We start from the raw sequence: 57,671 nt of genomic DNA, 5'->3' as shown, positions 1-57,671 counted from the left end.
ACTCTGCCCGATAACTGAAGAAATCAAATCTTTACTCAAGGGTGAAATCATCAAAGCACTTACCGACATAGAGCCGGCAGATTCACCCGCAATAGTTATTCGCTGTGGGTCTCCACCAAAACTAGCGATATTTTTTTTGACCCATCGCAACGCCGCGACCTGATCTAAAAACCCATAATTTCCCGAACCGTGATAGCTTGACTCAGCACTGAGCTCAGAATGCGCCATAAAGCCAAAAACACCCAATCGATAATTAACAGTCACTGTCACCACATCATTTTGGGCCATGCTGCTGCCGTCATAACGAGGCTCAGAACCATCACCCGCAATAAACCCGCCACCATGAAAATACACCAGAACTGGCTGTGGGCGTTTTGGCGTTAAATCTGCGCTCCAAATATTCAGATATAAACTGTCTTCACTGACGTCAGGAGAACGAAAATTCATGTCCCCAAATATGGGGATTTGCATGGGCCTTGCTGCAAATTCTTTTGTTGGCTTAACACCTTGCCACGCATCCATTGCTACAGGAGGTCTCCAGCGCAATTCTCCTGTAGGAGGTTTAGCATAAGGTACCCCCTTAAATTGATATACCCCTTGAGCTTGATCATAGTGGCCTTCTATCTTTCCTTTATCAGTAGTGACCTCCAAGCTGGTTAGCGTCGCATTTACGTTAAAACAAAACATTAGCATCAATCCAACTTGGCAGGATAACCATCTGATAACTCTGATTTTAATCATCACTTTTACTTTAAGTCATAATGAGGTGAGTAAAGTTTACACCAATAAAAGTCGCGATACACCGTTGCTGAGTCTAAGACAACTTGCTCGATAACTTAGCGAGTATAAACAACCTGTTTCAACGAAAACTGCGGCTTTAATTGGAGTCATTAATTACCCTAAATTCGATGCGATTCATGCATTTAGGTGGACACCACTTTAAATAAAATTAACGCATTTAAAATTATGATTATTTTCCTAACCTAATACTATATAGTTATGGATAACCTCGAATCTGTATCGTGCAAACTTTTGTATAATTGACAAAGTCATCGATTTCCTAAACTATTGACCTAACTAACTAATTTAAAAGTAAATATGACCAAAGTAAGTGGCCTAGTAAAATTAGCTTGTGGCGACTAACCTCTAAGTTGAACTGTTCATTTGTAACACTTACGAATGTGAAAGCTAAGTGATTCATAAAGGAAAAAAATAGAGTGATACAAAAGAAAATTTGCTTGTTGGGAGCATTTTCAGTGGGTAAAACCAGTTTGATTAAGCGCTTCGTTGAAAGTATTTTTAGCGAAAAATACCTGACAACTATCGGTGTGAAAATCAACAAAAAAAAGCTGTCTATCGCCGAACAAGACATCAATCTAATGATATGGGATTTAGAAGGTGAAGACGACTACACTGAAATTAACACCAATTATTTGCGTGGTTCAGCGGGTTATATTCTAGTAGCCGATGGCACAAGAGCAAAAACCCTAGATTCAGCATTATCTATTCATAAGATGGTGCAAGATTTACTTGGCGATATACCTGCGGTACTTGCGATAAATAAGGCCGATATCGAAGATCAATGGCTTATATCCCCCGAATCAATTGATAATATTGACAAAAACCTCACCGTTATAAAAACCAGTGCCAAGTCAGGCGATAATGTAGAAGCGTTATTTACGACTTTGTCACAGAATATGTTAGGTATAAAATAAAAATACAGTGGAGCAGAAAATCATGTCGGTAACAACACTAGAAAAACTTTATTCTGAGCTCGATTTTGCTGTGTTGTCGATATGTAAAAACGACCTGATTACCTGTCTCACTGAACCGCCAAGTTGGTTTAAGCATTTTTATCCGAGTCTCAACAAAGGTGGTCACCTTAACCAAGAAGAATTACCGGGCTTTTTACAACATTTTATGTACGACGCTGAAGACCATTGGCAGCGTAAACAATCAGGCCAATTAAAATCTGGATTATGGGTGGAAGAAGCGCCAGATGACACAGAATGGTTAATGGAGGCAACGGCTGTCTTAGTTGAAGATGACAGATTGCTGTTACTAAATCTTACCGATAAAGATCACGGCACCCATCAGAAGAAACAACAACTGATGCGAGAAAATTTACTTACCAAAGAAAAGCTAGAGCTTGAGGTACACCGTAGAACCCAACAAATTCGCGAGAGGGAAGAAGAAATTGCAATTAGATTGATTTCTGCTGCAGTCCAACGAGATGAAGAAACAGGCGCTCACATTCGTAGAATCGGCTTGTATTCAGCAGAGATGGCCAAAGAACTTGGCTGGCCCCTGCCTCTTGTAGATGACATCAAACTCGCCGCTCCCATGCACGATATTGGGAAAATTGGTATTCCAGACAAAATTTTGCAAAAACCTGGCCGTTTGACTGAAGACGAATTTGCAATAATGAAAGATCATTCGAGAATTGGTGGCGAGATGTTAGCAGGAAGTGGGATATCATTACTCAATACCGCATCTATTATCGCCAATTATCACCACGAAAAATGGGATGGTTCTGGTTATCCCGATGGTTTAAAAGGTAAAGAAATTCCTGAAGCTGCCAGAATTGTGGCCATCGTTGATGTGTATGATGCGCTAGTCCATGAAAGAGTTTACAAAAAAGCGTTTTCTGAAACAAAAACTCTGGCAATCATGAATGAAATGGCCCAAAACCACCTTGATCCAAACCTATTTGCTGTATTTTTGTCAATAATAGACAGAATCAGGGAAATAAAAGATCAGAATCAGGATGAAGAAATCTAAGCACAACTAATAGGAAAAGCGGCAATAAATGTAGATAGCATATTTTGGACAAAATATGCTATCTAACCAATTACCTGTTTCAGCTTGTTAAAGTACCGATAGTTCAACGGCAATATTGCCGCGAGTAGCGTTAGAATATGGGCAAACTTCATGTGCTTTAGCGACTAACTCTTCAGCGGTAGTTTTGTCTAAATCGGCAACAAATACACCCAATTTTACCGCAATTCCAAAACCTCCATCTATTGGTCCAATTGACACCTCCGAGTCGATATGTGTATCAACAGGTAACGTTATTTTTGCTTGGCCGGCCACTAGCTTTAGTGCGCCAATAAAACAAGCAGCGTAACCAGCCGCAAATAATTGTTCGGGGTTAGTTCCCTGACCATCATCGCCGCCTAAGCCTTTTGGTGTTGAAAGTTTTACATCTAAGCGAGCGTCATCTGACTTCGCAGTGCCTTCCCTACCACCTGTAGCTGTTGCTCTAGCGGTATATGCAGTTTGAATTAAATTTTTCATTGCTTTTCCTTATTCAGTTTAGCGATCAATTTATTTTGTATGCAAAATAATAAGACAAACAAAACATCGTTGCAAATATTTTGCATGCAAATTAAAATGTCCAACCTGAATGATTGAGAAGCTTAATGAATAACTCGCAATTAAAACTGGATAATCAAATTTGCCATCGCTTGTATAGAGCATCTAATTCTGTTGTGCGGGCTTATCGAGACGCGTTAAATCAGTTAGACCTGACCTACCCACAATACGTGGTAATGATGGCGTTATGGGAAGAAAACAGAATTAGCATTGCAGGCTTGTTAAACAAGACCAAAATTGACGGCGGTGCCATGACTCAAATTCTAAAAAAAATGTCTGAGAAACAGCTTTTATCGGTGGGTGTAGACAAAAAAGATAAGCGTAAGCGCCTTGTTAAGCTGGAGTCGCATGGCGCACAACTGCAACAACAAGCAGTGCATATTCCAGAACAGATTCGCTGTAGATTTCAATCGATAAATACTCAGGAAGCGGACCAATTAATCCAGCTACTCGACAAACTCAATTTCGATTTCGAAAATACTTAATTGCCGTGAAGCCTAGAATTGACGGTTTCCCAAGTCATATAGGGCGAGTAAATGATTTCACCAGGCAATAGCTTTGCCCAGTGAAATCGGTTAGCAGCAGCGAGTAACATTCGAGCTGCCCTATAAGGTTACTGCAAAATATCTAACGCCGCTAAAATGCCACTATCGAGTTGGTTGTCACGGTCTTGAGGTGCAAAGAAAGGCACCACAATATCAGTGGGCACACCCGCACCTTCTAGCCATTCATCATCTGGTGTAACATAGTATTCATTAGACATATTTAGACTATGCCCACCTGGTAATGCCCATTCAAGAACATCAGAGAATATGCCTTGGGTGGCTTCACCTACTAGGGTGACATGATCCAATTGAGTCATGCTTAAAGAAAACGTTTCTGCGGCTGACGCGGTATCCTCACTAGTTAGCAGTACAATAGGTTTGCCGGTATACTGCACAAAACCAGAAGGTGAAATAAATGACTCTATGGTTTCTGTTATCCCGGCGCCATCTCGGGCATACTTTTTGTAGGCTAAAAACTCTGCTTCTGTAAAACGACTCGCAATCGCCAAACTAATATAGTCGTTACCACCGCCATTGTATCGCACATCAATTATTAAACCACTGGTCTGCGCTAAATCACTGAGCGCCTCGTCGATGGCTTCATTAAGGTTACTTAACGCCGAAGTGGTATGCGCCAAATCATCTTGATCTTCGTTTATGGTGCTATAACCAGTCATTGCATTGATATGTAAGTAGCCAATGTTATTAATAGCAAACCAATATATTTGCTCAGATTGGTCAATGCCAATATCAGTAGTCGCATAACTGGTTATTATGTCCTGCTCTTTAGCAAATTCCTCTTCGATGAAGTTGTTAATATCATTCAAGGTGTTGTTATTGAACTCACTGCTGTCTAGAGGATAACTTAAACCGTTGGCTGCGGCGTATTCCTCTACCAAATCGTACAAATGAGTTTGTTTAGTAAACGAAAGAATTGTTTCCCCAGTTGGGGTGTACCACTTATTGTGAGTATCTGCCAGTGCTTCAAAAGAAGTGTAAATGGCTTCGTACAAGGTTTCATTGTTTTCAGTGACTGTGTTACTTAATTCATAACTCAGTGTTGGCCAGTCCACATTGTTTCTGGAAAAATCAAGGTAATACTCGTCCATGATCTGACTGTATAACTCAAACATCTCGCTGTTAGTCAGTGACGAATCAGGCGTTAAAATTTGATCCATACAAGAGGCCGGTAATTCAGTTTGCTTAGTTAAGTTTCTTGATGGCGCACCGAAATCTTTGGTGCCATATCCTGCAATCCAGGTTAATCCGGTTTCATCGCTGGTTAGCTCTACACTGCGCGTTAACTCGCTGGTGTTTAAGTTCTCATAGGTGGTTTGTAATACACAATAGTCACTGCTGTATTTATAGTAATCGACGCTGTTTTCTTTTACGACTAAAGCATCAGCATAGGCGGATGATACCCAAACACCTTGATAATTTTCTGCAATAGTCGCACTCGACTGTCCAGCGCCAGAGGATTGAGTTGTTTTTTTGTTACTGCCACATCCAGTAAATAAACTGGCTGCAACAAGTACAGCAACTATCGTTAATTGACCTTTCATAATTGTTCTCCTAGTAAAATAAACTGCGATTAAGTTGCATGCAGTTTGCGTTTACCAAGGTCAACACAGGGTGAAATAATCTAACTAATTGAATATTCACTGCTTGATTCATTTAGGTGATCAAATTTGTCTTTTGATACTTCGGTTGGAAATAAACCGCAGCGACTTATTTTGTTTGGTTTTAGAGCTTTTAAACCGAGGCATATTTTTTTGCAGATTCTTGCAGATCTGCGCCTCGGTTATAGGTAGACGCAGATCTAAACCACTAATACCTCAATATACTTGGGGATAAAAACTAACTATCGAAATGTATAACGGTACGAATACTTTCACCTTTGTGCATTAATTCAAACGATTCATTTATGTCTTCAAGTGGCATAGTATGGGTTATGAAATCACTGAGCTTAAATTCGCCCTGTAAATAACGTTCGACGTAATCAGGCAATTCTGTGCGACCTTTAACACCACCAAAAGCAGAGCCGCGCCATACCCTCCCGGTCACTAATTGAAACGGTCGAGTTGAAATTTCTTGCCCCGCTCCGGCTACGCCAATCACCACTGATTCACCCCATCCTTTATGACAACACTCTAAGGCTGAACGCATAAGATTGACGTTGCCCACACATTCAAACGAATAGTCCACACCGCCATCAGTGAGTTCCACAATGACATCTTGGATCGGCTTGTCGTAATCTTTCGGGTTAATACACTCAGTCGCCCCTAGTTTTTTCGCCAACTCGAATTTGCCTTCGTTAATGTCGATAGCGATAATACGACTCGCTTTTGCCATTGTGGCACCAATAACCGCTGAAAGACCAATACCACCAAGTCCAAAAATGGCAACCGTTGCGCCCTCCTCTACTTTAGCGGTATTCATTACTGCCCCCATACCTGTTGTCACACCACATCCAAGTAAACATACTTCTTCAAGTGGCGCGTCTTTATTGACCTTAGCTAAGGATATTTCTGGTAATACCGTATATTCAGAAAACGTAGAGCAACCCATGTAATGAAAAATTGGCTGGCCATCTTTGTAAAAACGCGTAGTCCCATCTGGCATTAAACCCTTGCCTTGGGTTTCGCGTATTTTCTGACACAGGTTAGTTTTGCCTGATAGGCAAAATTTACACTCTCCACATTCTGGGGTGTACAATGGAATAACGTGATCTCCTACTTGCACGCTTGTCACGCCGTCGCCAACTTGCTCAACAATACCTCCCCCTTCATGGCCTAGAATCACCGGAAACAGGCCTTCGGGATCTTCCCCTGACAAAGTAAATGCATCAGTGTGACACACGCCTGACGCTATCACTTTAATCAACACCTCACCTTTACGAGGTAACATGACATCTACCTCTTCGATGGATAATGGTTGCTTAGGGCCCCAAGCAATGGCGGCTTTTGACTTAATAAATTGTTCTGGCATATGTATTCTCACTTTTAATCAAGGGATAGATAAGAGACTTCGTGATGTATTGCGATTCTAATTTGGTGAACCTGCTGTGGAGTAACTCATCACTTTGTTAAATCACATTCAAATTGTGCGTAGCCAAGCATTATAGTTATTTCAAATTAGATGATAATATGCGGATTCATCAATTTACTTTTACATATAGGTAATAATCATGCAGTGGGAAGGGATTAGCGAATTTGTTTACGTCGCCGAAAATGAAAGCTTTACACTTGCGGCAAAAAAAATGGCTATATCTACGGCTCACGTTAGTCGCCAGATAAGTGCATTAGAAGCGCGACTCAAAATAAAGTTATTCTATCGAACAACTCGTAAAGTTTCGTTAACCGAAGAAGGACAAGTTTTTTACCAGCATTGTCGCAGTGTGTTAGACGGTTTAGACGCCGCTGAACGTGCCATTACAAACCTGCAATCCAAACCCCAAGGTAAAGTCAAACTCACCGCCCCCGTCACTTATGGGGAACAGCAGATATTGCCACTCGTCAATGATTTTATGAAACACTACCCAGATGTTGAAGTAACCGCCTATCTAAGTAATCAACAAATGGACCTTTTAGAAGGTGGCTATGATTTGGCGATCCGCCTAGGAAAGTTGAGTGACTCCACCATGATTGCGAAAAAACTGGGAGATAGAACCAACTATATATGTGCATCTCCCCATTATTTAGATACACATGGTACCCCGCAAACTTTTACAGATCTGAATAAACACAGTTGTTTGTTAGGTACTTTAGATTACTGGCATTTTAGCGAGGACGCTAAAGAAAAAAAGTTTCGTGTTTCAGGAAGGTTACGTTACAACAGCGGTTTTGCATTAGTTGATGCGGCTTTAAAAGGCTTAGGAATAGTGCAATTGCCAGACTACTATGTACAAAAACATCTACAAAGTAGACAGCTGATTGCCCTTCTCGACAGTTATCGCGCGCCCAAAGATGGTATATGGGCTGTTTATCCACAAAATCGACATCTATCCCCAAAAATAAGGTTACTAGTGGATTATCTAGCAGAGCACTTAGTAGCCAATAATAATAATTAATCAGCCAGTCAAAATACTGATTTGAATGATCGAAAATGACGACAACGCCAACTTTCCTAGGAGTTGGCGTTTAGTCTCTCTATTTGCTTAGTATATTGTGACTGGTTATGGCGCACATCGTTGCACAATAAGGTTGGCAACCTTATTGTTCTTTTCAGGATTGCCTTGGTTTAAAGTTAACAAGAAACTATAGCTCGCGGCAGCTAGACTGATTTGGTTATTTATTTCACCCGCGTCGTTGTAGGCAACGGAGTAACTAACCCCCACATCTAAATTGCCGGTCTGTATATTTCCATCTTCGGTTTGCGCCCACAATTGTGTAGTCCAACTGTCATCATCAGACGCAATTTTAAACTGAAAATCGCCAGAAAACTCTGCAACAGCTTGATATGTATTATTCCCCTTGTAGTGCATTCGATATAACTCATTAGCCCCCCAACTTGAATGGCTGCCGCGCACGTAAAGTTGTCCTCCACCAGATATATTAAACGGTATCGCTTGGGTTGAATCCTCTAATGCAGCACAATTCACCGAAGGTGAAACACTATCGATTCGCAAAATTGGCCTATCCTGCGACGAAAGATCCAGTTGAAATTTGTAAATACCTTGATTAGCCACAGTAAAACTAATATTTCCATCACTGTCCTTACTTGCAGAAACAGAATTTGATTGAATTTGTACATCGCTAAAGCCAAGGTTCACCAATGAATAATTGCTATCGGCAATTTTTAAGGCGTGCATGTCGGCAGGTAAGACATAATCAATGCTATAGATGCCATTGCCCAGATAAGAAAAAGTATCTTCTGCAGTTAATCCGTTGTCTCCAAAATTATTCATCGAACCACGCAGAAAAATATCTGTATCACCATAAGGAGCGGTTTCTGACTGATTCAAACTTGCGTCTGCCGCTAATCCTGCTCCTTGGGCTCCCGTTTGAGGTTTCACAAATATTGCTGTGGTTAACGCCGGAACGGTAAAAATGCCACCATTGCTGCTTGCAACAAATTGAGCGTTTTTAACAATGGTGTCGGCTGAGGTTTGTTGCACGCTGTGAAGCTCAAAATTACTCGCGGTTGCGATTGAATGAGACAACTCATTGGATGTACCGTTGATCAACACCACTATCGCGTCCAAATTGGTATCTAAGTCCTCTAATCCATTACCATCGTCAAGACTCATCACTATCAACCCCTGTGTTTGATTGGCGCCTGTATTGTGAAACCCTACACGATCAATCACGTCTTGTGCTGTGCTCAACCTAAATAGCTTACTTGATTGGCGGATCGCCAAAAACTCTTGAAACACCTCGCCAGACTGCATTATATGATGCATTGCAGGTTGCGCTTCAACGTTTGTTGCCAAGTTGGCAATGGTATTCCATTGATCTTGATTGTTCTCAGCCATTGGTAAACCAATGTTCCAGTTGTTTGTGGTTTTGCTAAAATCGACCCTATTGAACCAGTCCCCTGCGTCGTAACTATTTCTATCCATAGATTTTGAACGCAATAAGTCGCCACCTAATTGTAAAAAGGGAATACCTTGACTGATTAAGGGGATGGTTCCCGCAATGTTTTGAATTCGTACTCTCTCATCAATGGTGACATCATTGGCGAAACCATACTGCAACTGATCCCATAAGGTTTCGTTATCATGTTTAGAGACATAATTAATCACGTCAGCCGGATCTTTGGCATAAGCAGGTTTAGCAGAATAGGCACTGCCTAACTTAACGTTGCCATTTTTATCCTGCATAGAGTAGTCAGCCAAAGTTCCCGCTAATCCCAATCGTATGATGTCTTGGTCGTCTAAACTACCTGAAGCATTAAACAACGACGCACTGCGAATAATATCTCTTGGTCGGTCGTTAAAAGTACCGACTTCACTTCCCGCCATATTATGTTGATTAGCCTGAGTGTAGCCATTGTTGTTACGACTCCATCCCTCTCCATAGAAATAATTATCCGAGTCTAGCGCTAGCACTATATCTCTAGCGGAGAGAATTGAGTCTTGTGAGTTGTTACTCATAATGTCGAAACGAAATGCGTCAAATTTGTAAGCCTGTGTCCACAAAACCAATGAGTCGACCATAAGTTTGTCCATCATTCTGTGCTCAGGTGCGGTATCTTCACAACAGGTATCCCGTAACACTTCACCCGTAGTCAGGTGTCGTCTGTGATAATAACCTGGCACCACCTTATCTAACACTGAGTTATCGAACAAACCAGATGAACTGGTGTGGTTATACACTACGTCTAACGACGCTCTTAAGCCCATTTCATGTAATGCTTGGATCATGGCGCGCATTTCTAGAATTCTAGAGGCTCCGTCAGGATCAGACGCATAACTGCCCTCGGGAGTGGAAAAATGTTTAGGATCATATCCCCAGTTAAAACTGTCTAAGCCGCGCATTGAATTTGCTAAGGCTTGTGCATCTGAAGAACTAGGATCATAACTTTGAAAAACAGATAACAAGCTTGCAGTAGCATCTTCTGTTCCGCAAACCGGTGCAGTGCTATCGAGAGCGCATAAGTCAGCCACTGTGTCGGTAATATTCACTCTACTACTAGGATCTTCACCAATAGTCGCAATGTCATTTGCAGGCAAGAGCTGAAAATGGGTTAAACCAGCTTCAGCTAGAGATTTAAGGTGGCTAACGGGTAACGAGTCTTGCTCAGTAAAAGCTAAGTATTTACCGCGATTGGCGGCGCTAGTACTTTCATCTAGTATGCTAAAGTCGCGGATATGCCCTTCGTAAATGACCGCATCTTCTGGATCAATAATACTAGGGGAAACCTGTGTATCCCAATTTGTTGGTTTTAAGTTGTCATCTTCCAAATTAACAAACTGCGAATAGCTGCCATTAGTAGACAGAGAAACCGAATAGGGGTCAGTGCTTTCTAGGGTTTCAAAACGTTGATTAATGTGATGATAAAGCGTTAGTTCAAATCGATAAAACAGTCTATCAACACTGCTATCTAGGTTAATGGACCAAATGCCAGTGTTGTTATCCACTGTCATTTCCTGACTAGATTGCAGCGCCTTGTTGGCATCGTAAATGTTGATTTTAACTTGCTGGGCTGTTGGCGCCCAAAGGTAGGAATGAATACCAGTATCAGCATATTCAAGTCCTATCATGGCTTCGTCGGCATCGTTTGCGCCTGAGGTATAAATTGCGTCTATTACCCGTGGAGTTTGCACATACGTAGCCGCCACCACTACATCACTGTTTTCATAAGCAATAGCCAATAATTTCCCGGTCAACATTTGTTTAATATCAGTTGTAGCTGCAGAGTCCGCGGTGTAAGCATCTAAGTTTTGATATCTAGGCATGCCAAGGCTAGTTGCTGGATGAGTGCCGCCTGATTGTGATGTAAACTCAATAAAGTTATCGCCTGCAATCCCAGTTTCGCCATCAAAACCTAAGTCATCCGTTGCAGAACTGTAGATGCGTATTTTTGTCACACCAGTGCCATTCACATCCCAAAAAACTGTTTGAGGATCGACCCAATGGGCAGCAGTATCAGCAATCAATACACCGGAGGGAAATAAAAGTGCTTCAGCAAAAAGTTCGCTTATACCTGACAAGGTCCAAATCATGTTGTCGCCGTTTAAATCAGCCCGATGATCGGCGTCACCAATGTCTTTCTCATTTCCCTTATGCACTATAAAGTTAGCACAATCACTCCCACCAGCTTTTAAAGGTAAAATCCAATATGCGCCGTAATTGGGATCAATTCCACTTTGTGTTTGGCCCGCTGTCCATTCAGTACCGGCGCCTGATGCAAAGTCAGCATAAGCATCACAATTGTCGTTATTCCAAAGGTGTAACACCCAATTTTGGTAATTCTCATCTGGACGATTGTAAAAAATAACGAGTTCATTATTACCTGCGGTTACAACAGGTTGTGGTAAACCACTAATTGAATCAACTAACGTCAGCGTTTGATTTTGGCTAGCTACGGCATTGTTGGGATCAGTAACCGTTAACCTTGCTTCTGCTGCACCCGCTTCTGTGTATGTCACCACAGTCGAGTTAGTCGCAATACAATCAGTTATTGAGATATCTGCTAAGTTATTACCTGGGCTTAACACACAAGACAAAGCTTCATTATCGAGATCAGACACCGTCCAAGAAAAAGTCACCTCTAGGGCATTTGTGGCACTGACTTGACTAGAGAAATTAATTACCGATGGAGCACGATTTTCCGTAGCAGGAGCGGGGTCATTGCTGGTTTCGGCGCCACCACCGCCACAACCAACCAATGCCAGTACAATAGTTGAAAAAGTGAGTTGAATTAACTGTTTGGAATGCCCCATTAAAGATAGCCTTGTTGCCTAACTGATAGTGACGTTATGCTAAGGCTTTAATAACGTGCAGAACAGTGGCTACATACGTATTCACATAGTTAAAAACATGTAACTAAATGGTTATTTTTGTATCGGGCATTCTGAGTAGGTAGTTATCAATACGGATTGGTATAAAAAAGAATAAGAGACAAAAAAGCCGCGTAATTAACGCGGCTCATAAACAGTTAAATAGTGATAGTTTTTAAGGATATTATTCTCGCCTTAAAAACTAGGGAACCAATACGACTGTTAAAATTGGCGCTGTAGAATCCGAACCGTCTAGCGAAAACTTGTAGGTTCCAGACGTAGCAATATCGAGAGTGATGTTTTGCGCTACACCTTCGCCAAACACTAAACTTTTAGCGATATCCAATTCTAATGCCTCGTCACCCGTAGCGGCACCAAAATTAGTGGTTTCTGACCAATCCGCGTCGGCGACTTTAAACTCGTAAGACGCTGCATCAAGCTCATACTCAGAACTGTACACATTGTTACCTTCGTAAACCATTTCTTGAGCATTACTCCATTCATTCATGGTGCCTTTTACATACATAACCGTAGCGCCATATGGCAAAACTTGTGTCACCGTGATAACTGGAGCGGCAGGATCTGTCGCATCTAAGGTAAATGTATAATCGCCCGGCACTGTTATATCCAGTGTCATGTTTTGTGCAATACCTTCACCAAAAACTAGTGACTTAGCCGTGGCTAATTCTAATGCTTCTTCTCCAGTAGCAGCGCCAAAGTTTGTCGCTTCAGTCCAGTCAGCATCAGCCACTTTGAACTCGTATGCAGTAACGTCTAAGGTATAGGTTGAACTATAAATATTGTCGCCTAGATATTCCATTGCTTGCAAATTACTCCATTCATTCATAGAGCCTTTCACGTACATCTCAGTAGCGCCATATGGAGCAGCATTATTGACTGTAAGAATCGGTGCGCTTGGATCAGTAGCATCTAGGGTAAATTTGTAGTTACCCGCGTCGGTTATTGTCAGAGTGATATTTTGAGCCACTCCTTCACCAAACACTAAACTCTTAGTTGTATCTAGTTCGAGCGCTTCGTCACCTGCGGCCGCACCGAAATTAGTGTCGTCTGTCCAATTGGCGTCTGCGACTTTAAATTCGTAGTCAGTTGCTTCTAAAACAAAGGTTGAGGTGTAAATATTATCACCTTCATACACCATGGCTTGAGTGTTACTCCACTCATTCAAGGTACCTTTAACATACATAACACGATTAAGTGGTACTTCTATCACGGTTAAAACAGGCAATTCAGGATCAGTAGCATCAAAGATAAATTGATAATTTGCATCGGCTGATACAGTCATAGTGATGTTTTGACCCACATCTTCACCAACTACAAGAGTTTTACCTTCTCCTACAACAACAAGCTCTTCAGTAGCCGTTGCGCCAAAAGAAGTGGGTTCAGACCAAAGATCATCTGCAATTTTAAAGCTATAGTCATCTGCTGAAGCAGGAAGTGACGTCACCATGGTATACACACCTTCAGAATACTCGAAAACATATTCTTCATTGGTGGTCCACTCGTTAAACGACCCTTTCAAATAAAGCGTTGCTTCCCCAGGAACAAACGTCTCTAGTGCTGTGGGGTCATCAATACAGGCGTCGCCGGCTTCATTCAATATTTGGGGATCTTCACAAATAAGTGTAGAGCCACCCGGTACTACTAATGATTCGAAAGTACGAGGGTGTGGGAAGACGATACCCAAACCTTCTAATAAAAAGAAACGATTGGTTGGATTCTCAATCTCATCGGCAAGTGGCGCAATAGCAGTAAATTGAACTTGTACACCTGCATCAAAATTATAAGGGATCCAGTTACCACAATTTTTGTTTACTGTTGTATCTAATACCCAATACACACCAAAGTTTGGATCGACGCCCACAGGATCGATTGGAATGCCCCAGCTGGTTCCAGTGGTTTCGCCACCTGGTGCATCAAACATAGACCATGATGTACATGTACCTTCGTTAAAGGCATGTAATCCCCAGCCCGTATATTCTCCGCTGGTTAACGCATAATATAGAACGACTTCACCGTCTTTAGGGATATATTCTGGCTCAGGCATGGTAATGCCATTCGCACCGTCTGGCCATGCGCCAATATCCATGACACACAAACCTTGTTCATTTGCGACTTCAGGATAGTTACAAGGTACGATGACAAGTTCACAAGCCGTACCATCTTCTGTTATCGTTTCAGGTGCTTTACAGACTAAAACTGAATCTGCGGTGCCGCTCAATCCTACTTGATCGCCTCCACAGCTAGACAATACTGCTGCAGAACATGCAAACAGCAAAGTAGTTAAAAGTTTCTTCATGTACGTAGACATAAATGGTTTCTCCAAGTGTGTTACTCAGCTTCCAGCTTACTTGCCAGCAGCGTCGATGGTTATTTCTCTAGTTATTAAAAATGACACTGTCACGTAATCAAAAAACTATTCCAGGAGTCCTTACCATCATGCTTAGCGACGTAAATCGCATCCACAATCATTCGGGCAACGCTATTGTTGATTAATTGTAATATGTTGTAAATGAAATACATGGCTTATGAATACGTATTCATAATTTGCGACAGATTCAGGCAAAAACAAATATCCCTTTGTTTTTTAAGCTTTTATTTATTATGCAACTCAAATATTGAACGATTACGCGATTTTCACATGTTAATAAAAGGTTGTATTTGGGCTCCGAGCTATTAGAATTTTCACCGTCACGTTACACCTAAAACTTCCTAACTAAGATACGGATTATCGAATATTTTTACAGTATATAAAGGCGCTGCTTATTGACGGTGTCTGGTCTGTAAGTTACTAGAACACACTAGGAAATAAATATAATGAAAAAATTTAAACCGAGCTTTCTAACGCTCAGCCTTTTAGCCGCGGGTCTAACTATGCATGCTGGTGCAAGTTTTGCTCAAGAAACTGACGCAGTGGCTGAACAAGAAAGTGAATTGGAAGTTATCCAAGTAAAAGGGTTTAGAGGCAGTGTAATCAAGTCTCTCAATACTAAACGTTTTGCTGACACAGTAGTCGATGCCATCTCAGCTGATGATATAGGTGGTCTACCCGATGTTTCCATTGCTGATGCCTTGACACGTTTACCTGGCGTTACCTCTGTGCGCCGTGACGGCCAATCGAGTGAACTTAACATACGTGGTTTATCTGGTGGGTTTGTACTTTCAACACTCAATGGACGTGAACAAGTTTCCTCATCGGGCGGTCGCTCGGTAGAGTTTGATCAGTTTCCCTCAGAGCTTATTTCAGCCGCGCAAGTATACAAATCTCAAAAAGCATCGCTCATTGAGGGCGGTGTAGCAGGTACAGTAGAATTAAAAACAGCCAGTGCTTTAGACAACGAAGAAGATCAAAGAATTCGATTGTCTGCTCATGGAAATACCAATAATGCCGTCGCAGACAGTGAATACCTTGATTCTATAGGTCAACGTTTTACCGCCTCTTACCAAGCAAAAATGCTTGATGATACTTTTGGGGTGTCAGTAGGTGTGGCGTTAATGAAACAACCTACAGTTGCCAACCAGTTTATTAGTTTACAGTTTGACGAATATAGCGAAGAACTTAACAATTCGTTTTCGGCAGATCATGGTGGAATTTATGATGGTCTACCAGAACAATTATTTGTTTCTGACGGATTCGAGTTACATGACAGAGGCGGTGAAGATACCAGAAATGCCGTTGTTGTTGCCTTAAACTGGGAGCCACGTGATGATCTTCGTTTTCAATTCGATGGTTTTCATTCAGAGTTTGATTCTGAAAAATTTGACCGTGGCTTAAGAGTTGATGGTTTATCAACTGTTCGCTTAGCGTCCTTAGGCGGCACACCTAATGGAGGGGTATTAACCAACCCTATCCTTTCGGGCAATACCATAATAGGTGGCACCTTTTCTCGCGATCCGAATAATATCGCTGATGCGCCCCCTGCTCTGACCTCGCAGTACGGTGGAATACGAGTACAAACCCAAGCCGATGACGCAACAACTGAAAGCTCAGTATCATCTTGGGGCTTAAAGGGCGAATGGGATGTTAATGACGACATGTCAGTAACGTTGGATATTGCGCACTCTGAGGGTGACGAAGACAGTAAAGACAGAGTGATGCGAATGGCTTATTTTGAAGACGCCAGCATAGACACACCTGTTATTGATGACGGCTTAGTGCTGCAATATCAGTTAAACGGGCTTAAATCCCCCACTGTTAGTTTTAATCGTGATTTTACTGACTTAGATCATATGATGGTTGTCGCGGCAGAAGCTTACCCTCGTATAGAATCTAACTCGTCTGATGCAATAAAAATTGATTTTAAATATGAGCTCGATAACGAGTTTATTAGCTCGGTTGAAGCTGGGATCCGTTCTTCAAAACGCGAATATTCATTAGAGCGTGGCAGATTTGTTTACGGTGTAACAGATCAAACATCACGTAGCGGTCAATATATTACCTATGGACAAGATGCCGATGGAAATACAATCGAAGTTGAGCGCTTTCAGCCTTATCAGTTATCTTCTGACGAAGTCACCATTTCGAGTTTAGGCGGTGATTTTTCGAATATGCCTCAATATTTGGCGGTAGACGTCAATCAAATTTTAAACAGTTGGATCCCTAACGTAGATCAAACCCCTACTACAGATTGGAACAATGCGTGGACCTTAACCCAAAACAATGTGATTGAAGAAAATGTCACCGCAGCTTATATCCAAGCCAATATTGACGCGGAATTAGGTGATATTCCGGTTCGCGGTAATTTCGGTGTACGTGCGGTTGAAACTGAACAAAAAAGTACAGGCTTAATTGATGTGGGGCCGGGTAACGGAGATCCTATTGCCGATGATAATGGGCTTATCAGCACAAATTATGTTCAAGGCACAGAAGGCACAACCTACACCGATTATTTACCTTCACTGAATTTAACCTTTTCATTGAATCAAGAGCAGCTGATTCGTTTTGCAGCTGCTAAAGTATTATCTCGCCCTGATATGGATACCTTAGCCCTAGTAGGTGGTATCAGTATTAATGAAAGAGAAGGTACCCAATTTTTAGATTACAACAGTGAAACCAGTCCGTTTTTGCGTCCCTTCTACGCCAATCAAATCGATATCTCTTATGAGCATTATTTCTCAGAAACAGATGGCGCTTTTGTTGTCGCCTTGTGGAACAAAGATATTACAAATTTTGTTGGTACAGTCACTGAAAAAGATTTCGACCTGTCACAAATAGGGTTTGATATTCCACCCATTTTTGACGCGAATGATGTACCTATCCAACTCGAAGATGGTAACTACACTCACGCAGAAAATAATGGCGAAGGTGGATATATGCGCGGTATTGAAGTGGCATATACTCAAACCTTTAGCTTTTTGCCTGATTTGTGGTCTGGCTTAGGGGTTAACATTAACTGGTCATATACTGACAGTGAAATTACTCGTCCCTCAGCTGTGCCAGGTGAAGCGGGCTCAGATGCGCCTCTTGAAGGATTATCCAACCGAGTCTTTAGTGGAACCTTGTTTTATGATTACGATGAAAAGCTTAATGCGAGGGTAAGTGTTCGTCATCGTGGTCCATACCTAAGTCAACAAATTGCCATAGGTAGCGAGCAGTCTGCTTACTTTAATGAAGAAACCATTTACTCTGCGCAAATGTCTTACAACTTTTCAGAGAACTTGCAAGCAGTGGTGTCGGTTGACAACTTAACCGACGAACCAAACATTTCATATTTTGGTGAAACCAACCGTACCGGTACCATCCAATACTTTGGACGCACTGTGTATTTTGGGGTTAACTACAACTTGTAATTGTTAAACAAAGAAATGTAAGAGCCACTTTATGTGGCTCTTATTTATTCTCGAACACTATTTTTTAAAACCCTAATCATTTATAACCTTTGTGTTAAATGAATCACTCAGGAATTAAACTAACTTTTAGTTTAATAACCTTTAATCTGAAAGATTCGTTGTAGATATTATGAATTCAACTGCAATTGCCAACAAACATATAGTGATCCTAGGCGGTGGTACCGCAGGTTGGATGACGGCCAATTTAATGGCTGTTAAATGGAAAAATCAAAATGTTCAAATTAGCCTTGTCGAGTCCCCTGCTATTGGCACTGTTGGAGTAGGTGAAGGCTCTACTCCACAGCTTAAATCCTTTTTTGATCAAATTGGGATCGATGAAAAAGAATGGATGCCGGCCTGTCATGCTACATACAAAAATGGTATTCGTTTTAACGGTTGGTCATCTCGCGAGGGTTTTGAAAGCTATTTTCACCCTTTTGCGTCTAGAATTGACGCATTTTCAGCTCCCGCGTTGTTTTACAATAGTATGCACCGCCGCAAGGGTGTGAACATAGAATGCCACCCTGATAGATTCTATTTATCCGCAAAATTAGCGCAGCAACACAAATCTCCTATTCCAGACCACAACTTCCCCTTTCCTATTGGTTATGGTTATCACTTCGACGCTAATTTATTGGGGCAGTTTTTATCTAACTTAGGGGTCTCAAGAGGTGTTAAACATATTCAGGCTAAAGCGTTAGATGTAGGTATGCACGCTAATGGCGACATAGCCAACCTACACTTAGACAATGGCAAGACTATCAGTGGCGATATTTTTGTTGATTGTTCTGGTTTTGAAGGTGTGCTTATTCAACAAACTCTCAAAGTGCCTTTTGTCAGTTTTAAAGAAAATCTTTTTAATGATTGCGCTGTGGCTATCCCCTCACCTGTTAGCCAACCACTGCGAAGTGAGACCATTTCAACGGCGATGAAATATGGTTGGGCATGGGATATTCCACTGACTAACAGAGTCGGAAACGGTTACGTGTATAGCGCTGACTATTGCAGCCCAGAACAAGCTGAAATTGAATTAAGAACCAAACTCAATTTATTGGATAGCGAGGTTGAGGCTCGCCACTTAAAGATGAAAATAGGTCGAGTGGAAAAACATTGGCATCAAAACTGTTTAGCTGTGGGTTTATCTCAAGGTTTTATTGAACCCCTTGAAGCGACGGCTCTACATTTTGTACAAGAGACCATAGAAGGCTTTATCGACGCTATGAATAACAGTAATGAATCAGATAGCGTATGTATTCAACATCAAGTTACATTTAATCAAAAAATGAATCAAAGATTTGAAGGCATTCGCGACTATATAGTGGCGCACTATCGATTAAGCTCAAAAGACGATACCGATTATTGGTTAGCCAATTCCGCGAATCCGAATATTTCAGATCAACTAAAACGTATAGTTAACGGTTGGATGGGGGCAGAGGATATCACGCAAATTATTCAACAGGCCAAGATACCTAGTTATTACCCTCCTTTTTCTTGGCTTTGTATTTTGGCCGGGTATGGCATTTTCCCCAAACAACTGAGCGACGCCCCCAAAGATAGTGCCGCACACAAATACGACCTTAATTACGTAGATGATTTTATTCAACGTTGTAGCCTTAATTTTCAAGATCACCAATCATTTTTAGATCTTCACTTTTAGTAGTAAAAAATATGAATTCAATTAATCAATCAAGCTTATCCGCTACTGCCATTGCAATTTTGCTACTAGGTTGTGGTGGCAGCTCATCCAATAATAGCCCGGCTCCTGCTGTCTCCGCGCCAGAGCCAGTGTTACGCAGCGGTGTGGCAGTTATAGTAGATTCAAGTTCACCACAAGGCAGTGATACAGATGTATGCCACTCAACGCAGGTGACCGATACTCAACTGAGCTTTACCGACATATCTAGTCAAGCGGGATTAAATTTTAGTCATTCTGTACCCAATGGAGACGGTATTTTAGGCATGTCAGGAGGGGTGGCAGCCGGAGACTTTGATAATGATGGCTGGGTTGACTTATATGCGGTGGGGGGTGATGGCCAACAAAACTTGCTGTTAAAAAATATGTCTGACGGCTCATTTTCAGATATGGCCGACTTTGCAGACGTTAACCTGCAAACTATAAGCAGTGGCCCAGCATTTGGTGATTTAGATGGTGATGGTTTATTAGATTTGTTCGTAGGTAGTGTGGGAGGCTCTGCCCCAAAACTTTATTTGAATCGAGGCAATGATAAGTTTTTAGATATCACTGACAGTTCTGGTTTAGTGTTGCCCGGTAATAACTTCGGGGCAACTTGGGGGGACTATGACAAAGACGATGATCTTGATTTAGTCATTACCCATTGGAGTAGTGTCTCTAACGATCACTATGCCTATTTTTGGCGAAATAACGGTGATAATACGTTTACCGACATCAGTATTGAAACGGGCATAACACCAATAATGCGCCAGTTTGGTAGTCGAGATAAATCGTTTACCCCCACTTTTGCTGATATTGATAATGATGGCTGGCAGGATTTATTGTTGGTATCCGATAATCACCGTACGCGTATTTTTCGCAATAATCGAGATGGTACATTTTTAGATCGCACCGACAGAGACGTTATCAGCGACAACGCGGGAATGGGCTCAGCGGTTGGAGATTATGATAATGATGGTGACCTAGACTGGTTCGTCTCAGCTATTACTTTCAAAGATGGGGTCACACATTTTGGATCCTTAACACCTGGAAATCGCCTCTATCAAAACCAAGGTGATGGCACCTTTATTGATAAAACTGACGAAACAGGCGTACGAGACGGTTATTGGGGATGGGCCGCCTGTTTTGCAGATTTTAACAACGACACACACCTAGATATATTCCACGTTAATGGTATGGAAGGTGACGACATCGACCTTAGGTTTAAAGACGACCCATCGCGTTTGTTTATGTCTAACGGTGATGGCACTTTTACAGAATCATCACTCGCACTAGGAATTGACGACAAAGCCATGGGCCGAGGCTTAGTGTGTTTTGATTACGATAAAGACGGCGACATAGATTTATACACAGCTAACTACAATCAAGCGCCTAAGCTGTTTTGTAATTCGGGTACCCACAACCATTTTGTTAATATTAAACTGGTTGAAAAATCCACTAATACCCAAGCCTTAGGAGCCAGAATATATGTAACTTCTAACGGTATCGAGCAAATGCGCGAGCTAAGAGCGGGGAGTAATTACGTATCTCAGAATCCAGTAGAAGCTCATTTTGGATTGGGTCAGGCCACAACTTTAGAGCGTGTTAGAATAGTTTGGCCTGATGGTCAACAAAGTCAATTAGACGATTTAAGTATGGATCAGTTTATAACCATAACTCGTAATGATTAGTTTTTTCAGTTGAAAAAGCCCCTTGTTTGCGGCTGTTTTTTGAAAATACCATTTATTATTTGATGATATGGGTCCATCAGGATCCCAAAGACTACTCAAGGTTTCTCTTCTCCATGCAATTCCCGGTTACATAAAATTACAAGATGTATATATTTGCTACTATTTTTGGGCCTGTTTTTTATACAGGATGGGATCTGTTTTAACTCTAAAAATAACACGAAGAGAATGGATAATGAAACAGTCCCACAATGCGTTACCTAATCTACTTTTATGCCTCTTATGCTTCGCCAGTTTTATTCATAACGTACCTGCAGCCCTTGCTAAAAATGCTTCTGACCACACTAATGACCATCAAAGCGATTTACGTCAAGCCACCATTAGTGAGATATCACAATCAAAACAAACAAGCTTTTCTAACGCGGCTCACAAAAACACACAGATAAAGAATCAACTCAACCTCTATAAAAATTCCGCTTCGAACGCGGTGCTCTCTAACCTTGAAAATCGATATATAGTAAAATTACGCTCCGCACCTTTAAGTAAGAAAATCAATAATTTGTACACCTTGGGAAGTGCAACTAAGCAGAAAAAATCAAAGATTTCTAACCTCAATAGTGCAGCTGCAAAAGCCTATCAATCTAAACTATTAAACGACCAGAAACAGTTTATGGTGAAACTTAGCAGCCAATTTGCCTCAGTTACCACTCACAGACGTTTTAATACTTTGTTAAACGGCATAGAAATTAGCGCCAGTGGCGAACAAATCGCGCATATTAAAGCTATGCCTGAAGTCGCACAGGTCTATCCTGTGAAAATGCGTTACGTGAACTTGGACGCCAGCCAAAACACTATTCGATTACAAGCAGCTTGGGAAGCGGTAGGTGGACAATCCGAGGCTGGTAAAGGCATCAAAATCGCGATAGTCGATACGGGAATTCGAAACGACAACCCAATGTTTAGTGACAGTGGCATGGAAGCACCAGTGTTATCTGATAATAGTTATCTCAACGACAATCCCGATTATTGTCGCGACCCTCAAGGCGATCCCAACTTCTGTAATAATAAATTAATTGTTGCTCGCTGGATGGATCCTGCAAATTATGATTTTGACATCTACCAAAACGAATACCTTAGCCCATTTGATTTTGATGGACACGGCAGTCACGTAGCAGGCATTGCCACCGGAACTCAAGTAAATATCAATTATGCAGACAGTGATGTCACCATTGGTGGTGTTGCTCCCGCCAGCTATTTAATGGTTTACAAAGCGTTATTTGTTGGTGCAGACGGGCAAGTTCAAGGCCCTGACACTATGCTATTAGACGCCCTAGAGTACGCAGTTAAAGATGGAGCGGATGTAATCAATAACTCCTGGGGAGCAGGAAATGGTGCAAATCCCAACGATTCTATTTTCAAGGAAGTGTTTGAGAATGCCGAAGCAGCCGGAGTTATAGTGGTCAGTGCTTCAGGTAACGATTTGCATGCGGGTCGCGGTCAGACTATCAGTTGTCCGTCTTGTATTGAAGCAGGTGTGTCTGTCGCGAATACCACCACGGGACGCTACTTTGGTAACAAAATTGAAATCGCAGAGCAAAGTTATTTTGCCTACCAAGGTGACAATCGTCAATTTGAGCAACAAACCACCTACCCATTGCGAGCGTTAAACGGGTTTAATCCTATTGATGATGACGGTTGCCAACCGTTAAATGATACCTTTGGGAGTTTTGCTGGTAGCATGGTGCTAATTGATTATCGCCATACCTGTACTCACCAAGAAATAGCTCAAAATATGCAACAAGGTGGTGCTGCAGCAGTTTTGCTGTATTCCTCCGGTGCGTTTGGTTTAGCCACAATTGAACCGTTGATCCCCTTTGAAGGAGATTTTGCGATTCCCGTAATAGGCATATCCCGAGATACAGGTTTAGCGATTTTTGAGCAAGCCTACAGTTCTAATCATAGTATTACTATCAGCCCTGAAATTGTACCCGCTATTGAACCTCAATATGTGGATATGATGCATCCCTTTAGTTCAACTGGACCAAACGGAGATCCACACATCCTGAAGCCCGATATGGCAGCGCCTGGAACTGATATTTTGTCAGCCTATTCACCAGATGTGTTTGAATCTTCGCCTTTCCCGATTGGTTTTTCAGGCACTAGCAATGCAGCCAAGGCTAACGCAAACACAGCCACATTTGCCAAATTAACGGGTACTAGCATGGCCTCACCTCACGTTGCAGGTACAGCTGCGTTATTGCGGCAAGCTCACCCAGATTGGAGCGCTAAACAAATTAAATCCGCTTTGGTCAGCTCAAGTAATGCAAATGTGTTGTTGGGACTAGACCCTGCCCGACCTTTTGATATGGGTGCCGGTAGACTCGACGCCAAAAAAGCGTTAGAAACAACTATCACCACCGATAAAGTATCATACGCGGATCCTGCCTGTATTGGACAATGCAGTTTTGACAACATTATTACTAACCTTGGCGATCAACCAACACAAGTGAGCTTTTCTGTCAGTTTTGATGATGGGATTACCCACGGTGAAGTCAATATTGCTGAGCAAACACTAGCAGCAAAAGGCGCTGACGGTGCATCTGTGCCTTTTACTCTTACAGTAGATATTGCCCAAGCAGCTCCTGAGCAATGGATATATGGTGACCTCTATATCTATCAAAACAATTCAACTCAACAATTACCCATCGCTTTGTATGCTAACGAAACTAGTGATGCGGGCATACTAACTGTTGCATCAACAACAACTCACACCGACACCACACAACCCATCACTTTTTCTACTACTGTACGTAACAAAAATGTTGGAGAGGCCTTTGCCCTTGACTTAGCTATTCCAGAAAACGCTGAGTTTATACCCGACACTGAAACCGCTGAGGTGAGTAATGGAGAAACAACTCTTTTAGAATTTAATACCGCAGAAAAAACAATACATTGGCAAGGAAACTTGCAACTTGGCAAGATGTCATTTGAGAGAAGCGACATTCCGTTTAGTCGCAGTTTAGCAGAGGCTGAAATTACACCTGTTGCGTGTTCGGATGGCTGCATCAATATTTCAGCAGTGGTTGATTTCAACTTTCACTTTAATGGCGAGGATTATGAGCGCTTAACCATATCGGACAATGGATTCGTTATTGCTGGCGCCACTGATATTGGCTCATTTTCAGCCTTGTTTAATCAAGAGTTTCCCAATCCATCTCCTCTCAACAGAGTGATTGCACCATTGTGGTCAGAGTATGATTTACTTGACCCCGCTGACAGTGAAGACTCGGGAGGCGGTTACCTTCGTACTGCCATTCACGAAAATGCAGGGCGAACCTTTTTAATTGTTGAATGGGACAGAGTAGAAATATACTCAAATGAATTCGATGAACCTAGCTCAGCAGAACTTGTTGGCCCATTTACCTTTCAACTGATTATCGAAGAAAATACTAATAATATTTGGTTTAATTATGTACTGGTTGAGGATCTCCCCGACTATGCATCTATTGGGGCCGAAAACAAAGATGGCAGTATAGGCAAAAGCTTATATTTTGATGGAACCCATGACACATTTCTTCCCGAAGACAAATTAACCGGTATTACGCTACAGTTGAAGACTCAAGAAGAAGGCGTCGCGCAAATTAACTACTCGGTAAATCTGATTGACCAGCAAGAATTTGCAAACACTGACGAGTTTGAGTTGCAAGAAGATAACGAACAAACCTTTGATGTTATCTTTAACGATGTCACCAGTACCTACGTAACTGCATTCTCTACACTACAAATAAACGGTTTAGAACATCATGCAATCCGCAGTGTAAAAGTGGAGGCTAGCGGCGCTCTCGATCCTGATAGCTTAGAAATAGTACAAGCCCCTAATAACGGAACAGCAACAGTCGAAAATGGTCAGATAAAATATCAAGCAAATAACCACTTTAATGGCGCAGATACCTTGAGTTATCGAGTCGCTGACGCTGCAGGAAAATATTCTAAAGCTACCCCAATTCACATAGCTGTTTTAGCGGTAAATGACCCACCTAGCATACAGGCAAGTGATAACACAACAGCTGAAGAAGGTCAGAGTGTCACCCTAAGTGTAACGGCGACCGATGTAGATAACGACCCGCTTACCTATACTTGGACACAAACCGCGGGAGAAGTGGTCTCGTTTACTCAACAAGAAAATAGCATCACTTTCACCGCACCAGAGGTAACAAAAGATAAAGTATTTAGCTTTGCGGTAATAGTAAGTGACGGCCTGACGATTAGTGAGCCGGTAAACAGCCAAGTGACTATTACTAATAAGAGCAAAAGTGGGGGCACATTGCCAAGCTCGATAATATTGATACTGGCTTTCATAGCCACTGCTCGTTATCGCCGTAACTTTATACATGCGTCTAAAACAACTGAAATATAACGAGGCTCCAATAATGACCTAGTTTTAGCCTTGCTTAATAACCAAGGCTAATACTCACTAAAAACGGCGAAACCAAAAACTGAGCCTTTTAGTCTCTACCTGCTAATTAGTGGCGGCATCCCATACCCGACCTGACGCAGTGCCGTCTTTAGGTGGGTTAAAGACTTCAACCGCCATCACCTGATACGTAGGATCATCACTTGCGTCAAAATTATTCATATTGGGGATCAACCAACCACTGTCAGACCACGCCTTAACATGATCTGCAAAGATAATTTTACCATCCTGACCTAAGGGTTGTGGTTCACTGGGTTTACTCCAGTATTGGTAAAAAGTAGATGTATTATTAATTGAAGGTTTTTGCTCGCGAATTGATCGATAAGTTGAATACTCGATACCGTTACTTACAAATGTTTTACCGAACACACCATCTTTACTGGGATCATAGGTCCACCTTTGCAAAATGTAATACTCGACTAGATGCGCTGGATTTGCGTGATCCATAGTTTTATCGTATCCCCAACCGTACAAGGTAACAAAATTAGCACCGCTGTCCTCGTCAAAGCGATAACCTATGACGCGATCTTTATCGCCATAATGCCACCCTGGACCACCAACATAGTTATAGCCACCACCCTGCCATTGCACGCTAAAAGCACCTTCTGTATCCATAGTTAAAGACGCCGAACCGCCATCTTTCCAATGAGTGAAGAAAAAGTCTCCTACGTGCCCTGTGGCATGGCTTCGGGTAATTTTGGTATCTTGGGTATAGTGCTGGGTATAGGCATTAAATTTGTTAATGTCTGCAACCGATTTATCATCTTTCCCAGTATTTTGTGCTGTCTGTTGTGCCACTGCTGGCGCTGTTACTTGTTCTGCTTTTTGTGTTTCAGAACAACCAAAAACGCAACTCATTAGCAGCAAAATACTTGATGCTTGTTGGATAGTAATTTTCAAAATCGACTCCTTAAATTCGATAGCTCAATGCCAATCAACCACAAAGGATTGTGACGCATTAAAATAGCAACAGATATTCTCAAAGACGTGCAATCAGTGTCTATTACGTTTTTGATTTAGCATCTTGATTTATTTCAGAGCTAACACCTCTCACAAAAAACTTATCAGTCATTAGGCAATTCTTAACATATCAAGACGAACAGCTATAGTGCGATACACCACCCGCAGCGAAAAAAGCTTGAGGTTTTAATCTGTTATATTTACTGTCAACCTCGCCCGACTGCTCATCGAATGGCTGAGTTAATATCTGTTGCAACTCGTGAACCAGTGCGAAGTCACCCTCGCCCGCTTGCTGGTAAGCAGGCACCACTAGCCATTCTCGCCAAGTGTATTTCGGATTAACTTGTTGCATTATTTGTGAAGCTTTATGCAGGTCTGGTTTGCCACTTTCATCAGTAACGATCAAGCCTTGCCATTTTTGTAACCACAGTCTCCACTGCTCAGCCAAATCAGCGGTTTCTGGACCGTAAAAACTTTTACTTAAACCAGAAATATTCTTAGGAAGTTTTACAAGTTCACGAAAGAAAATCGTGTAATCCACATAGGATTTCTCCATCAACTTTATCAATTCACTAAATATCTCAGCGTTAAAAGTTTGTAGGCCAAGCTTAGCTGCCCACATGTTTTCTAACTTATCTTGCATCACGCCGACAAACCCAAGGTTTATCTGATTTAACTGTTCGAGTGCGGCTGGCGCTGAGGCAAGTAATGGCTGTAAGGATCGACAAAACATGTTGAAATTTGTTTGCGCAGCCGCAGCTTGGTTAAAGAATGAAAAGTGCTGCCCGCCTCCGGTCCAAGGTTGGAAATTGGGTTCGAAACACTCCATAAAGCCAAAGGGTCCATAGTCGAGTGTATAACCACCGCAGGCACAATTATCGCTGTTAAAGTTTCCTTGGCAATAACCTACCCGCATCCAGTGGCTAATTAGTGTGGTTAATCGCTCACAAAACGCCATAGCTAGTTGCACAATTTGCTTTTCTAGGGCTAACTCGTGATCCACTTCATTTGCATATTCACGCTCAATCAAATGTAAAACAATCAGCTCTAGCTCTTTTAATGCTGCAGGATGAGCCTTGTAGCGAGCGCGACGAGCAAAGAGTTCAAGTTGACCTACACGTAAAAAAGAAGGTGCCACACGAGTTGATATCGCCACTGGGTTAGATACGTTTAAATCTGGGTTGGTGGCATAAGAACCTTCAGAATACCAAGGGCGATTAACTTGCTCTGATTCAGAGACAAACATACATAAAGAACGCGAAGTGGGCACACCTAACGCATACATATGCTCTTGCGCTAAAAACTCCCTGATACTTGAACGCAAAACTGCTCTGCCATCTCCACCTCGACAATAGGGTGTAGGCCCTGCCCCTTTCAACTGCATCTCCCAACGTTTGCCATTAACGACCGCTTCTACTACAGAAATCGCACGACCATCACCATAACCATTACCTGTTTGGAAAGGACATTGCTGAATGTACTCGGTACCGTAAATCGACAGCGCATAACCTGTAGCCCACCCCACCGTTCGCATCGGCATTGGCACATCAGAGATATCGCCTGAGAACACCTTAATAAAATCATCGGTACGAACAAGGCTGTCATCAAAACCTAATTCCGCAAACAATGTTTCACTGTGGGCAACATATTTAGGCTGAGCAATAGGTGTAGGTTTAACAGGTACATAATGTCCCGAAAACACCTGCCTAGGATTATAATCATCACCGGATTCGGTAGCGTCTGGATCGCAGTTCAAATCATCGACTAAAGAGTAGTCAGTTAACTTAGCTAAATCATCAAGGGTGTAAACGCTTGTAGCAGCATCAGTAATGGGTTGATTAGCCATGTAATTCAGTAAACCTTTTTGGTATCAATCAAATTTACAAGCAGTATAAGGCAGCCAAAAGACGAGAGAAACTGAATAGTACAAATAACAGCAGCAACTACTAGAAAATTGAATTCTCAAAACCTAAGTTAACTTTGTTCTGACTCAGAAATTCTAGAATGAGTATCAGGCCCATGGACTTCGTTGATGGAATTGTTGGTTTTCAGTGTAGGATCCAGACAGTTTTTGTTCGACTGTTACCCACTTTAAGTATTCCTCCAATTTTTTTTCGAATTCCTCATAGTCTTTCCACAATTTGATGTAAAGATTTGTGTATTGAACGGTTTGCGACGTGCCTATTCGATTAGCTGCAATTGCAGCAAGACAGAACCTTACCTTTTTGTTAGTTGCTTCGCGCCTACGTGCGCCATACTGTTCGTTTACCAGATTTCGGGCATCAATATCCTGTCGAATTTTGAGCAGAGTCGACAAACTACTCAGAACAGCGTTGAACCTTAGCCACTTGGCACTGGCGCTCTGACTGGAAAACAGGTCCTTACTTCGGTTTAATCGGCCTTTCATATGGTCAACCAATTTGTCCGCGACGGCTTTAGTGATCAGTTCGTAGGCTGAGCTGGGCTTTGTGAATCTCATAGCCAATTTCCCTGTTTCATCAAGACTCAAAATAATATCGGGCAGGGCCCTTTGCACTTTGCCGTAAACGGATTTGAATTTCCTTAGCCCATGATATTCCCGAGCCCGTTGAACGGCCAACTGATGCAAAGCGGGTTGTTTTCTATATATGTTCGGAAACTCATTGGGACCGTCACCTTTAGGAATTTCGTACATCGAAATAGTGAGAGGTTCCAATGCTCCAGCAGAACAAAGTTTCCTGTTGGAAGGATTAAATAGTGATGCATTACTTTGATTAGGTCCATAGCTCATTTGAACTCTCCAGTGTGATTGTTTTTTAACTAGCGCATAGAGTGGGGTTTCCTGAACGATTGTTCGCCCGTAATCTTTGGGGTTGGGTTAGTTCGACAGCCTTAACCATAATTAACGTGCCGCCATTCTGAAAACTCGCTAAAGCATAGTAAAACTTTAAATTGCCGCATAATCATTGGGTAACCATTAGCTAATCTTTTTATACTATTTATACCAATCCCTAATGATAACTACCCATTTCTCTAGGAAAAGAGCGCGCTTTTGTTAAGCCCTCAACTCAAACCTCCCCAAAACCGAAACATCAACGGGCAATCATATAAATTCACTATGCTATTTTCTTTTAATTCTGGTCCGCACCTTTTATTGCACAAAGCGAAATTGACACTTACGCACTAAAACGTGAACTTTTAGCAATGTTTTGCGGACGATAAGAAAATTGACTAGTGACTAACAGCAGTAAAATCCCCCCTCTTAATTTTTTAAGGTGCTTTACAAAATGTTTATAAGAGCCTTTTTATTAACCGTTTTACTGATGTTTTCATTCGAGCTCTATGCCACAACACAACAGACTAAGGACGAAAATGTCACTTATGCGCCACTGCCATTCGGGAAACGAATCAATTATTACTCGTCCTATCTCAATCAAGATGAAGTATTTGATATTTACTTGCCTAAGGGTCCTAATCTTTTTAGCGCATACGTTTTAATTGCAGCAACCGACATACTTGGATTGGGCTACACAGAACAAACGACCTTTGTTGATGAAATTGCGCTTGCTGCGGCAAACGGCTCGTTGAATGATAAGTTTTTATATGTAGCGTCGGCAGAATTCGAAGCTCGCAGAGAGCCAAAACACTATGAAAATGCTCGCAAGCTTGTCCAAGGATTGGCCGCGTACAAAGACAGGTTAACCTTCAAAGTTGAGCATATCGACAATTTTGGCCACTATCCGGTTGCTATTCCAGCATTTACAAACGCCTTGAATTTGATCTTTCCTCGAAATCAATTCCAGAAATTTCAAGAGTTTGATCACACTTCTGGGTTGGTACTACCCAAAGTCGTCGAGCATTATAAAACCTTAAGCGAAAGTTACGGGGTGACTATAAATGTTCCAACAGATATCACTAGAAACCCCAATTCATTGAGATCACTTGGATACAAACTATTCAAGCGACAGGAATATGCTCAAGCAAGAGAAGTATTTAACCTTTGGATCAGCGTTTCCGATAAGCACCCCAATGCCTATTTTTGGTTATCGCGAGTATTGGCTGCCGAGGGCAAACTAACCAAGGCAATCATAAATTTACAAAAAGCCATTAAACTGTCTTCAAATGACACGCCTAACAACATCGATTACTTTCAGACCGTTATGGAGCAATATAAAGAACAATTAGACGGCGAGTAACGTTTGAAAACAAGCTTCCAAAAACCGCCTACCTGTTTGGTTTATTTTAGACTTGGCCTAAACGAGTTTGATTTTCAAGAGCCAAATATGCGCACCCTCGCATGCGCATATTGTTAACTCATAATAGAGTTAATTAATTTGGGTAAAATAAGGAACTACATTGATTAAATGGACACCCTTATTAATTTTAATCTCAGTGGCAACATTATGCCTTGTGTGCAAAGCACATAAACAGAAAACCGAATCCACCTAAAAAGATCACCAGAATAATGGTATGGCCCCCCGCTTTCTAGCGGCTTCGTAAAGAGCCATGACGGCCTCATCACTTTCTTCGAAGCATAAAAAAACCCGCTAACAGCGGGTTTTTAATCTTTTATAACAATAGTATTAATATCATTAAAAATTAACGCAAATTACCAACCAGTAATTTCGCGTAAACCTTTACCGATATCAGCTAGAGAGCGTACAGTTTTAACACCTGCAGCTTCTAGTGCTTTGAATTTCTCATCAGCTGTACCTTTACCACCGGCGATGATTGCGCCAGCGTGGCCCATACGCTTACCAGCAGGAGCAGTTACACCAGCGATGTAAGATACTACAGGCTTAGTGACGTTAGCTTTGATAAATTCAGCGGCTTCTTCTTCTGCAGAACCACCAATTTCACCAATCATTACGATTGCTTCTGTTTCTGGATCGTCTTGGAACAATTGTAAAATATCGATGAAGTTAGAACCTGGGATAGGGTCACCACCAATACCAACACAGGTAGACTGACCAAAACCTTCATCAGTAGTTTGCTTAACCGCTTCGTACGTCAACGTACCAGAGCGAGAAACAATACCTACTTTACCTGGCTTGTGAATGTGTCCTGGCATGATACCAATTTTACATTCGCCTGGAGTGATCACACCTGGGCAGTTTGGACCGATCATGCGAACGCCTTTAACGTTCAAATATTCTTTAACGAATAACATGTCGATAGTTGGGATACCTTCAGTGATACAGATGATCAATTCGATACCTGCGTCTGCTGCTTCAACGATAGAGTCTTTACAGAATGGAGCAGGCACATAAATAACAGTCGCCGTAGCACCTGTTGCTTCAACCGCTTCACGTACTGTGTTAAATACCGGAAGATCTAGATGAGTCGTGCCGCCTTTACCAGGCGTTACACCACCAACCATTTGTGTGCCATAAGCAATTGCTTGCTCAGAATGGAAAGTACCTTGACCACCAGTGAAACCCTGACAGATAACTTTAGTGTGCTTATTAATTAATACAGACATTATTTGCCCTCCGCTGCTTTAACAACTTGCTGAGCGGCGTCGGTTAGACTGCTAGCAGCAATGATGTCTAGATCTGAAGCAGCTAATACTTCACGACCTAATTCTGCGTTAGTCCCTTCAAGACGAACAACAACTGGTACGTTAACACCCACCTCTTTAACCGCACCGATAATACCTTCAGCGATCATGTCACAACGTACAATACCACCAAAAATGTTCACTAATACAGCACTTACGTTACTGTCAGAAAGAATGATTTTGAATGCTTCAGCAACACGTTCTTTCGTTGCACCGCCGCCCACATCTAGGAAGTTAGCTGGCTTGCCACCGTGCAGGTTAACAATATCCATCGTACCCATAGCAAGACCGGCACCGTTTACCATGCAGCCAACGTTTCCGTCTAGTGCAACATAGTTCAGTTCCCATTTAGCTGCTTCAGCTTCACGGGCGTCGTCTTGTGATGGATCGTGCATCGCAGCAACTTTTGGTTGGCGATACGCAGCGTTGCCATCGATAGCTACTTTAGCGTCTAGGCAGTGAATGTCACCGTCATCTTTAATGACTAATGGATTGATTTCGATAAGCGCAATATCTAAGTCAACAAACATTTTTGCTAGACCTAAGAATATTTGAGTGAATTGCTTAATTTGAACGCCTTTAAGGCCCAATTTAAATGCCATTTCACGGGCTTGGTAAGGTTGCGCACCAACAATTGGATCAATCTCAGCTTTTAAGATTTTCTCAGGTGTTTCTTCAGCAACAGTCTCAATTTCAACACCGCCTTCAGTAGACGCCATGAACACTACGCGACGAGAGGTACGGTCAACAACCGCACCTAAATACAGCTCATCTGCGATATCAGTACATGATTCAACTAAGATCTTGCTAACAGGTTGACCATGTTCATCAGTTTGGAAAGTGACTAAGTTTTTACCTAACCAGTTTTCTGCAAAGGCTTTAATTTCTTCCTTTGTTTTAACTAATTTAACACCGCCAGCTTTACCACGGCCACCTGCGTGAACTTGGCATTTAACTACCCACTCACTTCCGCCAATTTTATCAGCTGCTGCTGCGGCTTCTTCTGGTGAATCTGTTGCGATCCCCTCAGAGACTGGCAAGCCGTATTCTTTGAATAACTGCTTACCTTGATATTCATGCAAATTCATGGTTTTTCTACCCGTTTAATTTAAGAAAAAAGCCGCTAATAAGCCGCTTTATTTTTATGTCATTACAAAACATAGTAACAACGACAATACAGGTGAGGAAAACCTCACCTGTATCAATTAGTTACACATCTAAAAGCAGACGTGTTGGATCTTCTAACATTTCTTTGATGGTTACCAAAAAGCCTACTGACTCTTTGCCATCGATAATGCGGTGATCATAAGACAATGCCAAATACATCATTGGCAAAATTTCAACTTTACCATTTACTGCCATAGGACGATCTTGGATTTTATGCATACCCAAAATTGCGCTTTGAGGTAGATTAAGGATAGGAGTTGACATCAACGAGCCAAACACACCACCATTGGTTATGGTGAAGTTGCCGCCCTGCATATCCGCCATGCTCAATTTACCATCACGACCTTTAAGCGCTAACTCTCTGATACCGCCTTCAATTCCGGCCATTCCTAAAGTATCTGTGTCTTTGAGTACTGGCGTTACCAATCCACGAGGCGTAGATACAGCGATAGAGATATCGAAATAATTGTGGTAACAAATGTCGTCACCATCGATAGAAGCGTTGACTTCAGGGAAACGTTTCAGCGCTTCGGTCACTGCTTTCACATAGAAAGACATAAAGCCAAGACGGATACCATGACGTTTCTCGAATTGTTCTTGATACTGCTTACGCAAGTCCATGATAGGTTTCATGTTCACTTCGTTAAACGTAGTCAACATTGCCGTGCTGTTTTTAGCTTCTAACAAACGAGTCGCAATAGTTTTACGCAAACGAGTCATAGGCACACGTTTTTCAGTACGATTACCTAAAGCAGCTACTGGCGCAGCTTCTGGTGCTGCCGCAGTTTTAGCGGCTGGCGCTTGCAATGACTTTTCAACGTCTTCTTTAGTTACACGACCGCCTTTACCGGTACCTTTAATGTTTGCAGCATCTAGACCTTTTTCAGCTAGTAATCTACGCACTGACGGGCTAAGGGCATCGTTTTCTTCAGATGTCGCTTCAACTGCAGGTGCCGCTGGTGCAGCACTGGCTCCACTACCTGCAACAAAATTTGCAATCACTTGCTCACCGGTTACAGTTTCGCCTTCAGGCGCTAAAATTTCACTTAGCGAACCGTCTGCTGGTGCTACAACTTCTAGCACAACTTTATCAGTCTCAATATCAACTAAATTCTGATCTCGAGATATGGCTTCGCCTGGCTTTACATGCCAAGTTGCAATTGTCGCATCTGCCACTGATTCTGGCAGAACAGGTACCTTAATTTCCACTGACTCACCTTTATTACCGGATGGTTGACTTGATTCTTCACTGGCTTGGGCAGGAGCGGCAGCTCCAGAGCTTGCACCTTCTTCAAAATTAGCGATAGTTTGCTCGCCGAGCACGGTCTCGCCTTCAGCTTGCAAAATCTCGCTTAAAACTCCGTCTGCAGGAGCCACAACTTCTAACACAACTTTATCTGTTTCAATATCGACTAGGTTTTGATCGCGGCTAACTTTATCACCAACCTTTACATGCCAGGTAGCGATTGATGCATCTGCCACTGATTCAGGCAATACCGGTACTTTTATTTCTATTGTCATACTGGTTCCTTATTTAATTGTTAATGCATCATCAACCAAGTCTTTTTGCTGTTGGTTGTGAACTGAAATATAGCCTACCGCAGGAGAAGCAGAGGCTTTTCTACCGGCATAGGTTAATGTAGCTGAGTTTGGAACCGCTGCCCAAAAATGATGTTGACTACAATACCAAGCACCTTGATTTTGAGGCTCTTCTTGACACCAAACCCAATCTTTAACGTGTTTGAATCGACTCACTACTTTTTCGATTTCACCATGAGGGAAAGGATAAAGTTGCTCAATTCGAATAATAGCGACATCGGTTTGTTCATTTTTACGACGTTGCTCTAACAAGTCATAATAGACTTTGCCAGAACACATCACCACTCGCTTCACTTTGCTTGGGTTAATATCATCAATTTCATCGATAACATTATGGAACACACCCTCAGCCAACTCTTCAATGCTAGATACAGCCAAAGGATGACGTAACAAAGACTTAGGTGACATAACAATCAGTGGTTTACGCATCGGACGTAACGCCTGACGGCGCAACATATTAAATACTTGTGCGGGTGTCGAAGGCACACATACTTGCCAGTTGTGATCTGCACACATCTGTAGAAAACGTTCTAATCGCGCAGAACTATGCTCTGGTCCTTGCCCTTCATAACCATGAGGTAATAACATAGTTAATCCACACAAACGCCCCCACTTGGCTTCACCAGAACTCAAGAACTGATCAATTACTACTTGTGCACCATTAGCAAAGTCACCAAATTGGGCTTCCCAAATGGTTAACGTACCAGGCTCTGCTGTTGCGTATCCAAATTCAAACGCAAGTACTGCAGCTTCAGACAAAACAGAATCATAAATTTCTATCTTGCCTTGGTCGGCGTGTAAATTAGCAAGAGGCATGTATGCAGAACCATTTGTTTGGTTATGCAAAACGGCATGACGATGGAAGAAAGTACCACGCCCAGAGTCTTGCCCTGTCATACGAATATGACTGCCTCCGTCAACAATAGCAGCATAAGCCAGATTTTCGGCCATCCCCCAATCCAGTGCTTTGTCGCCATTGACCATAGATTCACGGTCTTTATACAACTTAGCCACACGGGATTGTAGTTTATGCTCAGCTGGGAAAGTACAAAGCTTCTCGCCTAACTCTTTAATTTTTTCAACACTGATCGCGCTATCATATTGTGCATCCCAGTCATGGCCAAGGAAGGGTGACCAATCAACCGAATGTTCAGTCATTGGGCGCCATTCTTCTACCACGCAGGCTCCATGATCGAGTGCAGCGCGATAATCGCTTACCAATTTGTTAACTTCGTGCTCTTCAATACTGCCTTCAGCTATCAATTGCTCGGCATAAATTTTTCGAGGAACAGGATGTACTTTAATTTTTTGATACATCAAAGGCTGAGTTGCGTTAGGCTCATCCGCTTCGTTATGTCCGTGACGGCGATAACAGACTAAATCGATGACTACATCACGTTTAAACTGATTACGGTAATCAAGGGCTAGTTTAGTAACAAATAAAACCGCTTCAGGGTCGTCCGCGTTCACGTGAAATATCGGCGCCTGAACCATCTTAGCGATATCAGTACAATATTGAGTAGAACGAGTATCTTCGATATTAGAAGTAGTAAAACCTACTTGGTTATTAATAACAATTCGGACTGTGCCGCCAACTTGGAAACCACGAGTTTGCGACATGTTGAAGGTTTCTTGTACTACACCTTGACCCGCTATGGCGGAATCACCATGAATAGTAATTGGCAATACTACTGAACCGTCGGTACAACCGCGTCTGTCTAACCTAGCGCGAACAGAACCAATAACAACCGGATTTACTATTTCAAGATGTGACGGGTTAAAAGCTAACGCTAAGTGTAAGTTACCGCCTGGTGTAGCAAAATCAGAAGAATAACCGGCGTGATATTTTACGTCACCGGCACCAAGAGAATCATCGTGTTTACCAGAAAATTCATCAAATAACACCGAAGGATTCTTACCTAACACATTAACTAAAGTGTTAATTCTTCCGCGGTGCGCCATGCCAATCACGACTTCTTTGGTCCCCTTGCTACCAGCATGACTAATCAGGCCTTTTAACATAGGAACTAATGCATCACCACCCTCTAGAGAAAAGCGTTTTGCACCAGGGAATTTAGAACCTAGGTATTTTTCCATACCATCAGCTGCCACTAAACCTTTAAGAATACTGACTTTTTCTTCCCGGGAAATTTCTGGTTTAGCTTGTACCGATTCAATACGATGCTGAACCCAACGCTTTTGTTCAGTGTCGGTTATATGCATATATTCTGTGCCGATAGAGCCACAATAGGTACGATTAAGCGACGCAAACAACTCACCTAAAGGCATAGTCTCTTTGCCAATGGCATAAGAACCCACATTATAAGTAGTGTCGAAATCTTTTTCGGATAGGTTATGGTGAGAGAGTTCTAAATCTCTAACTCTAGGTTGTTTCCACAACTCTAGGGGATCAAGATTGGCATGTTGATGACCTCTAAATCTAAAGGCATTGATCAACTGCAATACTTTAACTTGTTTTTCGTCACCACCGCTTATATTGGATTGAGTAGCACCAGAACCAGCTCGAGCAGCAGGACCAAGCGCTGCCAAGGTTCGAAATTGATCTCGAACCTGACTGTGCTTGCTTTCAACTTCTACGCCATCAAGTTTAGGTAGGTTTTCAAAAAAACCTCGCCATTCTTCAGATACGTTTTGCGCATCATCTAGATACGCTTCATACATTTCTTCTATATAAGTAGCGTTGCCACCAGCCATGTGGGAAGAGTCCCACCATGCTTTCATCACGCTTTGTTGCATTGTCGTCCCTTGCTTTAATCAGACTTGCAATTATGTGTGCACAGGCACACGGTATTTTATTCTATGTAAATTCTATACTGCTCGTTTTAACAGCATGGATTTTATATGGCCAATCGCTTTAGTTGGGTTCAATCCCTTAGGACAAACACTGACACAATTCATAATGCCGTGACACCTAAACACACTAAAGGCATCATCTAACTCACCTAAACGCTGATCTGTTGCCGTATCGCGGCTATCTGCCAAAAAGCGATAAGCATGTAACAAACCTGCAGGACCAATAAACTTGTCAGGGTTCCACCAGAATGAAGGGCACGAGGTTGAACAACACGCACACAAAATACACTCGTATAAACCGTCGAGTTTTTCTCGTTCTTCTGGAGACTGCAAAAATTCACGAGCTGGAGCGTGATTATCATCGTTAATAAGAAACGGTTTGATCTTTTCATACTGAGTATAAAATTGTGTCATGTCCGTCACTAAATCGCGCACTACAGGCAATCCAGGTAGCGGGCGAACCACGATTTTAGACCCTTTTAGTGCCGAAAGTGGCGTTATACAGGCCAAGCCGTTTTTACCATTCATGTTAACACCGTCTGAACCACACACACCTTCTCGGCATGAACGACGGAATGACAAAGTAGGATCTTTTTCTTTTAGCGCTATTAATGCATCTAAGACCATCATATCTTGGCCTTCTTCGACCTCTAATTGATAGTCTTGCATACGAGGAGCGTCATCAACATCTGGGTTGTAACGGTAAACTGAAAAATTTAATTGCATGGTCGTTACTCCTAGTACGTTCTTGCTTTAGGCGGAAAGGCTTCACGCAATTTAGGTGTCATATTCACCTCACGTTTTATCATTGATTTGGTTTCTGGTAAATAAACAGAATGGCATAACCAATTGCTATCATCTCTATCAGGGAAATCGAAGCGGCTATGAGCACCACGGCTTTCCGTTCTGAAATTAGCTGCTGCTGCTGTTGTATAAGCAGTTTCCATCAAGTTATCTAATTCTAGACATTCAATACGCATCGTATTGAAGTCGTTACTTTTATCGTCTAGACGAGCATTCTCTAATCTTTCGCGAATTTCACCTAACTCTTTCAAACCGGTTGCCATTGCATCACCTTCACGGAATACCGAGAAGTTTAATTGCATGCATTGCTGTAAATCTTTCTTGATTTGAACAGGGTCTTCGCCTTTACCTGGCGTTGAATTTTCCCAACGGTTAAAACGAACTAAAGCCGCATCGACATCATCGCTTGACGCGCCACGCGCATCGATACCGTCAATAGCTTGACCAAGATGTAGTCCTGTTGCACGACCAAACACCACCAAATCTAACAACGAATTACCACCTAAGCGGTTAGCGCCATGTACAGATACACAAGCAATTTCACCACAGGCAAATAAGCCTTTAATGGGTGAAGAGTTACCGTTTGCGTCAATACTAAGGGCCTGTCCATCAACATTAGTTGGTACCCCACCCATCATATAATGACAAGTTGGGATAACTGGAATAGGTTCTTTTACAGGATCAACGTGAGCAAAAGTACGTGACAACTCTAAGATACCTGGTAAACGTGACTCAAGAACTTCCTTACCTAAGTGGTCGAGTTTCAACTTACAGTGCGGGCCTAAAGGACCGTCAAAACCGCGACCTTCACGAATTTCGGTCATCATTGAACGGGCTACAACGTCACGACCAGCTAAGTCTTTAGCATTTGGCGCATAACGTTCCATAAAACGTTCGCCATCTTTATTTAATAAGTAACCACCTTCACCACGACAACCTTCGGTCACTAAGGTACCCGCGCCTGCAATACCTGTCGGGTGGAACTGCCACATTTCCATATCTTGCATTGGAACACCAGCGCGAAGCGCCATACCTAGACCGTCACCAGTATTGATATGAGCGTTGGTAGTAGAAGCATATATACGCCCAGCACCACCTGTCGCTAAAACAACCGCTTTAGACTTGAAATAAACGACTTCACCAGATTCGATATCAATAGCAGTACAACCTACAACGTCACCGTCTTGGTTTTTGACTAAATCTAATGCATACCACTCACTGAATACTTTGGTTTTATTTTTAACATTTTGTTGATATAGCAAATGCAACAATGCGTGCCCTGTTCTATCCGCCGCAGCAGCAGTACGTGCACCTTGTTCACCACCAAAATTTTGTGATTGACCACCAAAAGGTCGCTGATAAATTTTTCCGTTTTCAAAACGTGAAAAAGGTAGACCCATATTTTCCATTTCAATAATGGCTTCTGGACCGGTATTACACATGTATTCGATAGCGTCTTGGTCTCCGATATAATCAGAGCCTTTCACCGTATCGTACATATGCCATTCCCAGTTATCGTCATGGGCATTACCTAAAGCAACAGTAATACCACCTTGAGCTGACACCGTATGTGAACGAGTAGGAAATACTTTTGACAACAAAGCACAAGATTTACCTGACTCTGAAATCTGCAATGCTGCGCGCATACCCGCGCCACCAGCACCAATTACGACTGCATCATACTCATGAACAGGAATACTCATTTACACACCCCACAAAACAAATAAACCAACGACTACATAAACGAATGCAATTAGGTTAAGGATAAATTGAACAAACGCACGCAAACCAGGTGCTTTTACATAGTCAGTTAAGACTTGCCACATGCCGATACGCACGTGAAACATAATTGAAACCAATGTCATAAAAGTGAAGACTTTCATCGCCAATCCAGAAAACAAATCAGTCCAAACTGCGTATGTCACTTCTGGGGTACAAATGAAAAACCATCCCATAAACAAGGAAAATGCAGTCATAATGATTGCTGTAGCGCGAATGGTTACAAAGTCTTGAACACCATTTCGTTTTAAACTTGCTTGACCGGTTACCATAATACAACTCCTACAATGATGGTTAAGATAATCCATGCTGCAATAATAACCTTGGCACTGAGATCTCCTGATTGAAGCTCTTCCCAATGCCCCATATCCATAATCATGTGCCTGACACCACCTAATACGTGGTAAATCAAGGCGGAAATGGTGCCTATCGCAACAAACCTACCTAAAGGGCCTGCCATTTGTTCTTGAACAAATTCAAACCCTTCTAAAGAAGATACAGACGTTGCCCATGCCCAGATCACAAACATCAACGCAAAAAACATTGCGACGCCTGTAATACGATGGAGAATGGAAGTAATAGCTGCAGGAGGAAAACTAATAGTATTGAGTTGTAAATTAACTGGTCTTTGTTTTTTCACGTTTATCGCTCTTTTTACCCGTAGGTGGTTTAAACATTTAGGCTAATAACATTTGCGTGTAAATTTTTTGCTATAACTTTATTTCTCATCCATAAGATTGTTATCGCTTTGTTAACAAAAAGTAAACTAAAAATAGTCTTTTCAATATGAAGCGCTGTGAGCCCCAGAAGTATATCCAGCCATTCAAATAAATACAATTATTGTTCTTTATTAAAGGTTTATAAGTAATAAGAAGTGTTTAAAATTGATAGCACCGAAATAGAATACTTGCCTAATACGAAACTTAACCAAGCTATGCTAAAATTTTATTTGCTTGGTGTGACCAAAGAAGTGAATATTTAATAAGCGGAAACGCATAAAAATTGACTTTGTAAGTCATTATAAGTTCAAATAGCGGCAATTTCCCCCCTAGTAAATAGCAAAATATGCTGTTTATCGAACACAAAACGATTCTGAGGAGAACAGTGTATGGCAGACAATAAAGCCATTTTAAAAGCGGGTGACAAAGAAATCGAACTGCCGATTTTGTCAGGAACTGCAGGCCACGATGTAATAGACATAAGGTCTCTCGGCGCTAATGGGTACTTTACCTATGACCCTGGGTTTATGGCAACTGGCTCATGTGAATCATCAATTACCTATATTGACGGTGCTAAAGGCATTCTTCTTCACAGAGGTTATTCCATTGAAGAACTAGCTCGCGACGCTGATTATATTGAAGTGGTTTATATGCTTTTGCATGACAAAACGCCAAATACTGAAGAATATAGAGAGTTCAAAGATACAATTACTCGCCACACTTTAGTCCATGATCAAGTCAATAACTTCTTCCGTGGATTTAGACGGGACGCCCATCCAATGGCAATGTTGTGCGGTACAGTGGGTGCTATGGCATCGTTTTACCATGACGATTTAAACATCAATGATCCAGAGCAACGTTTACGAAGTGCATATCGCTTAGTAGCCAAAATGCCTACACTGGTGGCCATGTGTTATAAATACAATATCGGCCAGCCATTTGTTTATCCTAGCAATAAATTAAGCTATGCAGAAAACTTCCTAAATATGATGTTTTCTGTTCCTGCTGAAGACTACAAAATCAGTCCAGCTGTTGCAAAAGCAGTAGATAGAATCTTTATTTTGCACGCCGATCACGAACAAAATGCTTCTACCTCTACAGTACGTTTGGCAGGCTCTTCTGGTGCCAACCCTTACGCTTGTATTGCTGCCGGTGTTGCTTCTTTGTGGGGACCAGCTCACGGTGGAGCCAATGAAGCCTGTTTGAATATGCTTCAAGAAATAGGCTCTGTTGACCGTATACCTGAGTTTATCGCGAGAGCGAAAGATAAAAATGACCCATTCCGATTGATGGGTTTTGGCCATAGGGTTTACAAAAACTTCGATCCGCGAGCCACTGTAATGCGCGAAAGCTGTCACGAAGTATTAGAAGAACTTAACATTGACGATCCGTTACTTAACGTAGCAATGGAGCTTGAACGTATTGCATTGAGTGACCCCTACTTTGCAGAGAAAAAATTATTCCCGAATGTTGATTTTTACTCTGGAATAATCCTTAAAGCAATTGGTATTCCTACTAATATGTTTACCTGTATATTTGCCTTAGCGCGCACTGTAGGTTGGGTATCTCACTGGCATGAAATGTTAAGCCAGCCAGGACAAAAAATTGGTCGACCACGTCAGTTGTATACTGGTGAAGCCCAACGTCCGTATAGTAAAATTGATAAATAGTTAATTATCATTTTTAAAAATAGCGATCCTATAGGATCGCTTTTTTTTGCCTCTAAATCGCTACAATCACAATTTTACGCTTAAGATACTTACAAATATTTTCTCTGTTTTGCCAACTTCCAACATATTTGTCGTCTATGATTTTCAACCATTGTTTAGCAGCATTTAAGCTAGGTGATTGACTCGCTAAGGTAAATGAAGAGAAACATAAGGTTAAGAGTATGACTAGAATTTTCATAAAAACTTCTTTCATCACACACCCGATTACTGTAGCGAAATATCAGTGCTTGCCAGTGCATGGTATCGAAACGATTCAGATATAAGAAACTCTAGACTTTGCCTTGATCGACAAAACTAAGCGTATGTTTTTTAGCCGTTAATGATTAGAACTTTCATGAGTTATCATGCAAATCACAATTAACAATTTGTGTAGTGATGCAGCGCGATAAGTTTAACGCTTTACAAATTTACCGAGAGAGTATTGTTAATTGCCATCTTCAGTCAACATCCGTGTTGTTTGATTGACTGCTTTAGCTGCCTTATAAATTAAGTAATAAAGGCCTCGCTAGTAGCCATTTTAACTACATAAATGGATATCTGGGATTACCATCAATAAATGTTTAAAAAAACACTGCCCACTTCTATTGTTTAATGATTCGTAATACCTTAGCTTCATGTCCAATAACATCAACACTATAAGACTCTTCGTCTCTTTTTACATTTTTGTGTTTCCAAAGATCTCTAATATTGACGTTTTTCCATTTGAGTCCTAAATCTTTTTCCCAGTTCAAGGTCATCTTGGCGGTAGTACCACCGCGATTAAGCAACAAAACAGCCCAGCTACCATCACTTAAGGGCTTAGCATAAATTTCTAAATCCCCATCATCCTTTACTTTTTGAGCTTGTAAACCAAGCGCGTCTTGATTTAGCGCTATTACCTCATGATTCGTTAATGTTTCCAAGGTATAGTCGTCTAAGTTTCGTATATCACTTCCGGTTAACAAAGGTGAAGAGAGTATCGACCACAAAGAGAAGTGTGTTCGATATTCGATATTTGATGCACCAGCGCCAACCAGCTCTTTGCTCACACCATTTAATCCAACAATCAACATATCAAAATCATTCCATTGTCCAGGCTTGCTGTACTTGTGCAGCTCAACCCCGCGATCAAGCATATCCAACACATCGTAATAATAACCTTCACGATTATCAGGATAATCAAAGTCATCTGAGATATCTTGACCAATCCGCCAATGATTAGCGCCAATATCAGCCCCCCACTCCCAAATATTAGTCCAACCACAATGACAAGCGTGTAAAACAATATCTTGCTCTTGCTCAAGTAGTGCTTTTGACATGTTGACGAATACATCTCGTACTACTTCCGCAGACTCTTTCGCATGGGAACAACAGGAATCATATTTAAGATGGTCAATTCCCCAAGAAGCAAACATGGCGGCATCTTCCATTTCATTCCCTTTGCTTCCAGTATAACCAGCACAAGTATCAACACCTGGGCCAGAGTAAATACCTAACTTCATACCTTTAGAATGTGCATAGTCAGCTACAAACTTAATGCCTCGCGGAAATTTTAAAGGGTCGTATTCTAAAGGGCTATCCTCTCTGCTGCCTTTGTAGCGCTGCCAGCCATCATCTAAATTCACATAAATATATCCAGCATCACGCATGCCGTTAGCAACCATGCTATCAATCGTTTCTATGAGTAACTGTTCGTTTATTTCAACACCAAAGTTATTCCAGCTACTCCACCCCATGGGCGGCGTCTTAGATAAACCATTACTAAGATTAAGCTGCTCGAAGTGAGTAACTTTTTCTGGCGAGGCAATTTCGGTCGTTGCAGCCCCTTTTAAGCTTGTCAAAAAAAGCAAGATAGATAGCACCTTTAACATAGAACTAAAGTGTACTGATAACATTGAAATCTCCGAAGTTTGGTTGTGAAAATGTATTGACAAGTAACGTCTTAACACGGCCTACACAAAAATTAGGTTAACGTTTTTATTGCGGTTACTATTTTCATTGTTGGAATAACGATTAAAACAACATTAACACCTACAAATTAAGAAATAAACCGAAACTTATTGAAGCAAACTGAAAATTTCGAAGTCTTACAAATATTCACTTAGAATATTTATGAGATATTAAGAAGATACTCTCGCTCTCGTTAATTACTGCAAAAGCTAATGCAATTGATCTATTGACTTCCACTCGACTGAACGAAGAGCATTGTTTGGAGAGTTTATTTTTTACTGTAGCTGCTGAAGTCGAACAGAAGAACGCATACAAGGAGGGTCATACAAAAATAACCAAGAAAAGCAGTCTCTTTAGGGCATAAAAAAAGACGCTTTCGCGTCTTTTTTTAAAGCAAACATCGATTAACGACGTAGGCCTAAACGTTTAATAAGATCTTGATAACGCTCAGTGTTTTTACCTTTAAGATAATCAAGTAACTTACGACGTTGGCTAACCATGCGAAGAAGTCCACGACGTGAGTGGTGATCTTTCTTATGATCCGCAAAGTGACCTTGTAATTTGTTGATGTTATTTGTTAATAAAGCAACTTGAACTTCAGGTGAACCTGTATCGCCTTCTTTAACTGCATATTCAGCAATGATTGCTGCTGTTTCATTAGTACTTAGTGACATAATATTCTCCAATAAATAAGAGTTTAAAGATACAACCCGCCAATCACTAATTCAGCGAGTCAAAAAGAGCGCGTATTATAGCGACGCTAAACTTAATAACAAGTTTTATGTCGACAAATATCGCACTTATTCACAATCTATCTCTTTAGCTATACACAACAGAGCGCTTGGGCGCAATTTTAGTGTCAGTATCGATAAAACCTACACCTAAAAACAAACCACTGTCTTTGCTATATACCCGAATTAACGTATCTTCTGGGTATTCAACAGAACCGATATAGTTGACTGGGTTACCATTTCTAAAGAAACTTTCAGCAATTTGATCTATTTCTACCGAATCTAAGGTTTTAACTGCCGAATCCATAGGCATGAGTAGTTGATCCATTACAGAAAACGTTTCGTCATCCAATAAATCTGCCGTTTCATTGTCAATCTCATTTCTGAGGGCTTGCAGTGACTCCATAGTCAACATCTTTTCAACTGGATAGTCGGTTACTTGAGTTCGATGCAATTTACTTACATATGCTCCACAGCCCAGGACCTGTCCAAGATCATCAACCAATGAACGAATATAAGTACCTTTACTACTATGCACTGTCATATCCACTTCATCTTCTTCAAATCTGTCGATAGATAAACTAAATATTGTGATATCTCTGGCTTCTCTGGGTATATCAATACCTTGTCGGGCATAAAAATACAGAGGTTTACCTTGATGTTTTAACGCCGAAAACATTGAAGGAACCTGCTTAATAGGCCCTTTAAATTGCTCACAAGCTGCAATTAGCTGCGATTGCGAAACATTAACCGGATGAGTTTCAACCACCTCACCGTCAGCATCGGACGTTGTGGTACGTACACCTAACTTAGCTGTAACTTGATAGGTTTTATCGGTGTCCAATAAAAACTGTGAGAACTTGGTTGCTTCACCTAAACAGATAGGTAACATGCCCGTCGCCAAAGGATCTAATGCACCAGTATGCCCCGCTTTCGCGGCGTTAAACATACGTTTAACTTGTTGTAATGCATGGTTAGATGACAGGCCTAAGCCTTTATTTAGCAATAATATGCCGTTAATGGCACGACCTTTTCTTTTTCTACCCATAACAACTACTTTTGCTCACCTTCATCAGACTCTTGCTCATCTAAAGAGCGACCTGCAAGTTTGGCGCGTTCGGCGTCCTTACTTAAGGTTTCACTCACTAAATTGGCAATACGTATACCTTCAGCCAAGGAGCCATCACGAACAAATTTTACAGCGGGTACAGCTCGCATTCGCATACGACTTGCCAACAAAGAACGGATAAAACCTTTGTTATCTTCAAGAATAGTTAAATAGTTCTTAACTTGCTCTTCGTCATTTTCAAAAAAAGTCACATAAATTTTCGCATGTGCCAAATCTCGAGAGACTTCAACACCCGCCACGGTCACCATACCAAGCCGAGGATCTCGGTTCTTGAATTCATTTTGTAAAATACTGGCGATTTCTTTATGGATTTGCTGACCAACTCGGTCAGTCCTAGAAAATTCTCTTGCCATTTATTGCTTCTCCCAACACTTGTGTGTTTTGCAAACAAAACGGAGGCCGAAGCCCCCGTTTATTCAACTATAATTTAAACCTATTAAAGCGATAAAGGCTACAGTTCGCGCTTAACTTCAACAGTTTCAAATACTTCGATTTGGTCGCCTGCTTTCACATCGTTGTAGTTCTTCACGCCGATACCACATTCCACCCCATTACGGACTTCTTGTACATCGTCTTTAAAGCGTCTAAGTGATTCAAGCTCACCTTCATAAATCACCACGTTATCACGTAATACGCGGATAGGACTGCTACGTTTAACCGTACCTTCAGTAACCATACATCCTGCAATCGCACCAATTTTAGGCGATTTGAACACATCACGTACTTCAGCTAAACCGATAATTTCTTGTTTGAATTCAGGTGCTAACATACCACTCATGGCTTGTTTCACTTCATCAATCAATTGATAAATAATGCTGTAATAACGTAAATCAATCTCTTCGGTATCGATTACTTTGCGGGCTGAGGCGTCGGCTCTAACATTAAAACCAACCACAATTGCACCTGAAGCCGCCGCTAAACTAGCGTCTGTTTCGGTAATACCACCTACTCCACTACCAACAATATTCACTTTAACTTCATCTGTTGACAACTTAGTCAATGATTCAGATATCGCTTGAACAGAACCTTGTACATCAGCTTTAAGCACAACATTTAGTTCGCTCACATCGCCCGCTTCCATGTTGGCAAACATGTTTTCAAGCTTAGCTTTTTGTTGTCTCGCTAATTTTAATTCACGTTGTTTGGTATGACGTTTTGTAGCTACTTCACGAGCTTTACGCTCATCTTGCACTACAATCGCAGTTTCACCAGCAATAGGCACACCTGACAAACCTAATATTTCTACCGGTGTTGAAGGCCCTGCAACTTTTACATCTTTACCGTTTTCATCTCGCATAGCACGAATACGTCCGTATTCTTCACCACACAACATAATATCACCGGCTCTTAGTTCACCTTCTTGGATAAGTACAGATGCGACAGGACCACGACCTTTATCAAGACGCGATTCTATAACAATACCTTTCGCAGGTCCGCTAGGAACGGCTTGTAAGTCCAAAACCTCAGCTTGTAGGCTTATAGCTTCTAATAACTCATCAACACCTTGACCAGTTTTAGCTGAAACGTTAACAAATTGATGTTCACCACCCCACTCTTCTGAAATAACTTCAAGCTGCGACAATTCAGTTTTCACTCTATCGAGATCCGCTGCTTCTTTATCTATTTTATTCACTGCAACAATTAAAGGTACACCTGCGGCAGTAGCGTGTTGTACTGCTTCTTTGGTTTGTGGCATTACGCCATCATCAGCCGCAACAACCAAAATAACAATATCGGTAGCTACCGCTCCACGGGCACGCATAGCGGTAAACGCGGCGTGACCGGGCGTATCCAAAAAGGCAATACGACCACTATCGGTCTCTACACTATATGCCCCAATATGCTGAGTAATACCGCCGGCTTCACCGTCGGCCACTTTTGCACGGCGAATGTAATCGAGTAATGAGGTTTTTCCATGATCAACGTGACCCATAATGGTAACAACTGGAGCACGAGAAGATTTTTTGCCACCCGAAGCGTCAGCTATCAACTCATCTTCAAGTGCATTGTCGTTAACCAACTCATATTTATGACCCATTTCTTCCACTACTAATACTGCAGTTTCTTGATCTAGTACGTGGTTGATTGTCACCATCTCACCCATTTTCATGAGGGTTTTAATCACTTCAGTGGCTTTAATCGCTAATTTACTGCCGAGCTCACTTACTGTGATGGTTTCACCTAAACGAACCACACGTTCTACAGGCTGAGCAGGCTTATTAAATGCGTGCTTTAATTCTGAACCTGCATTTCTCTTAGATTTTTTACGTCTACGTCCGCCAAGTTCAGTTTTAATATCATCCGCATCTTCCGCTTCTTGGGCGTAGCGGTTTGAATGAACGTGAACTTCTTCTTTTTCTTCTTTCTTACGACGCTCTTCTTCTTCTTTCCAGCGACGTGAATTTTCTTCAGCTAGCTTTTTAGCTTCTTCTGCGGCTTTCTTGGCATCTTCTTCAAGCTTGCGTTGAATTTCTTCTTCTTGAACCTTACGAAGTTTTTCTGCTTCAGCACGAGTAGCTTCTTGCTCTGCTTTTTCTTCTGGACTTAATGCCGATTCTTCAGCAGCGCGGGCTTCTTTTGCTTTTTCAGCTCGAGCGGCGCGTTCAGCGTCTGCTTTAGCCTTGGCTTCAGCTGCAGCTTTAGCTTTTTCTTCAGCGGCGGCTTTAGCTTTTTCAGCGGCTTGCTTTTCAGCTTCAAGTTTAGCTTGTTGTTCTTCGGCTAACCGTTTAGCTTCTTCTTCAGCCATTTTAGCTTCTTCAACATCAGAACGTTTCACATAGGTGCGTTTTTTGCGCACTTCAACAGTCACAGCTTTAGACTTACCTACACTCAAGGTGCTTGTTGTCTTGCGCTGCAACGTCATACGTTTAGGCGCTTCTGAACCTGTTCCACCATGTTGTTTACTCAAAAAGTCCAATAAAATGCGCTTTTCGTCTTCTGTTACATCATTACCGGCTGCTTTAACTATACCGGCACTTTTAAATTGCTGAACCAAACGGTCAACGGTCGTACCTATATCAGTGGCAAGTTTTTCTATGGATACTTCTGCCATATGGGAATTCCTCCTGTTGACCTATTCTTCATTAAACCAAACGATATTACGAGCAGCCATGATTAACTCACCGGCTTTCTCATCGCTCAATTCTTCTATATCTGAAATCTCATCAGTACCTTGTTCTGCAAGGCCTTCGAGATCGGTAATGCCGCGACTTGCAAGGGTATAGGCAACATGTCTGTCCATACCTGCAAGATTTAGCAGCTCTTCTTTGGGCTCTGCAGCCTCTAGGGTTTCTTCCGTCGCTAACGCTCTTGTTGTAAGTGTCGCACGCGCACGATTTCGAAGCTCTTCAACCATCTCTTCCTCTAATCCTTCGATTTCGAGCAATTCGTTGATTGGCACATAAGCGATTTCTTCAAGCGTGGTGAAACCTTCATCTACCAACACAGAAGCAAAATCTTCGTCAATATCTAAACCAGCGGTAAACACAGTTAAGACCTTAGCGTTTTCTTCTTCATGCTTAGCAGTTAAGTCTTCTACTGTCATAACGTTTAATTCCCAGCCAGTAAGTTGGCTAGCTAATCTAACATTTTGACCGCTACGACCGATGGCTTGTGCCAAATTGTCAGCTTCAACAGCCACATCCATTGAATGTTTGTCTTCATCAACAACAATAGACGCCACCTCTGCTGGAGCCATCGCATTAATAACAAATTGGGCTGGATTATCATCCCAAAGCACTATATCAACACGCTCACCGCTTAATTCACCCGATACTGCTTGAACTCGCGAACCACGCATACCAACACATGCACCTACAGGGTCTAAACGTTTGTCGTTAGTTTTAACGCCAATTTTTGCTCTTGAACCTGGATCACGTGCCGCGGCTTTAATTTCTAAGGTTTCTTCAGCAATTTCTGGTACTTCAATACGGAACAACTCAACCAACATATCTGGATGTGTTCGACTAATAAACAATTGCGCGCCACGTGCTTCAGGACGGATTACGTAGAGTAAACCACGAACTCTGTCACCCGCACGGAAGGTTTCACGAGGTAACATGTCGTCACGGTAGATAACACCTTCAGCGTTATTACCTAAGTCAATAATAACATTGTCACGATTAACCTTTTTAACCGTACCAGTAACCAGTTCGCCAACACGATCTTCATATTCAGCCAACACTTGATCTCGTTCAGCTTCACGCACTTTCTGAACAATAACTTGTTTGGCTGTTTGTGTGGTGATTCGGTCAAATGCAATAGATTCAATTTGTTCTTCAACAAAATCACCTACTTGTTTGTCTGGTTCGTCCATTTGAGCAGCCGATAACGACATTTCAGCAGTTGGGTTTTCTTGTTCGTGGTCATCAGCCACAATTAACCAACGGCGAAAGGTATCAAAGTTACCGGTTTCACGATCTATACTTACGCGTACTTCGATTTCGCCTTCATTCTTCTTTTTGGTGGCGCTGGCGATAGCAAATTCTAACGCCTCAAAGATTTTTTCTCTTGGAACCTGTTTTTCATTTGAAACGGCTTCAGCCACTAACAGAATTTCTTTATTCATTGTTGCCTCACTGATTACTCTTTTCCGACAGTTTTGTCAGTTCGCTATCCCTAATCAAAAGATGGAACTAGATTACCTTTTTCTATATTCGCAATAGCCAAAACATGGGTTTGGTTATCAATTTCTAATGTTAGATTACCGGATTCGCAGGCTAACACTTTTCCTTTAAAATTACGTCTATCACCCATAGGTATTCTTAATTTAAGAGTCACTACTTCACCTAAACACTCTAGGTAGTGAGCCTCTTTGAATAAAGGCCTATCCATTCCTGGAGATGACACTTCTAAGTTATATTCGGTACTGATAGGATCTTCAACATCTAATACAGCACTGGCTTGATGACTTACCTCGGCACAGTGTTCAACACCAATACCGTCAGGATGATCAATAAAAATACGTAGCGTCGAGTGTTTACCGGCACGTATAAACTCTACGCCTACCATTTCAAAGCCTAATGCTTCTACAGGTGCGGTTAACATATCCGTCAGCTTTTGTTCGAGTTGCGACAAAATATTGCTCCAAAAACAAAAAAAGGGCCAAATGCCCAGAAACAGAACTAAAACTTGAAGTACAAAAAAACCCCGTACAAGCGGGGTTATTTGTTTCTGGACCCTAGTCCACTAATCTTACAAAAAACTCGCTAAAAGCCAAGTTTTAAAAAGTGGTTGCGGGAGCAGGATTTGAACCTACGACCTTCGGGTTATGAGCCCGACGAGCTACCAGACTGCTCCATCCCGCGCTTGAAATCTTCTATGAGTTGGAAGTAATTTATCGCTTCCGCTTCTCAAGTGGGGCGTATTATACATAGCAAACTTAGTCACGCAAGTGGATAATACAGATAAATACTAAAAACATGTTTAACCGCTCAATTGCCGAACAATTCGTTGAATTAAACATCTATTTTATTGTTCTATTAGTTATTGCAATGAAATTCAATAATAAAACTACATTCTATTATTTCGAAAAGGCTTCCATTTTTTGCGCTAGTTTAAAATCTAACTCGCTTATTCCACCAACGTCATGCGTCGTAAGTTGGACTTCCACTTTATTATATACATTAAACCACTCAGGGTGATGATTGAGTTTTTCGGCCCAAATAGCGATTTGTGACATCCATCCAAACGCCCGAATAAAACTTTTGAACTTGAACGTTTTGCTTAACTTCTCATCACTTATACACCACTTTTGCTCATCTTCTAAATCTTGATTAATTTTATCCAATTCAGTTTGAATTTGTTGTTTAGAATACTTTTCCATCAGTCAGTTTCCCCATTTCTATTGCCTCTATAATTGTGGATAGTGTGTGCGTGTTGCAATAGGAATAAAAGGTAAACCTCAATATTGGCGAAAGTCTAATGGAACAAAAAATTTACAAAAAAATTCCCAGACTAGCTGGGAATTCTTAACTTACTGTTTAAATTAAAACTCGACTGCTAGTCGCGCATAAATTTGACGACCTCTAGGATCATGCACTTTAGAGTCAAAACCCGCATTAGTGAACAATTGCGGAGGCTCTTCGTCAGTTAGATTAACTCCACCTAAAGACAAAACGTATGCGCCTTCAGTTTCGAACACGCCACCAAGATCAATATTCACTTGAGCATCCCAAGTTAAGTGGCTATCCACATCTTTATATCCTTGAGTACAAGCTGCTGAAAACACAGTTCCGTCTGCGCAATTTTGATCGTCACTGTAACTGTCAATGTAACGAGCGAAAATGTTGGCAGAAAAAGAATCATGCTTCCAATTCAATCCTAAATTGGCTCGCATTTCAGGTGTCGATACACCGATGTTACTAAAGTTACGTAACCCAACACCATCAATAGGCCCTGATTGAGGATCAACTAAGTCATAAGCCAAAATATAAGTCGCGCTTATGCTTGGAGTAAAAGTACCTACCTCAGTCTCCAATTGATAACTGGATACAAGATCAAGTCCAGAAGTCTCAAGTGAGCTGGCATTGACATAAGTAGTCAAAACTTGGAGTAATGGACCGTTTAATGGATCCCCAGCTCTTATTACTCTCTCTGGATTCTGAGGCTCAGCATTTAAAACCGCTTGAAAATTCTCTTTGATGATCAAATCAGTAAAGTCAAAGTTCCAATAATCCACTTCAATTGACCAACTATCGACAGGTTCGAGGGAGAACCCAAGGTTATAGGCGGTAGACTCTTCAGGTACTAATTGGTCGTTACCCGAGGTTCTGTCAGCAGCAAATGCCGCCGCGCCTGTTAATGGATCAACCATTTGATTCAAACTGGTTCCACCACCATCTCTTTGAAAGATTGAGGGAGCTCTAAAGGATGTTGAAATAGAGCCTCGTAAAGAAAAGTCCTCAGTTGCTCGCCAAGAGACCGCAAACTTTGGATCGACAGTGTCGCCAGTGGTACCGCCGTAATCTTCATATCTAAGAGCTATTTGAATATCCATATCATCGCTAACGGGCAAAGCTAACTCACCAAACAAAGCGTAAACATCTTGCTCACCGTAAATATCGGCATTACCGATAACAAAGGAAAACCTATCTTGATTGGCGAGGGAATCGTAGTCCTGGGTCAGGTCTTGATAGCGATACTGAGCGCCGAATGCCAATCCGGCTGAACCACCTTCCATTTCAAATAGCTCTGTCGAAACAAACGCCTCAACCACTTCGAGGTTTGATTTTGAATCAATTTCTTCACGACCAGTAAATGAATCAATCACATTCTGTGAGTTAGGTAATACCGTAAACGAGGTTGCAAAAGGATTAAAATATTCACACGCTCCAACACCTGCTGTTCCTGTAATGGGATCACACCCTTGACCACCAAATCCCCTGAGAGCATTTTGGAATTCTTGAGCCAAGGTATCGTTTACTGTAAACAGATAGTTATTTCTAGCGGCCGTATAACTGATTTCCCAGAAACCAGTATCCAACTCACCTTGTAACATAGTACTGAATCTAAACGTATCAGATTCTGTATTGGCAGGGTCTCCAGGGAAAGAAGTGCCGTCTCCGGCATTACCAATCTCACGACCGAAATAGGATACATCTGCGCCAAATGGATTACCTGGGTGGTCAGCAGGAACTGTTGGGAAGGTTAATATTGGAAAAGTGGGCGATCCCCCTCGTTCTGCTCGGTTTCTAGCAGTCGAAAATTCGGTTGTCCACTCAATGTTATCAGTCAATTGTTTCTTAGCTTGAACAAATGTGGACAATCGACTTTCGTCAGGAACAAATGAGTAGGTCCTACCAAAATCAAATCCACAAAAGCCAATTTCTAAACCTGGCACTGTGCCTGAGGGCGCAAGTAGAATTTCGGAACCACCAAACTCAGTACAGCCTGTTGGATCAATAAAAGGTGTACCATTTAGAAAATATGAACCAGGGCTACCTAAGGAGCTAGTATCATCTTGCGGACGACTTAAACGACGATCACCAGTAAAGAGTGGCGAGCGATTGGTGTAACTAATTGCAGCCATTATACTGCTATCGTCTCCTACTGTCCCCCATAAGCCCTGAACTGTATACTCCTTATTATCCCCATGGGCACCATCTTGATAATCTAATGAAACTTGGGTCCCTTCATAATCTCGCTTAGTAATGAAGTTGACAACTCCAGCCACAGCATCAGAACCATATAATGCTGAGGCCCCATCTTTCACTATTTCCATTCGATTTAAAGCGATCATAGGGATCAATGAACTGGTATCAACAAAATTGACCCCAGCATTATTAGGCTGGGCCGTGACAACTTGACGTTTGTTATTTAACAAAATTAATGTCGATGCAACCCCAAGGCCCCTGAGATTCATATTAGATGTACCGGCGGTGGCATTTTGAGTAAACGCATCAGGCGTGTTTTCAGCACCGGTATTAATAGTCAATGTTTGAGTAATATCACCAATACTTTTTGCACCAATAGCGTCAATAGCGACACTATCAACTACAGCCAAAGGTGATGGTGATTCAAAATTTTCACTGCGCCTCACGAAACTACCCGTGACCATAATAAGCTCAATGGCTTGGTCTTCTTTTACTTCTTGTTCTTGAGCAATAGCCATGCTATTCGCTGCCAATAGTTGCGCAGAAATTGCTACGGCTAGGGTAGATATTTTTGTTTTAATTTTCATAATGTGTCCCCAATAGGTGAGCTATTAGATATTAAACAACCATCATTTAGACGGAGCAAACCAAGTACCGCAAACAAAGAGCACTTAGCTATTTAATTCCAATAATATTATTTTTCCTTAAGTGCCTAAAAATCAATATTTTAGACACTCCACACTGATAGTAGGTTGAGGACTGCATTATGTAAATTTAATGTTGCTTATATGTTAATATATTCACAGGCTATGGTCAGACCAGAGAGGAGGTTTGTTAATTTAATTGTTAAAATTGGCGTCATTTTCTATAGGGACTTTTATTTCGCACCAACCAACAAAGTGAGAAATATACCTTTCATAGCTGGTTTGTCTCTCCCCTCAATTTCAGCAGTTGTTTCAAAGTAAAATAACTTACCCGATGCTTTTTGCTCTGTCTTTATTAACGTAGACACAAATCTAACTCGGTCATTAACACGAACAGGTTCAATAAATCTAATTTTGTCTACACCATAATTCAGTAAGGATTGGTAAATAGGATCGGGCTGAATAGACTGATATAGCGAGTTGGGCATAAGCGTTACTGTCAAATAACCATGTGCTATGGTTGTCGCAAATGGGCTCTCTTTTTTGCAACGATCGGGGTCAACATGTATCCATTGATGGTCGTTGGTTGCCTTAGCAAATAAATCGATATCAGCCTGAGAAATACTGATCCAATCGCCCACAGGAAGCTGCTCACCAGTGGATAGTTCTAATAGCTTTTTACTCATAACGTTACCCTTTTATTTCAGAATGCTTAAGCTTATCAAGTTTTGATATATCAATGTAATGAATATTAACTATAGCCAAACATTGATTTAACTAATAAATAACGTATCCTGTTTGCAGATTTATTGTATTAGGTAATGTTTATGAATTTGCACCGTATTGACTTAAACTTATTTGCTGTCTTTGACGCAATTTACACAGCTGGAAGTTTAACCAAAGCAGCCGATGTGTTGTGCATTACGCAACCAGCAGTTAGTAACTCTTTAGCCCGATTAAGAGAAATGCTCAACGACCCTTTATTTGTTCGAACGGGTCACAGTATGACACCCACTCCAGTAGCTCAGAACATCATAGGTCCTGCAAGAGAAGCCCTAAGTCTATTACGAAAAAGTGTACAAGAAAGTCATATATTCGATCCTCTTAAGGCTGAAAAAACGTTCAATTTTGCATGCAGAGATTTATTGGAAGTTAGTATTATTCCTCGCTTATTGGGGCAACTACAAAAAAGTGCGCCAAAAATTTCTTTAACCAACTACGAAATTGAACGAAAAAACATTGTCTCTGCCATGGCCAGTGGTAATTTAGATTTTTACGCTGACGCATCATCATTTAGCGACCAACATTTATGTAAACAAAAAATCGCACAAGATAGATTTGTCGTCTTAGCACGTAAAAATCATCCCTCGTTATCTCAAGGAATGAATATGGACGAGTTTTTGCAGCTTGGTCATATCAATGTTTCTCATAGAAAAACCGGCGTAGGACCAATCGATGTTGCTTTAGACAAAGCAGGTGAAAAACGCAAGGTAGTGATGCGCAGTCAGCACTTTTTGACCGTACCTTCGACCCTTGTTAAAACCGATCTGATTGCTTGTTTACCTTACCATCTTGCTAAACATTATGATTTGGCAATGTATGAATTACCGTTTGAATTACCACCACTTGAATACTTTTTGTATTGGCACATGAGCGCTGATTTAGATGATGCACATATCTGGATGAGGGATCAAATTGCACGGGTTGCTCAAGCATTTCATCCGGAATAGCTAGAACTTTAACTAAAGTAATTGTCTCGTTGACTAACGATCAAATAGCCTGCTTTGAAACACAATCATTCAAAGTAGGCCCAATACCTACCTAATGATAAGCGACAGCCTAAAAGTTATAATACCAATCCATCCTAACAATTGATCGCTCAGCGAGATTTAAAATCACCTAATCAAGGCGCTCGAATGAAGCAATAGTTATTCTATTGTAAGTTCGAGCAACGCAGAGTAGGTGCTTTTAAACCTCGCCCAAAGGGAGA

39 protein-coding genes and 1 tRNA gene (1 of these 40 running past the window's edge) are annotated in these 57,671 nt (G+C 41.6%); 11 read left to right on the top strand and 29 right to left on the bottom strand.

Translation table 11 applies throughout. From position 1 onward, the window contains the following. Positions 1-741, bottom strand: the beginning of a protein-coding gene (locus ABJK37_RS11085) for a carboxylesterase family protein (protein WP_348353296.1). Its footprint begins 912 nt before the window's first position; only the first 741 of its 1,653 coding nucleotides appear in the window; its start codon is at positions 739-741; its stop codon lies off the left edge, out of view. A 476-nt stretch (positions 742-1,217) separates the two neighbouring features. Here ABJK37_RS11085 and ABJK37_RS11080 point away from each other — a divergent pair, with 476 nt between their 5' ends. Further along, positions 1,218-1,715 carry a Rab family GTPase gene (locus ABJK37_RS11080; protein ID WP_348353293.1) on the top strand — a complete coding sequence of 166 codons (498 nt, stop codon included), beginning with the start codon at positions 1,218-1,220 and terminating at the stop codon, positions 1,713-1,715. A 22-nt stretch (positions 1,716-1,737) separates the two neighbouring features. After that, complete coding sequence (locus tag ABJK37_RS11075) at positions 1,738-2,781, top strand: HD-GYP domain-containing protein (RefSeq protein ID WP_348353290.1); 1,044 nt, start codon at positions 1,738-1,740, stop codon at positions 2,779-2,781. Between the two features lie 87 nt (positions 2,782-2,868). Here the strand turns inward: ABJK37_RS11075 and ABJK37_RS11070 are convergent, their stop codons facing one another. Beyond that, positions 2,869-3,297: an organic hydroperoxide resistance protein gene (locus ABJK37_RS11070; RefSeq protein WP_348353288.1), complete on the bottom strand. Its 429-nt coding sequence runs from the start codon at positions 3,295-3,297 to the stop codon at positions 2,869-2,871. 125 nt (positions 3,298-3,422) lie between these two features. Here ABJK37_RS11070 and ABJK37_RS11065 point away from each other — a divergent pair, with 125 nt between their 5' ends. Continuing rightward, positions 3,423-3,860 carry a MarR family winged helix-turn-helix transcriptional regulator gene (locus ABJK37_RS11065; RefSeq protein WP_348353285.1) on the top strand — a complete coding sequence of 146 codons (438 nt, stop codon included), beginning with the start codon at positions 3,423-3,425 and terminating at the stop codon, positions 3,858-3,860. Positions 3,861-3,988: 128 nt separating this feature from the next. Here ABJK37_RS11065 and ABJK37_RS11060 read toward each other — a convergent pair whose 3' ends face one another. Together ABJK37_RS11060 and ABJK37_RS11055 are read right to left on the bottom strand one after the other, a co-directional pair. Then, a complete protein-coding gene (locus ABJK37_RS11060) occupies positions 3,989-5,482 on the bottom strand; it encodes a S41 family peptidase (RefSeq protein WP_348353283.1) in 1,494 nt (497 codons plus the stop codon). Positions 5,483-5,777: 295 nt separating this feature from the next. Continuing rightward, complete coding sequence (locus ABJK37_RS11055; protein ID WP_348353281.1) at positions 5,778-6,908, bottom strand: S-(hydroxymethyl)glutathione dehydrogenase/class III alcohol dehydrogenase; 1,131 nt, start codon at positions 6,906-6,908, stop codon at positions 5,778-5,780. A gap of 199 nt (positions 6,909-7,107) precedes the next feature. Between ABJK37_RS11055 and ABJK37_RS11050 the strand changes: the two genes are divergently transcribed. Continuing rightward, positions 7,108-7,989, top strand: a complete 882-nt coding sequence (locus ABJK37_RS11050; protein WP_348353278.1) for a LysR substrate-binding domain-containing protein — start codon at positions 7,108-7,110, stop codon at positions 7,987-7,989. Positions 7,990-8,094: 105 nt separating this feature from the next. Here ABJK37_RS11050 and ABJK37_RS11045 read toward each other — a convergent pair whose 3' ends face one another. Together ABJK37_RS11045 and ABJK37_RS11040 are read right to left on the bottom strand one after the other, a co-directional pair. Further along, positions 8,095-12,306 carry an alpha-1,6-glucosidase domain-containing protein gene (locus ABJK37_RS11045; RefSeq protein WP_348353276.1) on the bottom strand — a complete coding sequence of 1,404 codons (4,212 nt, stop codon included), beginning with the start codon at positions 12,304-12,306 and terminating at the stop codon, positions 8,095-8,097. Positions 12,307-12,565: 259 nt separating this feature from the next. Further along, positions 12,566-14,692, bottom strand: coding sequence for a hypothetical protein (locus ABJK37_RS11040; protein WP_348353273.1), 2,127 nt, complete (start codon positions 14,690-14,692; stop codon positions 12,566-12,568). A gap of 506 nt (positions 14,693-15,198) precedes the next feature. On the opposite strand from ABJK37_RS11040, the gene ABJK37_RS11035 reads away from it, so the two are divergent. The 4 genes from ABJK37_RS11035 (at position 15,199) to ABJK37_RS11020 (ending at position 25,987) form a co-directional block, all read left to right on the top strand. Then, the gene (locus tag ABJK37_RS11035; RefSeq protein ID WP_348353269.1) at positions 15,199-18,171 is read left to right on the top strand and encodes a TonB-dependent receptor; all 2,973 of its coding nucleotides are present in this window, start codon (positions 15,199-15,201) and stop codon (positions 18,169-18,171) included. 169 nt (positions 18,172-18,340) lie between these two features. Next, on the top strand, positions 18,341-19,867 hold the full coding sequence (locus ABJK37_RS11030; RefSeq protein WP_348353266.1) for a tryptophan halogenase family protein: 1,527 nt from the start codon (positions 18,341-18,343) through the stop codon (positions 19,865-19,867). A gap of 11 nt (positions 19,868-19,878) precedes the next feature. After that, the gene (locus ABJK37_RS11025; RefSeq protein ID WP_348353263.1) at positions 19,879-21,573 is read left to right on the top strand and encodes a CRTAC1 family protein; all 1,695 of its coding nucleotides are present in this window, start codon (positions 19,879-19,881) and stop codon (positions 21,571-21,573) included. Between the two features lie 232 nt (positions 21,574-21,805). Then, positions 21,806-25,987 (top strand): S8 family serine peptidase, encoded by a 4,182-nt coding sequence (locus ABJK37_RS11020; RefSeq protein ID WP_348353260.1) that lies wholly within the window; start codon positions 21,806-21,808, stop codon positions 25,985-25,987. Positions 25,988-26,089: 102 nt separating this feature from the next. On the opposite strand, the gene ABJK37_RS11015 is transcribed toward ABJK37_RS11020, so the two are convergent. The 3 genes from ABJK37_RS11015 to ABJK37_RS11005 all read right to left on the bottom strand — a co-directional run bounded on the left by ABJK37_RS11015 (position 26,090) and on the right by ABJK37_RS11005 (position 29,774). Beyond that, a complete protein-coding gene (locus ABJK37_RS11015; RefSeq protein ID WP_348353257.1) occupies positions 26,090-26,944 on the bottom strand; it encodes a glycoside hydrolase family 11 protein in 855 nt (284 codons plus the stop codon). A 190-nt stretch (positions 26,945-27,134) separates the two neighbouring features. After that, the gene (locus tag ABJK37_RS11010; RefSeq protein ID WP_348353254.1) at positions 27,135-28,850 is read right to left on the bottom strand and encodes a protein adenylyltransferase SelO family protein; all 1,716 of its coding nucleotides are present in this window, start codon (positions 28,848-28,850) and stop codon (positions 27,135-27,137) included. A gap of 165 nt (positions 28,851-29,015) precedes the next feature. Further along, entirely contained in the window at positions 29,016-29,774 is a 759-nt protein-coding gene (locus tag ABJK37_RS11005) for a hypothetical protein (RefSeq protein WP_348353251.1), read from the bottom strand. Between the two features lie 496 nt (positions 29,775-30,270). Between ABJK37_RS11005 and ABJK37_RS11000 the strand changes: the two genes are divergently transcribed. Next, positions 30,271-31,179, top strand: a complete 909-nt coding sequence (locus tag ABJK37_RS11000; RefSeq protein WP_348353249.1) for a hypothetical protein — start codon at positions 30,271-30,273, stop codon at positions 31,177-31,179. A 413-nt stretch (positions 31,180-31,592) separates the two neighbouring features. Here the strand turns inward: ABJK37_RS11000 and sucD are convergent, their stop codons facing one another. The 8 genes from sucD to sdhC form a co-directional block, all read right to left on the bottom strand. Then, positions 31,593-32,465, bottom strand: a complete 873-nt coding sequence (gene sucD / locus ABJK37_RS10995; RefSeq protein WP_215926174.1) for a succinate--CoA ligase subunit alpha — start codon at positions 32,463-32,465, stop codon at positions 31,593-31,595. Then, positions 32,465-33,631: an ADP-forming succinate--CoA ligase subunit beta gene (gene sucC, locus ABJK37_RS10990; RefSeq protein ID WP_348353246.1), complete on the bottom strand. Its 1,167-nt coding sequence runs from the start codon at positions 33,629-33,631 to the stop codon at positions 32,465-32,467. Before sucC ends, sucD begins: the two co-directional genes overlap by 1 nt. 121 nt (positions 33,632-33,752) lie before the next feature. After that, positions 33,753-35,231, bottom strand: coding sequence for a 2-oxoglutarate dehydrogenase complex dihydrolipoyllysine-residue succinyltransferase (gene odhB / locus ABJK37_RS10985; protein ID WP_348353244.1), 1,479 nt, complete (start codon positions 35,229-35,231; stop codon positions 33,753-33,755). A 9-nt stretch (positions 35,232-35,240) separates the two neighbouring features. Continuing rightward, complete coding sequence (locus ABJK37_RS10980; RefSeq protein WP_348353241.1) at positions 35,241-38,066, bottom strand: 2-oxoglutarate dehydrogenase E1 component; 2,826 nt, start codon at positions 38,064-38,066, stop codon at positions 35,241-35,243. A gap of 72 nt (positions 38,067-38,138) precedes the next feature. After that, positions 38,139-38,849 (bottom strand): succinate dehydrogenase iron-sulfur subunit, encoded by a 711-nt coding sequence (locus ABJK37_RS10975; RefSeq protein WP_348353239.1) that lies wholly within the window; start codon positions 38,847-38,849, stop codon positions 38,139-38,141. A gap of 11 nt (positions 38,850-38,860) precedes the next feature. After that, positions 38,861-40,630 carry a succinate dehydrogenase flavoprotein subunit gene (gene sdhA, locus ABJK37_RS10970; RefSeq protein ID WP_348353236.1) on the bottom strand — a complete coding sequence of 590 codons (1,770 nt, stop codon included), beginning with the start codon at positions 40,628-40,630 and terminating at the stop codon, positions 38,861-38,863. Next, the gene (gene sdhD / locus ABJK37_RS10965) at positions 40,631-40,978 is read right to left on the bottom strand and encodes a succinate dehydrogenase, hydrophobic membrane anchor protein (RefSeq protein WP_348353233.1); all 348 of its coding nucleotides are present in this window, start codon (positions 40,976-40,978) and stop codon (positions 40,631-40,633) included. Then, a complete protein-coding gene (gene sdhC, locus ABJK37_RS10960) occupies positions 40,972-41,346 on the bottom strand; it encodes a succinate dehydrogenase, cytochrome b556 subunit (protein WP_348353231.1) in 375 nt (124 codons plus the stop codon). Before sdhC ends, sdhD begins: the two co-directional genes overlap by 7 nt. Before the next feature lie 468 nt (positions 41,347-41,814). Here sdhC and gltA point away from each other — a divergent pair, with 468 nt between their 5' ends. After that, positions 41,815-43,095 (top strand): citrate synthase, encoded by a 1,281-nt coding sequence (gene gltA, locus ABJK37_RS10955; protein ID WP_215926189.1) that lies wholly within the window; start codon positions 41,815-41,817, stop codon positions 43,093-43,095. 52 nt (positions 43,096-43,147) lie between these two features. Here the strand turns inward: gltA and ABJK37_RS10950 are convergent, their stop codons facing one another. The 12 genes from ABJK37_RS10950 to ABJK37_RS10895 form a co-directional block, all read right to left on the bottom strand. Further along, the gene (locus ABJK37_RS10950; RefSeq protein WP_348353228.1) at positions 43,148-43,333 is read right to left on the bottom strand and encodes a hypothetical protein; all 186 of its coding nucleotides are present in this window, start codon (positions 43,331-43,333) and stop codon (positions 43,148-43,150) included. A 403-nt stretch (positions 43,334-43,736) separates the two neighbouring features. Beyond that, positions 43,737-45,029 (bottom strand): glycoside hydrolase family 27 protein, encoded by a 1,293-nt coding sequence (locus ABJK37_RS10945; RefSeq protein WP_348353226.1) that lies wholly within the window; start codon positions 45,027-45,029, stop codon positions 43,737-43,739. 459 nt (positions 45,030-45,488) lie between these two features. Then, the gene (gene rpsO / locus ABJK37_RS10940; protein ID WP_215926197.1) at positions 45,489-45,758 is read right to left on the bottom strand and encodes a 30S ribosomal protein S15; all 270 of its coding nucleotides are present in this window, start codon (positions 45,756-45,758) and stop codon (positions 45,489-45,491) included. A gap of 145 nt (positions 45,759-45,903) precedes the next feature. Then, positions 45,904-46,863 carry a tRNA pseudouridine(55) synthase TruB gene (gene truB, locus ABJK37_RS10935; protein ID WP_348353223.1) on the bottom strand — a complete coding sequence of 320 codons (960 nt, stop codon included), beginning with the start codon at positions 46,861-46,863 and terminating at the stop codon, positions 45,904-45,906. Between the two features lie 5 nt (positions 46,864-46,868). Then, a complete protein-coding gene (gene rbfA / locus ABJK37_RS10930; RefSeq protein ID WP_215926201.1) occupies positions 46,869-47,297 on the bottom strand; it encodes a 30S ribosome-binding factor RbfA in 429 nt (142 codons plus the stop codon). A gap of 98 nt (positions 47,298-47,395) precedes the next feature. Continuing rightward, positions 47,396-49,996 carry a translation initiation factor IF-2 gene (gene infB, locus ABJK37_RS10925; RefSeq protein ID WP_348353220.1) on the bottom strand — a complete coding sequence of 867 codons (2,601 nt, stop codon included), beginning with the start codon at positions 49,994-49,996 and terminating at the stop codon, positions 47,396-47,398. Between the two features lie 21 nt (positions 49,997-50,017). Beyond that, complete coding sequence (nusA, locus tag ABJK37_RS10920) at positions 50,018-51,511, bottom strand: transcription termination factor NusA (protein ID WP_348353217.1); 1,494 nt, start codon at positions 51,509-51,511, stop codon at positions 50,018-50,020. Between the two features lie 50 nt (positions 51,512-51,561). After that, entirely contained in the window at positions 51,562-52,020 is a 459-nt protein-coding gene (rimP, locus tag ABJK37_RS10915; RefSeq protein ID WP_348353214.1) for a ribosome maturation factor RimP, read from the bottom strand. A gap of 153 nt (positions 52,021-52,173) precedes the next feature. After that, a tRNA-Met gene (locus tag ABJK37_RS10910) sits at positions 52,174-52,250 on the bottom strand. Positions 52,251-52,465: 215 nt separating this feature from the next. Next, a complete protein-coding gene (locus ABJK37_RS10905) occupies positions 52,466-52,771 on the bottom strand; it encodes a 4a-hydroxytetrahydrobiopterin dehydratase (protein ID WP_348354422.1) in 306 nt (101 codons plus the stop codon). A gap of 159 nt (positions 52,772-52,930) precedes the next feature. Continuing rightward, a complete protein-coding gene (locus ABJK37_RS10900; protein WP_348353211.1) occupies positions 52,931-55,624 on the bottom strand; it encodes a TonB-dependent receptor in 2,694 nt (897 codons plus the stop codon). Between the two features lie 290 nt (positions 55,625-55,914). Beyond that, positions 55,915-56,367: a MaoC family dehydratase gene (locus ABJK37_RS10895; RefSeq protein WP_348353209.1), complete on the bottom strand. Its 453-nt coding sequence runs from the start codon at positions 56,365-56,367 to the stop codon at positions 55,915-55,917. A gap of 141 nt (positions 56,368-56,508) precedes the next feature. Between ABJK37_RS10895 and ABJK37_RS10890 the strand changes: the two genes are divergently transcribed. Then, a complete protein-coding gene (locus ABJK37_RS10890) occupies positions 56,509-57,411 on the top strand; it encodes a LysR family transcriptional regulator (RefSeq protein ID WP_215926215.1) in 903 nt (300 codons plus the stop codon). Positions 57,412-57,671 lie beyond the last annotated feature (260 nt).

Source organism: Paraglaciecola sp. (assembly GCF_039964565.1).
Taxonomy (GTDB): domain Bacteria; phylum Pseudomonadota; class Gammaproteobacteria; order Enterobacterales; family Alteromonadaceae; genus Paraglaciecola.
This window is presented reverse-complemented; position numbering and strand designations above follow the sequence as displayed.

Bases quoted from the DNA above. Each gene is read 5' to 3' on its own strand.
- ABJK37_RS11075 (WP_348353290.1), top strand. From the start codon at position 1,738: ATGTCGGTAACAACACTAGAAAAACTTTATTCTGAGCTCGATTTTGCT.
- ABJK37_RS11070 (WP_348353288.1), bottom strand. From the start codon at position 3,297: ATGAAAAATTTAATTCAAACTGCATATACCGCTAGAGCAACAGCTACA.
- ABJK37_RS11065 (WP_348353285.1), top strand. From the start codon at position 3,423: ATGAATAACTCGCAATTAAAACTGGATAATCAAATTTGCCATCGCTTG.
- ABJK37_RS11060 (WP_348353283.1), bottom strand. From the start codon at position 5,482: ATGAAAGGTCAATTAACGATAGTTGCTGTACTTGTTGCAGCCAGTTTA.
- ABJK37_RS11055 (WP_348353281.1), bottom strand. From the start codon at position 6,908: ATGCCAGAACAATTTATTAAGTCAAAAGCCGCCATTGCTTGGGGCCCT.
- ABJK37_RS11050 (WP_348353278.1), top strand. From the start codon at position 7,108: ATGCAGTGGGAAGGGATTAGCGAATTTGTTTACGTCGCCGAAAATGAA.
- ABJK37_RS11045 (WP_348353276.1), bottom strand. From the start codon at position 12,306: ATGGGGCATTCCAAACAGTTAATTCAACTCACTTTTTCAACTATTGTA.
- ABJK37_RS11040 (WP_348353273.1), bottom strand. From the start codon at position 14,692: ATGTCTACGTACATGAAGAAACTTTTAACTACTTTGCTGTTTGCATGT.
- ABJK37_RS11035 (WP_348353269.1), top strand. From the start codon at position 15,199: ATGAAAAAATTTAAACCGAGCTTTCTAACGCTCAGCCTTTTAGCCGCG.
- ABJK37_RS11030 (WP_348353266.1), top strand. From the start codon at position 18,341: ATGAATTCAACTGCAATTGCCAACAAACATATAGTGATCCTAGGCGGT.
- ABJK37_RS11025 (WP_348353263.1), top strand. From the start codon at position 19,879: ATGAATTCAATTAATCAATCAAGCTTATCCGCTACTGCCATTGCAATT.
- ABJK37_RS11020 (WP_348353260.1), top strand. From the start codon at position 21,806: ATGAAACAGTCCCACAATGCGTTACCTAATCTACTTTTATGCCTCTTA.
- ABJK37_RS11010 (WP_348353254.1), bottom strand. From the start codon at position 28,850: ATGGCTAATCAACCCATTACTGATGCTGCTACAAGCGTTTACACCCTT.
- ABJK37_RS11005 (WP_348353251.1), bottom strand. From the start codon at position 29,774: ATGAGCTATGGACCTAATCAAAGTAATGCATCACTATTTAATCCTTCC.
- ABJK37_RS11000 (WP_348353249.1), top strand. From the start codon at position 30,271: ATGTTTATAAGAGCCTTTTTATTAACCGTTTTACTGATGTTTTCATTC.
- sucD (WP_215926174.1), bottom strand. From the start codon at position 32,465: ATGTCTGTATTAATTAATAAGCACACTAAAGTTATCTGTCAGGGTTTC.
- sucC (WP_348353246.1), bottom strand. From the start codon at position 33,631: ATGAATTTGCATGAATATCAAGGTAAGCAGTTATTCAAAGAATACGGC.
- odhB (WP_348353244.1), bottom strand. From the start codon at position 35,231: ATGACAATAGAAATAAAAGTACCGGTATTGCCTGAATCAGTGGCAGAT.
- ABJK37_RS10980 (WP_348353241.1), bottom strand. From the start codon at position 38,066: ATGCAACAAAGCGTGATGAAAGCATGGTGGGACTCTTCCCACATGGCT.
- ABJK37_RS10975 (WP_348353239.1), bottom strand. From the start codon at position 38,849: ATGCAATTAAATTTTTCAGTTTACCGTTACAACCCAGATGTTGATGAC.
- sdhA (WP_348353236.1), bottom strand. From the start codon at position 40,630: ATGAGTATTCCTGTTCATGAGTATGATGCAGTCGTAATTGGTGCTGGT.
- sdhD (WP_348353233.1), bottom strand. From the start codon at position 40,978: ATGGTAACCGGTCAAGCAAGTTTAAAACGAAATGGTGTTCAAGACTTT.
- gltA (WP_215926189.1), top strand. From the start codon at position 41,815: ATGGCAGACAATAAAGCCATTTTAAAAGCGGGTGACAAAGAAATCGAA.
- ABJK37_RS10950 (WP_348353228.1), bottom strand. From the start codon at position 43,333: ATGAAAATTCTAGTCATACTCTTAACCTTATGTTTCTCTTCATTTACC.
- ABJK37_RS10945 (WP_348353226.1), bottom strand. From the start codon at position 45,029: ATGTTATCAGTACACTTTAGTTCTATGTTAAAGGTGCTATCTATCTTG.
- rpsO (WP_215926197.1), bottom strand. From the start codon at position 45,758: ATGTCACTAAGTACTAATGAAACAGCAGCAATCATTGCTGAATATGCA.
- truB (WP_348353223.1), bottom strand. From the start codon at position 46,863: ATGGGTAGAAAAAGAAAAGGTCGTGCCATTAACGGCATATTATTGCTA.
- rbfA (WP_215926201.1), bottom strand. From the start codon at position 47,297: ATGGCAAGAGAATTTTCTAGGACTGACCGAGTTGGTCAGCAAATCCAT.
- infB (WP_348353220.1), bottom strand. From the start codon at position 49,996: ATGGCAGAAGTATCCATAGAAAAACTTGCCACTGATATAGGTACGACC.
- nusA (WP_348353217.1), bottom strand. From the start codon at position 51,511: ATGAATAAAGAAATTCTGTTAGTGGCTGAAGCCGTTTCAAATGAAAAA.
- ABJK37_RS10900 (WP_348353211.1), bottom strand. From the start codon at position 55,624: ATGAAAATTAAAACAAAAATATCTACCCTAGCCGTAGCAATTTCTGCG.
- ABJK37_RS10895 (WP_348353209.1), bottom strand. From the start codon at position 56,367: ATGAGTAAAAAGCTATTAGAACTATCCACTGGTGAGCAGCTTCCTGTG.
- ABJK37_RS10890 (WP_215926215.1), top strand. From the start codon at position 56,509: ATGAATTTGCACCGTATTGACTTAAACTTATTTGCTGTCTTTGACGCA.